A 57671-nucleotide genomic window follows, 5' to 3' on the forward strand; every position below is an offset into this window, starting at 1 on the left:
TAACTCAAAATTAGAAATAGATGAATTGGTTCAACTTCTAAAGCGCATTTCAGAGTATGGAGATCGCAAAAGTGAGGCAAAGTTTTATCAACTGATTACTGCTACTGATTCTGTGATTGGTATTATAGATGATTTTCTTGACCGGGCTGCTAAATTATCATTACCAATTAATCCACACCTGCTTAACTTTTCCAAAGATTTGGCGTTCAAAACTGATCATAGAAACAGCGTTAAATTTGGTGTTGCAATGATTGGAATATGTGGCGACAAAAGCTTATCCAATCAAATTGAAATAATAGGCCTGCATGATGAATTTACACTTTTTGCGATTGTAGCGCTATCGGGCTTTTCAGATAATTTAATTAATGATTTATGGGCGTTGGCTAAAAAAGTAGAGGGCTGGGGTAAAATACATGCTGTTGAACGCTTGGCAAAAATGGAATTGCCTAATGATATTAAAAATTGGCTGATTACAGACGGATACAAAAACAGCATTATGTACGAATATCTTGCATACACTTGCGCATTAAACGGGGAGTTACATAATATAATTAAAAAGGAAACGATTAGTAATACCATATTTAACTCCTCGACCGAGATTATTACAGCTTTAATTACCGGCGGTCCGGCGGAAGACATAACAGTTTATCAATATGCTGCAGTTTTAATAGAAAACTATGTAAGACATGCGACCGTGCATGCCAATGATGTATCGGTTTTTATTATGCTAACTGATATAAAAGAATTTTTAATTGAGCTTCAAAGCGATGATATTGCGAACCAATCAAAGAACGGCTGGACACAAGATATCATTTCAAATTGCCTGATTGATATAGTTGAAATTATCAATGGTAAAAACTGGTCTGAATTTGTCATGCCGGCTTTACAAAGCAACGATAACACATTGTTTTGGAGAGGAAAGCAAGCTGCTAAGATCCTAAATATAGATATTTGGGATATAGTATGGCAAAGGCTGAAGAATGATTCGTCCGACAGTTCATTATGGTATGACGTGGTAAATGAAGCTAAGCCTGAACAGGCGGATGAAGTTATTAACTATGCTATCGAAACACTCCCCTTAAAAGAGTTGGCGACTGGACCCAAAGATTCATTAGGAATAGGGCCTGAATACGCCAGGCACCAGGCACTTGATTTTATCATAACATTTCTGGAAGGCTTCCCAACTAAAGGAGAGCTGATTATACTTTCTGCACTTGATAGTCCGGTGACAAGAAATAGATATATGGCGGTTAAGGCGTTGCAGAAATGGGGGAAGGCTAATTGGTCAGAAGGCATCGCCATCAAGCTTCTGCACTTAAGTAAGATCGAGCCGGATGATGATACAAAAAAGAATATTTTGCGGGTGTTAAAAGGACAGGACCTTAGCTATTGAAGCTTTTTTGCATTATTGCGCAGCCAAGTTAAGTGTTCAAATTCGGAACATGACATCTCAAAAAAGCAAAATTGACTAGAAACAAACTCGGCATTAACAATAGCGAAGAAACGCTCTTTAAAATCCAGGCGGATATCGAAGCGTTTGAGAAGGATGCCGCACTTTACGAAGAAAAGAACTGCGATAAACGCCTGGATGCGATAGATTTCCTGGAGTTTCATATCATTGACCATATTGAAAGTCTGATTGAAAAAACAGCCCAGACAAATCAATTGAGTTTACTGAAACAGTGGGCTGAAAACATAAAGCTTGCATTAGAAGCAATAGACAATAACCTGTTCAAAAAGCTCCGGGCACATATCCGGTCCAACGGATGTACCGGGGAACAGTTCAAAAAGCTGGTGGGTAAATACATTGATTTTGATGCAGATGGAAGTGGTCATGAAGAAGCAGGTTACGATAACCTTGATGTTTTTTTCAACGGGTTACTGTCGTTCGGATCTGTCCCGGAGCAAACTAAAGCCCTGGAGCCGGAAATGGTTTTTTACCAAAAAACGCCGACGAGGATAATTTTTGAACTTGTAGAGAAGGCTTACATTACTAAAAATGACGTTTTTTTTGATTTGGGTTCCGGCCTGGGCCAAGCAGCCATACTGGTAAACCTGCTGGCCGGAACGAAAACGAGAGGTGTGGAATTTGAGCCCGCGTTTTGCAATTATGCAAGCGACTGCGCGGCGCAATTCAACCTACCCAATGTATCCTTTATAAATGTCGACGCCCGGCAAGCAGACTACAGCGACGGCACCGTGTTTTTTATGTACACACCCTTTAAAGGCGAAATTTTGCAGGATGTTTTAGTACTACTGCGAAGCGAATCGTTGACAAGGAAAATTAAAATCATCACTTACGGGCCCTGCACGGCCCAGGTGGCATCGGAGGGTTGGCTGGATATTACTGTGAGCAACAATGATAATATTTATAAGCCCGCGGTTTTTACCTCTATTTGAAGGGGAATAGCCTGAGATGCCGGGAAAATGCTACAAATAATATTGCCGGTGTTCGAAGTTTTTGCGATACGCGAACAATTACGCAGATATTAAAAATATCATACTTTTATTACCCGTTCGCCACGGTTCAGGCTGCAATTTAAGTCGTACGCAATAGAAATTTAACCTAAACGCTGACAGCGAATCTTTTTAATTAATTCATGCATTAATGTTGTTACTTATTAAAAAATATTAATAACTTCCATTCGTGTTATTATTACACGTAACCCTCCCTAATTAATTTAAAATATGCAAAATAAAGCGATAAACGTTTTGTTGATAGATGATGACGACCTGAATAATTTAATATCGACAAGGTATATCAAAAAATACTTTGCAAACTCAAACATTACTGCTTGTTTAAACGGCAAAATAGCCATTGATCTTATCGCGGAGAAAAAAGCTACGCAGCCATCATTCGGTTACGATTATATTTTACTCGACCTGCATATGCCGGTAATGAACGGCTGGGAGTTTTTAGAAAACTACACATACCTAAGCATGGCCGGGAAAGAGAAATGCGAAGTTTTTCTGCTTACATCATCAGTGCACGACGAGGACAAGCTTCGTGCAAGCAACTATCCATTTATAAAAGATTATATTATTAAGCCCTTATTTTCAGATAAAATCTGCAAGATTTTTAATTTGGTGGAGTAACGGGCAGGTACAATTATTTGTTGTTTATAACGCTTTCTTTGATTTTTACCTAGCAATTATTAATTCAGGGCACACACAGTTAAGGCACTGTGTAGATATGTTATTTTAACTCAGCGGAACCTCCACTGTTAATTCATGATGACCTTCGGGACCGATTTTGCCCTGGATGCCCTGTCCTCCCTCCTTTGCCGACTTGGCCACACCATTTATGGTGCAGTTAAAAAACACATTGTAATCCCCCGGGCCCCCCGAAAAACGGTAAACGGCTTTTAGTACCTTATTGTCGATGTTTTGCTGATAGGAGATACCTGATGCTGTTACCGGAACCGGGTTGCCGTCAATGGTTACGTCCACGTACCTGAAATTTCCGGTAATTGTTGAAGCAAAGGTAGCCAGCGGAAATGTTTTGGGGTCTATAACCGGTTGCGGCGTAAAGCCTTTTAACAAGCCCCAACTGGTAAATTCCTCTTTCAAAGTGCTAAGTATTGCTTTTGTTAGCAGGCCGCGCAAAAGAATAAAGGTCCCAATGAACAGGAAGAATTTAGCAACGGGCTTGTAGTCAGTTACATTCAAAATTACTTTTTGGATACGGCTTTTTAGCGCACCGCTATATTGTTCAATAGCGTCCCAGTTTTGAACGGGCCATTGTTTGTTGCCGCCGCAAAAGTTTATTTCCGGCATTTTAATTTCGTCATTTCCTACGGGTAAAATCTGAATGCTCCCGTCTTTTGCTGTAAACTGCGTCAAATCAACGCCTCTGTAGCCTGCTGCAAAAATCGGGTTAGCCTCCAAGCCGGTTGCCGGGATTGTAAAATACTGCTGCAGAAAAACCTGGCAATTATACCGGCCAAGGAAAAAATCGTGCACACGAAATTCCTTATTTAAAAAACCGCTAAAGCCACCCAGCGCGCCACAGGCAATTGCCCGTTCACCCTGTATTGTTTTTTGTTCTGTCGTTCCCCTGTTGATGGTACGCGAGGGATCCACCAGGTACTGTCCGGCACAGTCAGGGTTCATCGCGTCCTTAATTTGTGAGGCTTTGGCGCGCATCTGGCTAATCATAGCCGAAAGGGTAAGGCCAACAACATGCAGCAGTTTATCGCTAAGGCTTATGGTCTGTGGTTTTGTGCTTGGAAAAGGGGCAATCATCAAAATGGTAGACTTGAACTTATTATAGCTTTCGTAGTCATTTTGATCCGGTTGTTCAGTTATGACCGCTAACACCTCCCTAACTTTATCAAAAGGTTCGTTATTTATCATGCCACCATCAACATTCAGACTGTTATAGGGGTCGCGGTCCGTCTGGATAGCCTTAATCGTTTTATTATCATATAAAGGGTTGTTGTTGACTGTTTTTTCGGTCCGGCTCACTACCCTTGAACGCAGGCCAACCGGGAAAGCGCCCGTTGCCATAGCTGCATCCATGGCGGCCCGGGTGTTTTCGCCCGATTTGATATTGAGCGGCATCCACCCATCCGAAGTTGGCTGCTCTCCCTGCCTTAGCAATTCAAAGCAGGCATAATCATTGTGAAGCTGCATGTAATAAGGGTGGCGGGTACCCGGCGCATCCGATTTGAAAGTTATATCATAGGTAAAACCTTCGAGGTTGCTTAATGTAGTGAACAATTTGAGTTTACGGGGGAAAAAATCCGGCATTTCCTGCCAGGCAACGGCCCCATCGGGCCTGATGGCCCGATGCGCCACCTCATCTATAAACCGGCAGTTAAGTGCCGAAACAACATCGCTGCCTATATCATCAGTAGCGAGCATTTTACTGAACATATCGCGGGCGGTCAAATCAACCCACGAATGATAAAGGATGTTTTCCGGGCGCTCCTCCTGCGGATCGGGCAATGGTGCTTTTACGGGGGTAATGCCCTGCTGCAAAGCAGCCGCGGTAATAATAGCAGTCATACCACCTGCCGAGGCTCCGCCCATAACCGGGATCTCAATTTTGTGAGAAGGAAAGCCGTTTTGGCCACGCGTTTTTTCGTAGGTGGCCAGTGCCTCTAACAGGTAGTCCATAACGCCGGCGGTGTAGGCGCCTGCCGAAACTGCACCAGCCATACAAATGCCAAGCTGAAATGCGGGATTGGGGGTTGGGTTGTCCGTCATATTTTTTTAATTGAAAAGCAGGATGATTATCAAGAAATTAAGGCTAATAATAGAAAAACTACAGGATATTTACCAGCGTAAAAACACGGTAATTTCCTGAGTATTTTCACCTGATTTTTGTAGTTGGAACCAACTGTGCCCCTGCAATAAATGGAATAACATTAATGATGCCTGCTCAAAACCAGTGAGAATATTTATTATAAAACTAATTTACCTGTTAAAACGTTATTACAGTAATAAATACACATTGCAATGGAAGATAATATCATACCCATAAACCGCAATCATAATATTATAGATATAACCGAATATTACGAAATTGAATATTGGGCTAGCAGGTTTAACGTCAGGCCTGAACAAATAAGGGCTGCGGTACTGGCTGTTGGTAGTTCAATAACCTCTGTTGAGCATTATTTGAATAAGAAAGCATCGTAGAATAGAATATTCGATGCGATAATACCTGGCGGCTTAGCTTTCCAGTGTTTTCTTCCTGCGTTCGGTCAAGTACTTTCTTACAGGGATATCAAACCCCTCCATAATCAAATACGCCACACCAACCAATAATATAATTCCTGTTATAATGATCAACGCCAGGTGGCCTGTTCCGGGTTTGTGGCTTGCATAATAATTCCCGAACATCCATATTGCGGCGTAATGCGTCATGTACAGGGGATAAGATATTTTACCGGAAAATACGCACAGCTTTTTTAACCCTTTGGTTAAAATTGCCCCGGCGCCTAAAGCAATCACCAGGGGGAAGTAAAATAATACTACAAATGGCTCGGTTAGCCAATTCCATTTAGTGAATGGCATTACAAATGCCAGGGCTAATAACATTGTTAAGCCAATAAAACCCAGCTTATTTTTAATAATCCAGTTTGAGCGATAAATCAGCAATCCCGCTAAAAACGAAAAGGAAATCCGGGCGCAGCCATCCCAAAAGTTCGGTCCGCCCCATCCGCCCATCAGGTTGCCGGCACTATAGCCAACAAAACAAAGCGCGGCAGCCGAAATCACGGTCAGCAATAATAAAAACCGGCGGCTTAACCTGCAAAGCACAAATGCATAAACAATATTTGCAATATACTCCCAAAACAACGACCATGCCGGCGCATTGAAACTAAAGAGATTGAATGCCCTATCGGTAACCACCGGGAATGGCACCATGAAAACGGAGCAAATAAAAACAAGAAGGATTTTGCCGGCGCTATACAATTCCGGGTGCCCGCCAAATGGGTCGAACAGGAAGGCGAACAGGCCTAATATTGAACCCAAAATAACCAGCGGGTGCAGCCTTATTAGCCTCGATTTAAAAAATTCTAAAACACCTATTTTGGCAATCCGGTCATCGTAAGCGTAGCCGATAACAAACCCTGACAGGCAGAAAAAGAAATCGACCGCCAAAAAACCGTGACCGATAAAATTTTTGCTATAATCGGAATAAGCCATCTCCATAAAATGGAACGTAACTACTGCAAGTGCGGCAACTCCGCGCAAGCCATCAAGGATTTCAAAATGCTGTTTGTTTTGAAGTATTTCCGGAGCTGGTTTTTCCATTTTTATTGCGCCTGTTACAGCATTCGCAATAACGTAAATTTAAATGAAAATTCCCCGGTATTTTATTGACATTGCAGCACCTGGAAACACACATGAAAAACTATCGTATCCTTATACTGCTTTTTTTAATTCAGCCGGTTTTCGGCCAAACAAAATTGCCGGTTATAAAAGCGACGTCAAAAAGCGTTGCCATAAACGATGGCGGCTATTTTGATAAAAATGCTTGGTCACTCTCGCCTAAAATTAAACCGGATGTTTTTACTGCCGACAGAACGCGCAAAACAAAGTGGGTTACTTTTTATACCGATATAGATTCCATCAAAGTAAAAGTAAAGCCCGGAACCCGGTTCAATTTTGTGGTGGTGCTGAATGGAAAAGATTCATGCTTTACCCAAATTGCCAGCGCCATACCGCCGGAAGCCACGGCGAAAAGCAATGTTGCTGCGCATGATACCATCCCGTTTGTACTTACCTCCTACAATGCAATTGCGGTAAAGGCTATAGTTAACGGTACTGATACTTTAACCATACATTTTGATACCGGGTCGTGGGATTTCAGGTTAACAAAGGATGCCATCCTGAAAAAGACGAGATTGCTGTCGAACCAGCCCGGCGCTTTATCAGGCACTACCAACCCGGATTATAATAAAATAAACAAAGTATTTAAGATACAAATGGGCCATTTGGTTTGGAACAACCCGGAGGTTGGCGTAACAACGTTAACCGCCCACGAAATGGATGGCCGTTTCGGCTGGAACCTTTTTGAGGGTAAATGCGTGCAAATTGATTACGATAAAAGCATTATTGTAATCCATTCAAAATTGCCAAAGGAGCTGAAGGGTTACACCAAATCAAAACTGGATTTCAGAAACTCATTTGTTATAGCTAAAGGAAACTTTGAAATTGGTAGGAATAAATTTGCCGGTAATTTTTTAATGGACACCGGCGCCGACCAGGCTATCATCCTGGACAGCGCCTGGGCCGCCAGCCGGAATTTCGCAGCTGATTTAAAGTTGATAAAAACAACGGTGCTGAAAAACCCACGGGGCGTAAAATTTGAAATTAAAGTAGTGCTCGCACCGCTGTTAAAAATAAACAACATTGCGCTTAGCAATATCCCAACCTCAATTTTGGCAGGTAAAAATCCCGCCGGATTTGAGATCAATAACTTCGGCAACGATTTACTGAAGCGCTTTAATATGATACTTGATTTTAAAAATGATTACCTGTACCTGCAACCCAATAAACTGATGAGCATGAAATACCGGGAAGGGGTATGATTAAACCCGTAGAGAAACAATCTTTGTGTCTCTACAAAAAAACCATGTTTTTGCTTGAATTAACATATATTGGCTCTCGTTATCCTGATAAACCTTTTGTAATACCGTTATGAATAAAAAACTTGTACTGTGGTCAATAACCGTTGGGTTAGGCGGCCTGCTTTTTGGTTTGGATGTTGCCGTAATTTCGGGCGCCGAACAAGCCATCCAAAAATTATGGGGCCTTAGCGACCTGATGCATGGTACAGCTATTGCAATGGCGCTATATGGCACAGCGGTTGGAGCGGCATTAGGTAATATCCCGGCAAATAAAATTGGCCGTAAAAAAACGCTGCTTTGGATAGGATTACTGTTTTTCATCACCTCGCTGGGCGCAGCGCTATCGCCCGGAGTTTATTTGTTTATGTTTTTTAGGTTTGTTGGCGGTTTGGCTATTGGCGCATCTTCAGTGGTGGCACCGGTGTATATTTCAGAAATTGCGCCGCCCAAATACCGCGGTCGCATGGTAATTTCGTTTCAGCTGAACATTGTAGCGGGCATTTTGGTGGCCTATTTATCCAACTATTTATTACAGGGCTTTGGCGGCGTGGACGATTGGCGCTGGATGCTTGGTGTAGTGGCAATACCTTCCCTGGTATTTTCGGCCCTGATGCTGTTTACTCCCGAAACACCTCGCTGGTTGGTGCTTTATAAAAAGGACTATGCTGCTGCCAAACAAGTACTGCTGCTTACCGGAGAAGCCACCGATTCCATGATCGACCAAATAAAAAATTCTGTTTCGTCGACCAAAGAAGCTTTATTCAGCAAAAAATTTTACAAGCCTTTAGTACTGGCATTTTTAATTGCGTTTTTTAACCAGCTTTCGGGCGTTAATGCCATTATTTATTTTGCACCAAAGGTGTTTGAAATGGCCGGCATCCAGCGCAGTGGTGCCTTGCTGTCAACAGTGGGTATTGGTGTGGTTAATTTAATATTCACTATAACTGGCTGGTATTTAATCGACAGGTTTGGCCGCCGTACGCTGATGTATATAGGCTCCTTTGGATATATCCTTTCCCTCTCGCTTATTGCGTTCTCTTTCAATGGTACCGACCATAGCATGATAGTATATTATGTATTTGTGTTTATTGCGGCACACGCCATTGGGCAGGGAGCTGTTATATGGGTGTTCCTGTCGGAGTTGTTTCCAAATTCGGTGCGGGCGAGCGGAACCTCGTTTGGCTGTTTAACACATTGGGCCTTTGCCGCGCTAGTGGCGCAGGTGTTCCCATATTTTGCGGCTAATGTGCCTGGTGCGTACATATTCGGCTTTTTTGCCTTTATGATGGTGCTGCAACTGCTGTACGTATGGAAAATGATGCCCGAAACTAAGGGTGTTGCATTGGAGGACATGGGGAGTAACATCGTGTTGCATTAGTAATTATGGAGATAAAAATCAAAGGGTTTCAGCATTTAGGGATTCCCGTAACAGATATGGAACGATCTGCGGCGTTTTACAAGGGACTGGGGTTTGAAAATGTAATGGCTTCGGATTTTGTAATGAATGGAGAAAAGGGCGTTATGGCCATGATGCAACGGGGAGATATGATCATTGAAATATACCAGCTACCCTCATCATTACTGGGCGATATTAAAACCCGGAAGGATGGCCATATAGACCATATCGCTTTTGATGTGGACGACGTTGACACAGTTTTTGAAACGCTTAAAAGCAATGGTTACCAGCTTATTGAACCTGCCCCCGTTTTCCTTCCGTTTTGGCAGAAAGGTTGTAAATATTTTAACATCACCGGCCCAGATGGCGAAAGACTTGAGTTTAATCAAATACTGTAAATGTACACCGGAGGACTGCCTGTTCTGGCCGTCCTCCGGTATACTTTGTAATGGTTTTGATACAAAACAATCACAAAAACTAAACCGCCAATAATTTCATAAATTTGATTTTACTATCAACAAAAAAACTGACCATGTTAAAATCATTTACTCTTGCCGCAATACTTTGCGGGGCGTTTATGTTTGCCAATGCGCAAACACTAACCATGCCGCCCGAAATAAAGCAGGCCTTTGATAAAGGCACCCGTTCATTGAATGGTAAACCCGGTAAAAAGTACTGGCAAAACCACGCCCGCTACGATATATCGGTAAGCATGGCGCCGCCAAACAGAACCATTACCGGCGTTGAAGCCATCACTTATTTTAATAACAGCCCCGATACATTACGCCGACTTAACATGAAGCTGATCGTAAACGTTCACCGCGGCAGAACGGCTACCGCAGCAAACGCCCCCCTTGGTATTAAGGTTGACGATATAAAAATAAACGGCACCAAAGCCGACTGGGATAACGAAAAAGCCGTTACCACCAACCAGATGGTCGACCTAAAATCGCCTTTGATGCCGCATGATTCATTAAAAATGAACATCGCCTGGCATTACGACCTGGCTGGCGGACAAGGGCGCGACGGTGCTATTGATTCTACCAGTTATTACCTTGCGTATTTTTATCCAAGGGTCTCAGTTTACGATGATTACAAAGGATGGGACACCCAGCCGCACACCGGTGGACTTGAGTTTTATAACGACTTTTGCGACTATAACTTGAGCGTAACCGTGCCTAAAAACTACCTGGTATGGGCAACCGGTACCCTGCAAAACCCCAACGAGGTTTTACAACCCGAATTTGCTAAACGCCTGCAGGCCTCAATGACCAGCGACGAGACCATACACATCGCTACCGCGCAGGACCTTGCCGCTAAAAACATTACGGCCCAAAACGCCACCAATACCTGGAAATGGAATTCCACCAATATATCTGATGTGGCCCTGGGCGTCAGCAATCATTACGACTGGGATGCCGCAAGCGTTATTGTTGATGACAAAACACAGCGCCGCACCGCCATACAAGCAGCATTCGCCGATAGTTCGAACGATTTTCATGAGTATGTGAAGTTTGCACATAACACGCTCGACTGGTTTTCGCACAACCTGCCGGGCGTGCCCTACCCGTTCCCAAAAACAACATCATTCCAAGGATTTGCCGATATGGAATACCCAATGATGGTAAACGACAGCCACACCAAAGACCTGACATTTGCGCAGCTGGTGCAGGACCATGAGATAGCTCACACCTACTTCCCTTTCTACATGGGCACCAACGAAAGTCGTTATGCCTTTATGGATGAGGGCTGGGCCACAACTTTTGAATTATTGATAGGCACTGCCGAAAATGGCAAAGCGAAAGCTGATGAGTTTTACAAACAGTTCCGCGTTAACAGGTGGACGCACGGCCCGCATGCCAAGGAAATGCCGATAATAACCCCATCGCCAGAGGTAACATTTGGTGGTGGTAACAATGCTTATGGTAAGCCATCGTTAAGCTACCTGGCTTTAAAAGATATGCTGGGCGACGAACTGTTTAAAAAAGCGTTGCATACCTACATGAATAACTGGAACAGCAAACACCCGATCCCATGGGATTATTTTAATTCGATGAAGAGCGGTTCGGGTAAAAATCTCGACTGGTTTTTTTACAACTGGTTTTACACGCCTTACTACATCGATTTGAGCCTGGATAACGTTGAAAAAACATCAGGCGGATATAACCTGGCCATAAAAAACATCGGTGGTTTTGCAGTGCCGTTTGATGCCATTGTGACTTATACCGACGGCACAACAGAAACCATCCATCAAACCCCTATAGTTTGGGAAAAGGACCAGAAAAACATCTCCGTAAAAATTAAAACCGGGAAAGAAGTAAAATCAGTAACGCTTGACGGCGGCATTTTTGTGGATGCCGATATGAAAAATAATACCTGGCCGGCAGTTGCGGCTGCAAAATAAGCGAGGCGCTGTTTTTGTATTAGAAATAATATGCCCTGGATAAAATTCCGGGGCTTTTTTGTAAAACGATGTTCCCAGTCGAATCAAATATGCTCGTCGAATCTTTGGCTAAAGCCTCTGGGTTTGGTATATGTTGTCCGTCGCTTAAAAGCAACGGCAATAAAATTGCAGGTTGCGTTTACTCATTGCCGTCGGCTTTAGCCGACGGGTAACGGTAAACAAAATCCGGCTTTAGCCGAATTTCTCGTAATGGGCAACTTCATTTATTCTACCCCTCCGACTGCTCAATCAACTTGCTCCAACCTTTATCTCCTGCATTTTTAATCTCTTTCTTCCGGGCTTCCATTACCTTTTTTATGCGTGAACTATATGCCCAGCAGGTGCTTTGGCGGATGGAGAGGATCTCGGATAATTTATGCGATGATATTTTGCCGTTGGTAGAATACATTAAAAATATCATGTAAAACGCCTTGTTGATAGGGATGCGCGTGTTTTGCAGAATGGTATAGGCAATAACCGACTCTTCGTACCCGCACTTGGAGCAACGGCGGCTGTAAGGCAAATGGCCGTGGCCGTAATGCGTGTTGCTGCACTTGCGGCAATTATAACCTTTATCCCATTTTAGGTCCGACAAAAATTTGAAACAGGTTTCCCTGTCGGGATAGATCTTGCTGAACTCTTCGAAATCTACCTCGGTAGACATCACCCGGTCGTGGCTGATTTTTTCGATATCCTGGTGCAGGATGGTATTGTCCTTCTCCAGCAATACGTTCATCCGCGAAATTTCTTCGGCCTGTTGCTGCAATAATATGTTTACTTCTTTCAGTTCTTCGTTCTGGTGCTCTATTAAGGATGATTTTTCAACCAGTTCTTTAGTACGTTCCTGTACTTGTGCCTCAAGGTTGCGGTTCAGGGTATCTTTCAGGTCCTCGTTAAGCCTTAACTGCCTTATGGCCTGCAGTTGCGCTTTTTCCTGCTGTTTTTTCAGCAGGCGCACTTTATCGCCTATGGCGAACGATATAAATACCATCTCCATAATAAAGCAAAAACTGAGGCTGTAATAGTTGGCGGCTGTTACCGGCAGCCACCATAAGTTTAGCGCTATCAAGGCCTTTATAACAAAGCCGGTTAGCAAAAACGAGTAGCCAATCACAAAAAAACGGGCAGCCCGGTAACCTTTTATCAGCACGTAACAACCGGTAAAAAGCGCAAGCGACAGCGGCACGATCTCTATGATTTTATAGCTGAACCAATTAGGATTAACGGTGAGGCATAGCACAAAATACAGGGTTCGGAACCCGATGACCCACCAAACCAATTTATTAAGCCTTGGTGCGTTTGCTTTTAAATTGAGCAGGCTTTGCGTAAACAGCACCGAGAAAATACTGGCCGAAAACAAAGCAATGCCATAGGCATTATGGTTCCAAATCGGCGAACCGGGCCAAACATATTGGTAAGCAATGCCGTCGGCGCACATTTCGTACAGACCTATGCTGAGGTTGTAGGCCACATAGTATAAATACTGCCTTTGCCGCATGGCAATAAACATCATCAAGTTATACAGACCGAACACCAAAATCATCCCATAAAAAACACCGAAGAAAAAATATTCTTCGAGGGCATAAGTGATAAACCAGCTTACCGAGCGCAGCACCATGATAACGTTTACCGGCTGGTGCGATTTGATGCGGACATAATATACCTGCTCGCCGGGTATGCTGTTATCGAGATTAAGGGTGAAGTTTTTATGCTGGTAAAAACGCGCCTGGAACGGCCTGCTGCTGCCCAGCAAAGTTGCTTTGTAATTGTTTTTTTTATCAGGTGCGTAAACAGCGATACTATCTATGGTCTGGTCGAAAAACTCGATTATCCAGTTGTTATGCGATTGCGGGTTATGTCTTATTTTAAGCCGGTACCAATAAGCCGGGGTTGGGTCCGTAGTGGTCGGAGTGGCGGTTTGATTAACCTTAAATTTGGCCTCAAAGCCGGCGCTTTTTACATCATTTATGGTAAGAGTGCCATGAAGGTCTTCCAGGTAATAAAGCTGGTCGTGCCTGAAAATTTGCTGTTTAGCCGTGTCGCTGATGATGACAGCACGCTGGGCATTTGTCGTAATTGCAAAACAGAGCAAAAACGGGGCAGAAAGAAGAAATCTCAATAAAAATTTACTCATGCGCACAGGGGGTTAGTAACGCTTTAGGTTTATTTAGTATACGTTTTCTCAATAAATTAGTTGCGCAGGTTCAGGTTGGTACGCAATGTTAACATTTTTACTTTTACAATCCTATTAAGGGTAAATAGTACAATTAAAACATCTAAAAGCCATACTTATGGCACTTTAAATCCCAGCGCTTCCATATATCCTTTGTTTGGTTTGCAGTTTTCAAACTTGCAATTGTTTAAAAAGCCATATAAAGCTTTAACCAGTTCTTCACGGTTTTCAGGAGTTGCCTTACGGATGTCCTCGAAAGTGGTACGGTTTTTCTCTGTATAATCTATTACTTTGTCGTAACCGGCCGGTACTTCAAATGTGATGATACCGGCAGTATTGTCCAGTTTTTTATAAGGCCAGTAATGCCAGCCAATGTTATTTTTTTCGAGCAAATCTTTAAATGTCTTTACCCACTCGTCTTTATTCTCGCCGGTTTCGCCGCAGTAAATGGGTACATTATATTTGTTGCTGAAATCAACGTAATCCTGTATAACGTTCTGAATTGGCTCCGTCCAGTATTTGTGGAACTGGTAAATCAATTTCGAATCAAATGGCGGACCGAATGGTTTAAAGTTGCTGTCCCATTGTGCACCGCCCAATATCACGATATGGTTTTTGTCAACAAGGCGGATTGATTTGGTTATCTTTTGATAAAGCGGCTCAAGGTATTGGTTAAATTCGTCAGCCTTAAAATAAGTGGCGATTGGCTCGTTCAGTAAATCATAGCCCATTACGGTTGTCGAGTTGGCATAGTGAGCCGCAATGCGGTGCCAGATATCGATGGCTAGTTGTTGGCTGGTCTTACTTTTGAACAGGAATGGGTAGCCATAGCCATCATCAATATTGTCGCCGGTTTGGCCACCTGGTGCGGCATGCATATCTAAAATAACATACAGGCCTTCTTTTTTGCACCAGCCAATCACCCTGTCCAGCAATTCAAAACCGCGGTTGGGGTTGTTTTCGCCCATATAACTTTCGGCGGTAAAAAGCCGGTAATTAAAAGGGATGCGGATGGAGTTCATTCCCGAAGTCTTTAAAAAATGGATATCTGCAGCGGTTATGTAGGTGTCCTGGTATTTTTTCCAGAAGGCTTTTACATCTTCGGGGCCCATTATTTCTGATAAGGCCTGGTTTATAAGCTTTGGAGAGTTTACGCTTTTAAACTTAAACATGTAGCCCTCGGGCACCAGCCAGTTGCCGAGGTTGGTACCCCGCATTAAAAACGGTTTGTTATCAGGGCCGATTACCTGCTTGCCTTTAACGGTTATGAATTTTTGTGTTTGGGCTTTAATAACTGCCGGGCCCATTAATACCGAAAGCAACAAAACGAAAACTAACTTTTTCATGGTTTATAACGATCTTTAATACTAAGCAATTCCTTAAATTTTTCTTTCTTGGTTCTTGGCTCTTGATTCTTGACTCTAATTCATCACCATACATAGGTTGCGGCAGCACCGCCCGGCAATGTGCTGGTAACTATCTTATTGTTAAATTGTATATTAAATGTTGCATTGCTGCTGCCTGTGTTAAATACAATCAGCACCTTGCTGCCATCTGTATTTTTAAAGGCCACGTTAGGCGTTACTGACAGTTCTGACGATGCTATTCTTACCGCCCCCGGCCTTACAAACTTTGACGCATGTGCGATGATGTAATAGCTGACATTACGTGTAACACTTGAGCCACTGATAGTTAAAGCGCCCTGGCAAGTAGAGCACCCGCCGTTGGTGTGCGGACCGTAAGCGGCATCGGTAGCCATGTTCCATTCCAGCACGTTGCGGCTCCAGTTTTTTGGCGCGCCAATAATCAGGTTTACCAAATGCCAGTTAAGGTCGCCGGCAAAGCTGCCCGTAGACGGTGTGTATTGCTCAGTAAAATAGAGGTTTTTGGCAGGGTAAGCATTGTGCACGGTAGTTAAGGCGCTAATGTTGCCGTTATAAAGGTGAAACGCGGAGCCATCAACATAGGGGTTAGCGGCAGGGTCGTTTAAAATAGCTATCGGGTATTCGGGGCGGTCAGCATTGTGGTCCCAAACTATAATCTTGGTGGTTAAGCCTGCGGTATGCAATTGGGGGCCTAAGTTATTTTTTACAAAATTGGCTTCCTCATCGGCCTGCATTACCATGGCCGGGTTGTTATTGGCGTTTAGCGGTTCATTTTGCGGCGTAATGGCATCTATTGTTATACCTTCGGCTTTCATGGCCTGTATGTATTTGATGAAGTATTTGGCGTAGGCATCATAATACGATGTATTTAAGCTGCCGCCGGTAAAGCCATTGTTGCCAAGTGTGTTTATCTTCATCCAAACAGGCGCGGTCCAGGGGCAGGCCAATATCTTTATCTGCGGATTGATAGCCAAAATACTCTTCAGCACAGGAATCAGGTCGGTTTTTTCTTTATCAATGCTGAATTGAGCTAGGCTTTCATCGGTGCCCGATACCACATCGTCATAAGTAAAATCGCCGGCGCTCATATCCGAAGCGCCTATTGAAATACGGATGTAGCTGATGCCGATATGTGTATCGTCTGTTGCAAACAATTCTTTCAGCAGGGCATCCTTTTTATCAGCGGGCAGGCTGTTAATTACGCTGGCACTGCCGCCGGTTAAGCAAAAACCAAAGCCGTCGATACTCTGGTAAGTAATTGTGGTATCAACCGCAATGGTGGTGTTTGAATTGGTTGCCGTGCTAAATAAAAGCGCAATATTTTGTTTGGCCAAAAGGGCACTTTGGTCGCCTTTGGTAAGCCACATAGTCACGTCTGTTTTTGCATCGACAGGTGGTATTACTGGTGGATCTACTATTGGGTTACCAGTTTGGCCTGGCGTATCTTTTTTGCTGCAGCCAGCCATTAAAAAAAGGCCTGCTGCTAACGTTAAAATGAGTGCATTTTTTATCCTTGTATTTTTCATAATATTAAAGCAGCGGTATTATAAATTGTTAATAAATTTAGCAACCGGCCGCTGTTGGTTTTTATTGGTGATGGTATATTGCTAATATAATACTAACCAGTACGTTTTGCATACATTTGGTTAATTTAATATCAGTGCTTTTTTAATTTTTTTTGATACGCTTTAATAACAAGTTAAATCAACGTTGTGTTACTTGTACACTATTGAAATGGAACAAGTTCCAACCAATTTAATACCATGCCAATGAAAAAAATAAATTTACTTTTAGTGCTCATCTTGCTTTTTACAGCGCCGATTTTTGCGCAAACCGTAAAAATTGCCGTCGCCGCCAACCTGCAGGCTGTGATAAAAGAGTTGCGCGCGGACTTTAAAAGCAAAACCGGGATTGCGATTGAACCGATTGTTGGCTCATCAGGAAACCTAACAACCCAGGTTAAAAACGGGGCGCCTTTCGATGTGTTTTTATCGGCCGATATGAACTTCCCGGAAACGCTTTTTAAAGACGGATTCAGCAGTAAAAAGCCGATGGTTTACGCGCAGGGGAGTCTGATTATTTGCAGTAACCAGGATATAGGCTTTGAAAACTGGGAGCGTTTATTGCTAACGGAGAGGGTGAAAAAAATTGCTATTGCCAACCCGGCTATCGCCCCATATGGCAAGGCAGCGCAGGAAGCACTGAATAAAAAAGGAATACTGAGTGATGTGAAATCAAAAATTGTTACCGGCGAAAGCATATCGCAGGTAAATACCTATATTGCTACTGGCGTGGTTGATGTTGGTTTTACCACCCAGGCGCTGGTTGATGACCCGGCGAACAAAACTAAACTTTACTGGAAAGTTATCGACTCCAAACTATACGCCCCTATTGAACAGGGAATGATATTGCTGAAGCATGCCGCAGATAATGCTGATGCAGAGAGGTTTTACCAATATGTGCTGAGTGCGCCTGCGAAGGCGATATTTAAAAAGTTTGGTTATAAGGTGCAGTAGAACAAGACAAAAGAACTTTTTTTAATGGATCTCACCCCTATCTACCTCACCCTAAAATTAGCAGCAATCACCACACTGCTGTTGCTGGTTATCGGCTTGCCGGTGGCGTGGTGGCTATCGCGGGGAAGGTCGTTTTTTAAGATTGCACTGGAGGCTATTATTACCATGCCTTTGGTTTTGCCACCATCGGTGCTGGGCTTTTATTTATTGCTGGCTTTTAGTCCCCTGCATGGCATTGGACTGTGGCTGCAAAAAACGTTCGATGTACAGTTTGTGTTTTCCTTTAAAGGACTGGTACTGGCATCTATTATTTATAGTATGCCTTTCATGATAGGGCCCATAAAATCGGCCCTGCAGCAATTGCCGGCTTCGCTGTCGCAGGCCTCGTACAGTTTGGGTAAAAGCAGGTGGCAAACTTTTGTAAAAGTGCTGTTGCCAAATATAAAGCCATCTCTGCTGACAGCAGTCGTGTTGACATTTGCCCACACACTCGGCGAATTTGGCGTGGTGCTGATGATAGGGGGGAATATTCCCGGAGTTACACGCGTAGCGTCAATAGCAGTATATGACTCGGTTGAGCAAATGGATTATCATACAGCCAATGTTTACTCGCTCATCCTTTTTGCTATTACTTTTGTTTTGGTGATAGCGGTGTTCATATTCAATAAATATCAGTTAAAAAGCCCTTTGGAATGATTAGCATCGATATTGAAAAAAAGCTAAAGTCCTACAAGGGGCAACACATATTGCAAATAAAACAACAGTTTGCAGCGGGAAGTATTACTAAAATTTATGGGCCATCTGGCGCGGGTAAAACCACGTTGCTAAAAACCATTGCCGGCTTTACCGAACCCGAAAGAGGCAAAATTATCGTCAATGATGTCGTTTGGTTTGATACCGAAAGCAAAATCAACCTGCCGCCTCAAAAACGGATGGCCGGGTTTGTTTTCCAGGACTATGCATTGTTCCCCAACATGACAGTGAAGCAGCACCTGGAATATGCCACAACTGATACTGAATGGATAAACCGGCTGTTAGCCATTGGGAAGTTGGGGCCGTTTGCTACTCATAAACCCGAATACCTCTCGGGTGGGCAACAACAGCGTTTGGCTATATTAAGAGCTTTGGCCATCAAACCAAAACTTTTACTGATGGATGAACCGTTTTCAGCGCTTGACCCGGAAAGTAAATCAGCTTTAATTAACGAATTGAAGACGGTTTTTGAGGAACTGAAAACGACAGTTTTGATAGTTACCCATAATCCGCAGGAGTTGGATGGGTTAACAAAAATGGAAATGAATATTAGCTAAGTTTTAATGTATCTCCATTGTTACATTACTGCCGTTTATTGAAAGACTGATGATTTTTGATTTATCGAACATGTTTTGCAGTACAACGTTAGCCTTCGTTTTAACTGCATCAGCAGCACCGTCATCGGTAACTGCAGTCCAGCGGCTGCCTACGCCGTAAGCGAAGTTTACATAATATTTGTTGTACATGGCTATGGCTTTTGCCTTATCGGTGCTTGGTCCGGATAAATCCAATCGCACATAATAATGCCGTGTTTTATCAGTGCTGATGTATGCCCCATACATACCGCGGAACAACACCTTGCTTTTATATCCCTCGGCGCCCATTAATTTCAGCATCTTATTTTCTTCGCCGCGTATTTGTTTATAGCCAGTTGCCCTATACCCATAAAACTCTTTTAATGCTTTGACAAAGGCTTGCAGCTCAATATAATCTGCGCCTGTATTCTCAGTAAACGCGGCATCCTGCATGTGCGCCCATGTGCCCGATTTTATCAAAATGTTATCTTCGTCAAATAAGCTGCCTTTGCCGGTTTCAGCATTTGCCTCTTTTGATGTTTTGTTGATGTAATCCCATTCAAACTCGCCGGAGAGCCTTCCCTTCTTATAGTCGCCAAAAATATAGTCACCCTCCTTGTTAATCAATATTCCTTTGCCGTTGGTTTGGTTGGCTGTAAAATTGCCATAGTAATAGGTTTTATAAAGCACCAGTTCGCCCAGTCCATCCAACAGGCTATTTTTAAAATTCCCCACATAGTAACCACCATCCATAACTTTTAGCCCAAAGCCGTTTTCACAATTTCCAAACTGGCAGCCCTTTTTAGTAGTATCAACAGCCACCACCTGTCCTTTAAAAAATATACCCGATTGAACCAATTCATTTTTTTCGTTGTAAACGCTTCCATAGCCGGCAATTTGATCATCGATAAACGAGCCCTGGTAGGTACTGCCATTGCTATAAAATTTCATGCTGCCCATTCCGCTTACGCCGCCTTCTATAAAAGTGCCGCTGTAGACATCTTCATTAAAAAATTGCTTCGCACCAAAGTTGCTATCGCAGTTTCCTAAAATACATTCATCGCCTTTTTTACTTTCATTATACAGTTCGACAAAATCATTGTCGTCTGACGCATAAATTTTTATCACCACAAAATCAGCCGGACTTTTTAAATAGTATACGGAGTCGCCGAGCCTGTTAACATCGTTTTTTAAAACCCAGTTGTTACCCAGGCATTTTCTAAATTCTGCAAGCATGCCCCTGGCTTCCCCTTTGCCTGATGTACCTTCGGTAATAACCATGGTGTTGTATGCAAATGTGTGCCGGTCATCATCGTACTTTATAAATTCACTGGAAAATTCGTTTGATTTAACCCAAAGGCTAACTATCGGGGTATAATGTTTGGCTTTATCGTATTTATCAGCAACCTCGGCTCCCCTTATGGCGGTTAAAGCTGAGTCGGAAGCAACCACTTTAATAATTCTTTGCAGGTTATCACAACTTAATTGTTGGGCATTGGCTTTAAATATAATAAGAGAAAATACGAACGTTGCTGCTAAAGCAACAGGTAAACGATTAGGGGCTATCATAATTACGGCATTTATACAGCCATAAAGTTCCAGAAAAGTTTAGGCAATGGATGTTGGAAAAAGTAGTAAAAAAGTAGTAATCTGGATTGCTCGAAAATTCACGAATTGGATTAATAATGATGGAATCCAATTCGTGAAATTAATGTACGTTATAACGCTGCAGCAATAGATGCTATTGATGCACGTTTGGTATAATCCTTATCAAATTGTACAAAAACAATTTTGCCCGAGCTATTGATAACATAGGTAGCCGGAACCGGCAGCACGTGGTCTTTATTGCCATTGTTTTTCTCAAGGTCGACGCCGTAATTTTTAAGCTTGGCATTCAGTGCGTCGTCAACCCGGTAATTAACATCATACGCTTTCATTATTTTGTAGCCTTTGTCTTCTATAATTGAAAATGAAGCGTGTGTTTTCTCGATAGTTTTATTGATATTTTCGCCTGTTTCAGGAGTCACACCGATTACATAGGCGCCTTTGGCAGTTAACAGTTGTAACGAATCCTGCAATTGCTGAATGTGCTTGTTGCAATAAGGGCACCATTGGCCCCGGTAGAAAAACAGCACTACCGATTTATGTTGTTTTAGTAATGCAGGCAGGCTAATTGATTTGCCTGCGTTATCTGTAGCTATAAATTTCGGGGCCTTTTCGCCCGCTTTAAGTCCATTTTGAGCAGAAGCCTGTATAGTAAAAAACAAGGCAACGGTTATAAGTAAGTATCTTTTCATTTTATTAACGATATAATTTTTTTAGAGTAAAAGTAAAAAGGGGGATTACCCCCCTTTTCAATCAAAAACAAAACAACTCACATTTTGCCTGAAGTGTCTTTCTTCATCTTCATTTTCTTTTTATCCATCTTGTCCATTTTGTCCATTTTCTTTTTCTCCATTTTGTCCATCTTCATCTTGTCTTTCTTCATTTTGTCCATTTTGCCGGTATCGCTAAGGGCAACGGTTGTTGAAGATAAATGGATAACCGGTTTTGCCTGGCTGGTTAATGATAAGCAAGCTACAATGGCGGTTGCTAAAACCGCGCCCGAAATAATTGATTTCATACTTTGTTTTTTTAGTTTTTTATGTATTTCCCGGTTAGTCGGGCATAAATTATAAACCTTACAAAGTATTTTAAAAAAGAGCTTAGTTTTTATTCAGTTCGTCCTCAATCCGGCCCTGTAACTCGTTCTTGAAATTTTCGTCGAGCTTATAATCCTGGTGCATCGAACTGCGGAACAGTTCCTGTACCATCTGGTTGATGATACGGCTTTGCTTTTTGTAGATGCGGCAAAAGGAGCAGCCCAATAAATGCACACGAAGCTCGAAAGATTCGCGGAAGGTGATTTTTCCTATGGACTTTTTTTCTATCAGGAAAGTGGCCTGTTTACAGTTATATATAACTTTTTTCAAATAGCTCATAGTTTTAATGTTTAAATCCAGTTTCGTTGCAGGCATGCGCGCAGGTTAACTTTGGCGCGGTGGATAATTACCCAAAAATTTGCCTGGCTAACCTTCAGTTCGGTGCAAATTGTTTCCGTTGGTTCCTCGTCAATGTGCTTCATGGTAAATACCGACATCCACAATGCAGGCAGCTTTTGCAGGCAACGTTTCATTATCTGTTCAAACTCTTTGCTTACCAGTTTGTCGCTGTCTTCAATGCCAAATTCTTTGGGGCCGCTGCTTTTTGTCCAGTGCCCGTCATCGGCGTTAAAGAAATCGTTTTGCTCGTCCTCAACTTCCTTTTCGGTTATGTTTTGCAGTCCCGACGACTTTTTCCGGTACACATCAATTATTTTATTTTTAAGGATAGCAGTAAGCCACGTTCGTTCAGAACTTTTGCCCTGGAAGCCTGCCGTTTTTTGCAGGGCAGCCAAAAAAGTGTCCTGTACAAGGTCGCGGGCAAGTTCGTCGTCGTTAATACGGGTTATTGCGAAGCCGTAGAGGTAGTCGGCATGGGCGGCAACCCATTGGTGCGGATTTAGTTGATGCTGCATATATTAAAACACAATTTGCGCTAATCAATTCAAATTTAACGAATTGATTAGCGCGCAATTGATGCTTAGTCGTTAATATAGCTAAATGCTTACAAAAAAAAATAAAAAAGCCGGAACCAGGTGGCTGGTTTGCGTTTAGCGCAGGACAGCGACCTGCGCCGATGCGGCCACTCCTTGGGGCTGGATGTATAGTATTCGCCCGCAAAGCGTTCCGTTTTTCTATGCGGAACACCCGGAACGCTGTGGAACATGCTGATTGTCAGGTGTTTTATTTTCATTGCAAAATATAAATGCCTGATGATCAATAATTGTAAAAACTTATGCCTTTGAACCAATCACCTGGCTCAAAAAAGCAATCGCATCCGGCGAATGTAGCAAAGCTGTGGAATCTAAAGATTCCTGTGTGGTTGCCGACGCCCGTTTGCGCATTTGCATTTCATAGACCACAATAGCGCTATGTATGCTGTCGTATTCATCGCTTAAAAGACATTCGCTTAGCTCTACGGCATCCAGCATAGCCATGTTTACGCCTTCCCCGGCATAGGGTGGCATCAGGTGGGCGGCATCGCCCAACATGGTAAGATTGGGCTGGGTTTCCCATGTTTGATCGGTGGGCATGCTGAAAATTTGACGTGGTATAAGGCAGGTGCTGGCATTTTCAAAAAGCTCCTGCCAAACATCGTCCCACCCCCGGTATTCCTGCTTAAACCAGGCAAGCGCCTGTGCTTTTTCGGTAAAATCAATGCCGCAATCGCGCAGCCAGTTTTCATCTTTTTTACAACCGGGGTAAAACACCAAACTGCCATCACCTTTCGAGCTTACGATCAGCGATTTGCTGTCGCCCACGGCAAATATCTTCCCGCCATTTAATAAGGTGTGAATTTTAGGGCTGTTTTTTGCTGAATCGTAAACTGAGCCTTCAATAGCAGTAAGCCCGGCATAAAAAGGTTTTATCGTTGTAATATAAGGCCGAATTTTAGAGTTGGCGCCATCCGCCGCGATAACCACATCAGCATAAACCGAAATGCCATTTTTAAATTCCAGCACCCAACCTTCGTTTTGCTTTTGCATGGCCACAAAATGGCTATCCCACATTACGGTATCAGGCAGCAGTGAATCGAGCAGGATATTTTGCAGCGGGCCACGGTCAATTTCGGGGCGTTGCCGTTCAGCCAGGCCGTTTATATCATCCTCAAAAATTGTATTGGCGGCTTTGTCCATAATGCGCAGCCTGTCGGCACCGGGGCGGTAGTTGGCTATAAACTCGTCCCATAAACCGGCCTCGCGGATGGCCCTTAAACCCGACTCATCATGCAAATCGAGTGTGGCACCCTGTGCGCGGGCGTGGCGGTTCGCATCCCGCTCGTAAACTGTTACATCGGCGTCGTGTATTTGCAAAAGGCGGGCAAGGGTTAATCCGCCAGGGCCGCCGCCCACTATGGCTATCTTTTTATCTTTAATTATACTCACCTTGTTGTTTTTGTGTTTAATGGATAGACGATTGGGAAAGGGGAACATTTTAAATTAATTGCATCCCGGGGTTGAAACCCCGCGCTAGAATATAGGCCGAGCCATGGCTCTTTATTTTGCAAAAATTGAAGCTTACCCTCTTTGCGTAGCAGAGAGGGTCGGCAAGCGAAGCAATGCCGGGGTGAGTCAAGCCGCCATGCTTTTACGCCAATGCATTTGCGTTAGTATCTCGCGCAGATTTTACCCACCCGGTCGACGCGTTGCTGGACCACCCTCCCTTCCGCAAGCGGAAAGGGAATTCCTTAGCTTAAAAGCCCGCCTAGGTGCCGTGGCTCATAGTGGCTACACTTTTTAAACCTATTTGAACATGCACATACATACAAGTTCATACAAGTTGATACATCTGGAATTTCCCCAATAAAAAAATCTAATTTTATTGTAAGGAATTAAAACCAAGTCCGACTAACCCATAAAATCGTAATTAAAAACATATCATACATCATGAAATCAATTAAAATATTTAGCCTGGTTGCCCTGGTTGCAATAGCCGCAGGGCTCACTGCCTTCGTCCGTTTAAAGGCGTCAACCCCAATAAAAGCCGGTGATAAGGGCTTTGCTGTTGTAGAATTATTTACTTCGGAAGGCTGCTCCAGCTGCCCGCCTGCCGATGCATTGGTTGCCAAAATTGAGAAAGAAAGCGGCGGTAAACCTGTTTATATCCTGGCTTACCATGTTGACTATTGGAACAGGTTGGGCTGGAAGGACCAGTTCAGCAGTGCCGATTTTTCGAAACGGCAAAATGAGTACGCACATTATCTAAACCTGCAGTCGGTTTATACACCTCAGATAGTAGTAAACGGTAAAACCGAGTTTGTGGGTTCGGAAGAAGGAACCTTGCGAAATGCCATTCACGCTGGCCTGCAAAAAACATCAACAACGCAGGTTGAGCTAACTATTGCAGGGATGGAAGCAAAGCAGGCCGTTCTAAAGTACGCTGTTGAAGGGGCCGACAAAAACACAGTGTTGCAGGTTGCCGTGCTGGAGAAAGCTGCCGTATCAAAAGTTGGCGCCGGCGAAAACGGAGGGCGCACGTTGTCGCACGTTCAAATTGTGCGCAAGCTACAGCAGCTTACATTAGCCGGCAACAGCGGCACTGCAAGTATTTCGCTGCCAAACGGTTTTGATTCCAAAAGCTGGGAAATCATCGGCTTTTTGCAAAACAGGGCCAACGGAACTATTACAGGCGCTGCAAGGGTAACATTTGCAGGCGACAATAGCACAGCCGCTGTAAAGTAAGTTACGAGATTCCAGACACCAGGAAGCAAGAAAGAATAGGTTTTCTCCTTTCTCCATCTTGACTCTTGGTCTCTTGGTTCTTAATTCTATCTTTATTATCTTCACTTCACCATTAATCGCAATATGAAAACCATAAAAGAAAAGCACTCCTTAGCCATGCGCTGGTGCCATTGGGTAAACTTTCCCATACTCACTATCATGATATGGAGCGGCATGCTTATTTATTGGGGAAACGATACCTATACGTTCAGCTTGTTCGGGCATACGGTTTTCCGTTTTTTTCCCGATTGGTTTTATAGCGCTTTAAAAATACCGGCGCACCTGGCCGAGGGGATGGCCTTTCATTTTTTATTTATGTGGTTTTTTACACTGAACGGGGTGCTGTATGTTTTGTACACCATTTTATCGGGCGAGTGGCGCGAGTTGGTGCCGAAAAGGAACTCGTTTAAAGAAGCCTGGCTGGTGCTGTTGCACGATTTGCATATCCGCAAAATGGCGCCGCCGCAAAAAAAATATAACGCTGCGCAACGCATAGCCTACACAGCTATAATTATTATGGGCATAGGCTCGGTAGTTACAGGGCTGGCCATTTATAAACCCGTGCAATTTTATTATTTAACCTGGCTTTGCGGAGGTTATCATTTTGCCCGCATTATCCATTTTATATTGACTTTGGGCTACGTTTTCTTTTTTGTAATACATATTGTACAGGTAATTTTGGCGGGGTGGAAAAACTTCAGCTCCGTTATTTCGGGTTTTGAAGTAGTGAACGAACCTGCAAAACCGGCTATTCAACACACCAACGATGAGCAAGCAAGCTAAAAAACCGAAAAAGGAGCTCACCATTGAGCAAAAGATAAACCGGCGCAATTTTATTTCGTTTGCCAGTTTTACGGTGTTGGCCGGCGGGGCATATGGTGGCTGGCGATGGCTGTATAAGTCGCCGGAGGAAGTTGCCGGTGGCATTACAGGGGGCACCCGTAAACCGTTGCGCAAGGCACTCAACAAGACTGAACTGTTTTTTCGCCGGGTATTCAGTGATAACCACCTGGTTAAAACCTACCCAAAAGAAATGGCAGTAAAAGGCGCGAGGGTGAACAGCGACATCGGGTTGGAAGCCAAAAAGAAATTCGACCCGGCGACGTGGAAGCTGCAGGTTATAAAAAAAGGCGGCGAAGTGCTGCAGGTAAGCCTGCAGGAAATTATGGCCCTGCCGAAAACCGAGATCGTATACGATTTTAAATGTGTTGAAGGCTGGGACGAGATACAACACTGGGCGGGAGTAAAATTCATCGACTTTATTAAACATTTTAAGCTGGACGAATACACTAAAATGGAGTACGTGGGTATGGAAACACCCGACAAGGCCTATTATGTAGGCCTTGATATGCCGAGTGCGATACATCCGCAAACCCTGCTGGCTTACGAAATGAGCGGCAAACCACTCCAGCTTCAGCACGGGGCCCCGCTGCGTCTTATCATTCCCGTTAAATACGGCATTAAAAATTTAAAACGCATAGGGACTATTACTTTCAGTAACACCCGGCCAAGAGATTATTGGGCCGAGGAGGGGTATGATTATTATTCGGGATTGTAGGAATGAAGTCGGAAGTCGGAGTGCCGAAGTCGGAATTTAAAAATGAGCAGTATAACCTGTTTTGATGCCGAAGTATTCATTAACTTAGGGCAATGCAAAACATCCCGGGTAAATTTTGGATTTTAGTTCTGCTGCTTTGTGCGGCATGCAGCCAGCCGGCAAAAAGGGTCAATACTGTAAAACGAAAGGCTTCTGCGCCACTGCTGAAAAACGTTAGTTATGACGGAGGCGCTGTAAAATCCATCCATGTTTTTGTGGCGCTTTGCGACAATAAATACCAGGGTATAGTGCCCGTTCCAGCTAAAATTGGCAACGGGCAGGACCCGGACATGAACCTTTACTGGGGCAATGACTACGGCGTACGCACCTTCTTCAAGAGAAGCAAAGACTGGAAGCTAATAGGAACCCGGAAAGCAACCGGAATTATCTTAGAACGCCTGATCTTCAAGAACATCGAAAAAAATTATTATTTAATTGCCGATGCTTATGATGGTCGTTACATTAAGCAAACTACCAAAGATTTTTTGCATAGTTGTTCGGGCCAACAGAAAGACACACTGAAAATTGACCATAAAACAATAGGCTTAAACGGTAACGCTGATTTGCTGGCTTATATTGGTCACGATGGTATGATGGATTTTCGTTTGACTGATACAATCAAAAATACCGATGGCAAAACCAGGAATTGCATCATCCTGGCCTGTATAAGTAAAACCTATTTTGGCCCTTTTATAAAAGCATCAAAAAGCTACCCGCTTGTATGGACGACAGGCTTAATGTGTCCCGAGGCCTATACCTTACATGATGCTATTAACGCATACATCAATAATGAATCGAAAGAGCAGATCAGGATGACTGCGGTGTCGGCTTATAATAAATACCAAAGGTTAGGAGCCGCAACTAACAGTCTGTTAGTTTCAGGGTTTTAACGTAGCAGCGGTTACCCAACCATCGACGATAATGTTAAAAGCACCCCAAAACCAGCGGCTATCACTATGTTTTTTGGGCTGACAGTATAAATCTCCCTTACATCTTTTTTAAACATAAAATACAGGCAACCGGCATTAAAAATGGCCCAGCCAAATAACGAACTAGGCGCTGAAGGCAGCAGTTGTGAAATCCGTCCGCCGGGCTCAAAGGGGTGTTTCAAAGCGAAATAAAGCAGGGCCATGGTGTTAAAGGCCAGATAAATTAAATAGCCTGACAACAAAACCCAACCGTATTTTTCGCGCAGGACAAATAAAATCGCGGCAACCGGCATTACTATCAACGGACGGAAAAAGTACATTACCATCGCAAAATTCCATTGAGCTGCATCGTAAGTAAGCATATACTTCAACAACCCAAATTGCGAATACAGCTGGTACAGGAACAGCATAATCATCAATATACTTACCCATAATATAGCTTTCGGCGTAGATAATTTTTCGGATTGTATGGGGTTTAACGTATCGGCAATGGTATGTGCCAAATCTTGCGCCTTATTCTCCCATGCTTTTGTTTTGGCGGATTTTAATAGCGATTCCTGCCTCAAATTTTCGTTTTCTTCGCGTGCGGCAAATAGTTCGTCATCGGTAAGCTGCCGCGCGATAAACTCATCATCGGCAGCTTCAATAGCTTCGGGCTGGTAATCGGCCGGGGAATCGATAATTTTAAGCAAATCGGCGCTGCTTAATTTTTTATAGCGGGCGGTGAATTGATTCATTGGTAGCCAGTGAAAGGCTCATTTATAAAGCCTGTTTAAATTAACGACAAGTATTCATAACAATAATACAAATAACAATCAAAACAATTCAGCCATTCTCTACTTGTTGAAAACCTCCCCTTGAAAATCCCCTCAATTCTGCTCAACTTCGCAATCCAAATTTGATTATGAGTATCCACTATAAAAAAATTGCCGCCGAGCTTTCCATTGCCGAAAAACAGGTTAGCGCCACTGCTGCCCTGCTTGACGAAGGCGCTACCGTTCCGTTTATTTCGCGCTACCGCAAAGAAGTTACCGGCGAGCTTGACGAAGTGCAGGTAGCCGCCATACGCGACCGCATGCAACAACTGCGCGATTTGGACAAGCGCCGCGAGGCCATCCTGAAATCGCTCACAGATATGGGCAAGCTTACACCTGAACTCGAAAAGCAAATAAACGAGGCCGAGACCATGGTTTCGCTGGAGGATATTTACCTGCCATACCGCCCCAAACGCAAAACCCGCGCCACCACCGCCCGCGAGAAAGGCCTGCAGCCACTTGCCGACCTGCTGATGGAGCAAAAACGCATCGACCCGGAAACCGAAGCCTCCAAATATATCGACGAAGAGAAAGGTGTAAAGAGCTTTGAGGAAGCACTTGCCGGTGCAAGGGATATCATCGCCGAGTTCATCAGCGAACAGGCCGAAGTTCGTACCCGCATGCGCAGCTTGTTTATTGAAAAGGGAACCTTCCAATCCAAAGTTATTGAGGGAAAGGAGCAGGAAGGAATAAAGTATAAAGACTATTTCGACTGGACGGAACCGGTAAAAACGGCGCCCTCGCACCGCATACTGGCCATGCGCCGCGGCGAAAAGGAAGAGATTTTATGGCTGGATATAAAGCCTGTTGAAGAAGAAGCCATAGACCTGCTGGAACATTCCTTCGTCATCGGCAACAACCCCAGCGCCGACCAGGTAAAACAGGCCATTGCTGATGGCTATAAACGCCTGCTAAAACCATCGATGGAAACCGAAGTGCGGCTGTTTACAAAAAAGGCAGCCGACGAAGAAGCCATCCGAGTATTCGCCGAGAATGCACGCCAATTGTTATTGAGTGCTCCACTTGGCCAAAAACGCACCATGGCTATCGACCCTGGCTTCCGTACCGGCTGCAAGGTGGTTTGCCTGGATGAGCAAGGCAAACTGTTAGAGTACACCGCCATATTCCCCCATACCGGCGCTGGTCAGGCAAAAGAGGCGGAGAAAACAACTGAATTCTTATTCAAAAAATATAACATCGAAGCCATTGCCATTGGCAACGGTACGGCCGGCCGCGAAACGGAAGTTTTTGTGCGCAATCTGAATTTGCCCGGCGCAGCCATTGTAATGGTGAACGAAAGCGGTGCGTCAATCTATTCCGCATCGGACGTGGCACGCGAAGAGTTTCCGGATAAGGATGTTACGGTTAGAGGAGCAGTGTCAATCGGTCGCCGCTTGATGGACCCGCTGGCCGAGCTGGTAAAAATCGATCCAAAATCAATAGGTGTTGGCCAATACCAGCACGATGTTGACCAAACCAAACTGCAAACGTCGTTGGACGATACCGTGATGAGCTGCGTAAATGCCGTGGGCGTTGAACTGAACACCGCGTCAAAACAAATATTAGCCTATGTGTCGGGCCTTGGACCGCAGCTGGCACAAAATATTGTAAGCTACCGCGATGAAAACGGTGCGTTTAAGCACCGCAGCGAATTAAAAAAGGTGCCACGCCTTGGCGATAAAGCCTTTGAACAGGCTGCAGGTTTTTTACGCATCCGCGATGCTAAGGATCCTTTAGATACCAGCGGTGTGCATCCCGAAAGGTACGGCCTGGTTGAGCAAATGGCAAAGGACTTAAAATGCTCGGTAAAGGATTTAATGAGCGACGACAAACTGCGCAAAAGCATCCCCCTGCAAAAATATATAACACCCGATGCCGGTTTGCCAACGCTTAACGATATTATGGCCGAACTTGCCAAACCCGGCCGCGACCCGCGTGAGCAGTTTGAAGCATTTAGCTTTACCGATGGGGTGAATTCCATTAACGATTTGAAGGTAGGCATGAAACTGCCGGGTATAGTTACCAATATAACCAACTTCGGAGCCTTTGTTGATATTGGCGTACACCAGGATGGTTTGGTGCACCTGAGCCAGATAACCAACCGCTTTATAAAAGATGCCAACGAGGTGCTTAAAGTGCAGCAAAAGGTGGAGGTGACCGTAACGGAGGTGGATGTTAACCGTAAGCGGATATCGCTTTCGATGAAAGAAAACAGCCCCAAACCAGCACCAAACGAGCGCCGCGAACCGGCTAATCAGCAGCGTAATTTTCAAAAACCAACGTATAACAAAAAGCCGGAGCCGCAACCGGAGAGCGATATTGCCATAAAATTAGCTGCACTGAAGGATAAGTTTAGGTAAAAAAAATGTCATTGCGAGCGAGGAACGAGCGCGGCAACCGCGAACATTACCGGGCGGACTTGTATAGTTCGCGATTGCTGTCCCGAAACAAGTTCGGGACAGGCTGTTCACTGGAATGACATAATTTTTATTTGCCCTGATATGATATAATTCCTATCTTGCCACCATTAACCACCATGAGTACAGGTAAAAACATAAGCGCAATTAACCTTCAACTGCCAGCCCTGCTGCAGTTGTCTTTGTTGGTGCTTATTATTGTCATTACCGGCCATTGGAGGGTTAGCTGATTGTATTTGTAAATTTAAAAACATACATAGTAAGCCCTCCGAAAACGGAGGGCTTTTTTTTTGATCAATTTTTTAATCATGAAAAAACAACCAACAACTGCCGGGCATTGCATCATTGCCATCTATTCCGAAGACAAAAAAGGCTTACTGGGCCAGGTGCTCGTCCTGTTTAACAAATTAAACTACGAGGTGAATAGCCTGAACGTATCGAGAACTGATATTAGCGATGTTGTTTTAATTACCATTGAAGCCTGCGTACCCGAAGCCCGGCTGGGCATCTTGTTGCAAAAGATTGAAAAAATAGTTGAGGTTTATCGTGCCAGCGCCTATCATCCCGGCGAAATGGGATTGGAGAAGGTGGGCTTTTTCCGGTTATCGAAACAAATTTTTAGCGCATCGTTTTGGTCGCTGGTGCAAAAGTACGGGGCAGTGGTAAGCAGTATCGGTGAGGATGCATTGGTACTGCGCAAATTTGGCAGCGACCGTAACCTGCAGGAACTTTATGGTCAACTGGATGGCCCGCACCTGCTAGGGTTTTGCAAAAGCGGGTTAATTGCCGAAGAAAGTTTATTGTCGATTGATCAATTTGGCGGCGGGTAGGTAATTGTACACGTAGAGATGCCCAGATGTCTCCGGGCGTCTCTACAAATTTATTATGTAAAGTAAATTTTACTCCAAAGTAATCTGTCTTTTAATGCTTTCTTCTAACGATATAAATGTCTCGGTGCGTTGTATACCTTTTACGCCTTGTATCTGCTCGTTTAAAACTTCGCGCAAATGAGTGGTATCATGGCATACAATTTTGGCGAAAATGCTCCATGCGCCGGTAGTGTAATGCAGTTCTACAATCTCCTTTACGGTTTTTAACTGCTTAACGGCCTCGTTGTATTGCGAGCCTTTCTCCAGGAAAATACCCAAAAAAGCGGTTATGTCATACCCCAATTTCTGCGGATCTACCTCTAAACTGGCCCCTTTTATTACACCCATCTCCTCCAACTTTTTCATCCTCACGTGTATGGTTCCGCCGGAAACAATCAATTCTTTAGCGATTTCCGTGTATGGAGTGGTCGCATTCTTCATCAATATCGATAAAATCTGGATATCGAGATTATCAATTTCTAAATTTTGGGCTTTTCTGTGGGACATATTTTTGGAATTCTTTATTATAATACAAGAATAATTAAAATCTGATAAAAATACAAATATTCTATTGAAATATTTGCAACAAAGTGATTGGTCTGTTAGATTTGTAATAAGCAATTGACATTTGCTTAGCGTTCTTTAAAGTAAAAACATTGTTGGGTGGTGAAATTTTTGGCAGACACACCTCCTTGTCCCGGTGGCGGAGAATATGGGAAATCAGTTTAGGCTGACCAACCACTCTGTGAAGGTTCGATTCCTTCCCCAACAGCTTTTTCTAAGTCGGTAGTGCAAAGTTAAGTCTTTTGTCAGTTTTAGACTACATACCACGAACTATTGACTTAGAATTACAACCCTGTAGGATGGTGAAATTTTTGGCAGACACACCTCCTTGTCGCGGTGGCGAAGGTTTTGGGAAACTCTTAGCAATAAGAATAACCACTTCGTGAAGGTTCGACTCCTTCTCCTACAGCTCTTCTCATAATTTAGGTTTATAATTGGTTAGCAAAGGCCCCTGCCCATCAGGGGCTTTGCTTATATATAAGGTTTTTATTTGTTGTTTTGACACATAAAAAAGGGCCGGTTAAAACAATGAACCGGCCCTTTTTTATGTTGAGATATTATTAATTTGCAATTTTGCTAAACCTAACATGCGCGTTTTCAGCGGGGTTTACACTGCTAAGGAAAAAATCAGTGGTGGTTTTTTTGCTGATGAACAGGTTTTTACTGAGCAGGCTTAGTGGTTTTACTGCGCCAAGGTTTATGACAAAACCATCGGGGCTCGAGCCATAAATAGGTACGCCATAATAAAATACAGCATTTTGGTAAAGCCATGTTCCGGTAAGAATTTTGCCGCTTTGGTTTGCAGTAATTTTACCCGAGGCATCAAAAGTAAACGTGTAGGTTGAAAACTTGTCAGTAGCGTTTTGTGTGCCTTCAAAATACGACGTTACTTTCCAGGTGCCGGTGGTTATCAGCGAGCCTATTGGCAGTTTTGAAGTTACCGTGTCGGTAGCCGGGGCGGTGGTTACCGGCGGTGTTACAGTAACTTTGGTTGATTTTGAGCCACTGCCACTTAACGTTGAACCACCAGCCGGTGCTGGTTTTAAACCTTGTTCTTTTTGGCAGCTAGTCAATGCGCATGCTATTATTAGCATGGTGCTTGTAATAATTTTTTTCATTTCAGTGATTTTTAAGCGTAAATAGTTTGTTTTAACACCTCTTTGTAAACCACCGAAGACCGAATGTAACCGCCAATTAAAATTAATTTCAAATACTTTTTGAGAGCAGGCACCACGTAAATGGTTTATATGCAAAAGCCCCACTGTAACAGTGAGGCTTTCGATTGTTTATAGACTATAAAGCTGCGGAGTGGAGCTATATTAACAAAGCCTCTGCAACTCTTTAAAGCTATCCATCCCAATTACAGTATTTTAAACCCAACACTTACTGCAAACAGGTTTTGGCGCTGGCCGAAGTCGGAATTAATTTTAGTCAGTCCGCCTTCGTAACGTACGTCGGCAGTAATAGCGCCTATGTCAACACCTGCACCTGCCTGGAAACCCAGCGTACTGCTTTTGTAATGGCCAAAGTCGGCATAAGCATTACTTAGGCTTTGCGAAAGGTTTTTACTTAGTATCGATGTGTAAACCGGGCCGGCCATAATCCTGAAGTTGAGATTTTTCTCACCAAACGAATGGCCTATCAACACCGGAACGTTCAGATTGGTAAAGTGGGCATTGCCGCTTACGCTATTATCGCTCGAGTGAAACTCGCCGCCGGTGCCACTAAGGTACAACTCGGGCTGTAAATACAGTGCACTGCCAAATCGGGTAAAAATACCGGCCTGGTAACCTGTGCGGGTTGATGAGCTTAAATTGTCGGTGTTAATTTTAGAAAAATTTGCACCGGCTTTAATACCTAACGAAAATTGTGCTTTTGCACTGATGCATGCCGCTACCAGTATTGCTGCACTTAATAGAATCTTTTTCATAGTACTTTTTTTAGTTTAATTGATCGGCGGCCGGCAGGGGTAATGTTACACGGCGCCCTTGTTTTTCATAATTAATGTACCAAACGCTTAATTCAATAATTAATTACATTGCCCTAACAATAGCCTTGCCAAAAAATTACTAATAAGCACGTTCTATTTTCATATTTTTGTTGAAAATAAATTTTATATGGCCGAAATCAGCATAAGCAATAAAGAGTGGGAAAGGGTGAAAATAAAAATCCAGCGTAAGTATAACCACCTTACCGACGAACAATTAAAGTATACCGAAGGCCAGGAAGAAAGCCTGATCACGAAAATAATGCAATTGGTTAACCGAGACAGGAACTATGTACTATTTACCCTGAAGAAAGCGTTAGTTAATATCGACAATAACCGTTTGTAAAACAGTGGGGTACCGTACAAACTATTATAGTTTTTTGTAGTTTTATATTTTAAATAATTTAGGGGATGAACAAGGGTAAAGTGACAGTGAATAAATATAAAAGGCAGCTTTGGATAGGTGCCGTTTTGGTGCTGGCTATAACAACATTTAGCTTTAAGGACGACCTTTTCCAGCTGTCAAAAAACCTGGATGTGTTTGCATCGGTATACAAAGAAGTTAATATTAACTACGTTGATGATATCAATTCATCAAAAATGATAAAGACCGGTGTCGACGCTATGCTCGATGGTTTGGACCCCTACACCGAGTTTGTACCCGAAAACGAAATTGAAGACTATAAGCTACACTATGTTAGTACACAATATGGCGGCATAGGCGCCGGTATTTTTTTGCGCAACAGCAAAGTGTATGTGTCTGACGTGTTTTCAGGCTTTCCGGCTGCTAAAGCCGATATCCGCCCCGGCGATCAGTTACTCAAAATAAACGACATAGCGCTTGATGGCAAGAATAACGACCAGGTGAGCCTGTTGCTAAAAGGTGCAAAGGGTGCCAACATTAAATTACTGGTTAAACGTGGAACCGACGCAAACCCGGTTGAAAAGAACCTGGTGCGCGATGAAATTAAACAGCCAAATGTATCTTACTCGGGCATGGTTGACGGTAACATGGGGTACATAAAACTGGACAAGTTTTTAGAAAACTCGGCCGACGAAGTTACCAATGCACTTGCCGCTATTAAAAAGAACAACCCTAACGGCATTATACTCGACCTGCGTTCGAACGGTGGCGGCATTTTGCAGGAGGCAGTTAAGATTGTTAACCTTTTTGTACCGAAAGATGTTGAAGTAGTATCGCAAAAGGGGAAAATAAAAGAGAAGAATTTTACCTATAACACCATGAGTGCGCCAATGGAGCCAAACCTGCCATTGGTTGTATTGGTAAATAATCACTCGGCTTCGGCATCTGAAATTGTTGCCGGCTCACTGCAGGATTTGGACCGTGCCATTATCATCGGTCAGCGCAGCTATGGTAAAGGGCTGGTGCAGCAAACTTTTAACCTTCCCTATAATAGCCTTGTAAAAATTACCATCGCCAAATATTATGTACCATCGGGCCGCTGTATACAGGAAATTGACTACACCCATCGTAAAGACGATGGCAGCGTGGTAAAAGTAGCCGATTCGTTGATTCATGAATTTAAAACTAAAAATGGCCGTTCTGTTTATGACGGTAGTGGTATTTACCCCGATGTGTTTGTTAAACAGGATCGCTTTGCAAATATTACCCAGGCGCTGGTAGGTAAACTATTTGTGTTTGATTTTGCAAATAACTACCGTAATACGCATCCCACAATTGAACCCAGCAAAAAGTTTTCACTCAGCGATGCCGACTATGCCGACTTCGTGAAGTTTTTAGATGGCAAAAACTACAGCTATAACACAGCATCTGAAAAGATGCTTGCCAGTTTAAAAACAGAGGCCACCAAAGAAAAGCAGTTTGGCGAAATTCAAACCGAATATGATGCCCTGAAAGCTAAAATGGCAGCCAGCAAAAAAAATGACCTGCAACTGCACAAAGACGAGATAAAGCAAGTGCTTGAAAACGAAATAGCCGGTCGCTACTACTACGAAAAAGGCCGGTATGAAACCAATTTTAAGTACGACAAAGAGCTTGCCCAGGCTGTAAAGGTTATGCAGGATAAAGAGATGATTGCCCAGATACTTAAAGGCGAAGGCAGTTACAAAGTAATTGGTAAGCCGGTACTGGCTGCTGTAGGAGCTAAAAAGCCTGTTGCGGATGCGGATAGTGATGATGATAAATAGGGCAAGAACTCGTCGAAACGTATTCGTGTTTAAGGCGCCGTCAGGTGCCAAAGGTCGGTAGAAATAATTTTGGACATTTTAGCGTGCCGTAGGTACGCAACCTTCGCGAAGTGGCGTATCTACGGCACGCTAATGCCTGTATTTTGCATTGCTACCGACCTTAACCCGATGGGGCTATTGATGATCCCTTCTATAATCAGAATCCTTCCTTTTCGTAACCAAACATCCTAACCTTACAATTTTTCGTAACTTACCATTATGAATTCCTGCCTGTACAAAGCCCGCGTAATGCACAATCGTTTAGCCCCTAAGGTACACCGGTTTCATTACGATGTGTTCATGTTCTACCTGGATTTGGATGAAATCGACACTCTGCACAGGCAACTGAAATTTATGAGCCGTAACCGGTTCAACCTTTTCAATTTCAGGGATAGGGACCACCTGCAGCTTCCCCGCGAAAAACCCGATACATCAAAAAATATAAAGCAACATATCAAAGACTACCTGGATGCCAATGGCGTTGACATTGGTATAGGCCGGATTATGGTGCTTACTAACCTATGCACCCTTGGCTACCAGTTTAACCCGGTGTCGTTTTATTTTTGTTACGATGAGCAAGATCGGCCGGTATGCTCAATTGTTGAGGTTTGCAATACGTTCCTGGAGATGAAACCTTATTTTTTGGGTGGGGATACGATGCAGGATGACCGGTTTAAACTGAACACGGAAAAGTATTTCTATGTATCGCCGTTTATTGATATGGATACTAATTTTTATTTCGACCTGCACATACCCGGCGACAGGCTACAGGTAAAAATAGACGATTATGACAAGGCTGGCAACCGCTTTTTTATAAGTACCTTAACCGGGGACCGTAAACAATTAAAAGATTTAACCTTACTGTTTTATTTTTTCAGTTTCCCGCTGATCACCTTAAAAGTTATTAGTCTTATTCACTGGCAGGCATTAAAGCTGTGGTTAAAGAAAATACCTTTTCACAAAAAAGAGGATGACCTTGAGCTACAAAAAGAAGTTTACAGGCCATACAATTAATTGAAATTTGTTATCTTGATAAAACTTTTATCCGGTTAGTTTACGTAAATATTACAATCGCTGAAATTTGGAGATACTTGAACTATGGCCAACACAATTACACTCGTTAAAAAAAGTACTTTTTACCAGGATTTGGTTTTAAAGATCCTTGGTAAAATGGAGAAAGGTAACCTCTACCTCACCTTAACGGATGGAGAACAAATTACTATTGGCAATGGCGAAGGCAACATAGCAGCAAGCATCGTTGTAAACAGCAATGAGTTTTATAAACGCATTATCTTATTTGGCGATATTGGTTTTGGCGAGGCTTACGTTGACGGTTTGTGGGACACGGATAATATCACAAATGTGATAAAATGGGTGCTGCTGAACATCGAAAACGCCCCGGGCATATCGGGTAGTAAAATTCAAGCCTTATCGCTTAACCTGTTAAAAGTATACAATAAGCTGTCGCACTTCAAGCGCGCCAATACCATAGAGGGCTCGCGTAAAAACATCTCTGAGCACTACGACTTAAACAACGATTTCTTCGCCAGTTTCCTGGATCCTACCATGACTTATTCCGCCGCATATTTTTACCGCGATGGTTTAAGCCTGCAGGAGGCACAGCTGGCCAAATATGAACGCCTGTGCCGCCAATTGAATTTAAGGGCTACAGACCACGTGCTGGAGATTGGCAGCGGCTGGGGCGGTAACGCCATTTATATGGCCAAAACCTATGGCTGCAGGGTAACATCGTTAACCATATCCGAAGAGCAGCACAAGCTGGCTGTTGAGCGCGTGGAAGCCGAGGGGCTCGGCGACAGGGTAAAAATCCTTTTGCAGGACTACAGGCAGATGGAAGGTGTGTTTGATAAGATAGTTTCCGTGGAGATGCTGGAAGCCGTGGGCCATAAGTTTATGGACGTGTATTTCACCAAGTGCCACCAGTTGCTTAAAAAGAATGGCATTCTTGCTATACAAGTAATTACCTCGCCGGACTCGAGATACGAAAGCTTAAAAAAAGGTGTCGACTGGATACAAAAACATATTTTCCCCGGCTCGTTACTTCCATCGGTTGGTGCTATCAATAGCTCGATAAACCGAACCGGCGATTTGACTATGGTTGATTTGAAAGACATCGGGATTGACTACGCCAAAACCCTGAAACTTTGGTACGATTCATTTAACGCCAATCTTTCTAAGGTAAAAACATTGGGATTTGATGACACGTTCATCCGCAAATGGAACTATTACCTGTGCTATTGCGAAGCAGCCTTTGCCATGCGTAATATTAACGTAATGCATTTGGTTTACTCAAGGCCGAATAACATTAGCCGATAGGTAGTCCATAGCCGATGGACCATAGACCATAGTAGTTTTTGCGAATTCTTTTTTTACTATGGGCCATTGACTATGAACTATGGACTTTCTTCACCCTCGGTTTCTTCTCCCTGAAACGGGTAAAAAACAAGAACGCTATCAGGCACAGGACAAATCCGCAAATGCCATTGAGGCGGAGGCCGAAGTCGTGACCGGGTGCGGTTCCAAACACAGTTAGGAAAGCAAATAAAGCCATGCCAAGGGTTTGCCCCAGTTTTACAAAAAGGTATTTTACGGCAAAAAACATTCCTTCATGATTCTCGCCTGAGTCAGCAGCATCTTTTTCGGCAATTTCGGCAAGGATGGCATTCGGCAAAATACCAAGTGCAGCAAGCGGGAAAGAAGCACAAATCACTAAGACATAAACCTGCACTTCAGGCGACAGAGGAGTCTTACCTAAAAAAAATATCATGGCAAATATTAATGCGAGTAGCCCGAATGAAAATAATACTAAGGGTTTCTTCCCTTTCTTTTTTGAAATATAGTTTATCAACGGGTAGTGACACAAGGACGCGATGACCATAATGCCCATCAATAAGCCCCCCATTGATGCATCCAATGGCACTAATACGGTAATAAAAAACAGGAGGCCGCTTGATATGATACTGAGCGCCATGTAAAACGAGAAATCGGAAATGAGGTAGTATTTAAAATTGCGTTGGCTGAAAGTTTTTTTTATTGCTGCCAATACAGGTAAATGCGATGGCTTTTTAGCGACCACATACCGGCTTTCGTTAATTGCTAAAACGGGCACCAGCATCACGAGTCCGGCAAAAAGACATAAGCCCCAGATAGTGTATTGCAGCGCCGAATCACGATTGACAACCGCAAAAAAATGCTGTACGAGGTCGGCGAAATTATTAACAAGAGCACTTATAATAATTCCAATTACAAAACCCACTTGCTGAAATGAGGAAAGTTTCACCTTTTCGTCGGCGGTATCGGTAAGTTCAGGCAAAAGTGCATTATATGGGATGATGTAGGCTGTCGTACACATATAAAATCCCGCAAGCACTAGTAACAGCCAATAGGCGTTATGGATATCGGCAGACCTTACAATCGGAAAAAAAACTAATCCGCAAAAAATAACGGCGGGCAATATCGTCCATTTCATAAAAGGGATGCGGCGCCCTTTCGGGTTTCGGCTTTTGTCACTTAACGAAGCGATGTAGGGGTCAGAAAACGCGTCAAAAATTCTACCTGAAGCCAGAATTACCGACATGACATTAATACCCAGAAAAAGCACCTGGGGCATAAAAGGTATCAATCCCGAGCGTGCTGGTGCAAGATAAAAGTAGGGAAGCATTACCAGGACAATATTAGTCATGATACTCCAGCCTATCATTCCGCAGGCGTAAGCAATCTGTTTTGAAAAAGGCAGTTTCTCGGCGGGCATATTGTAATGCAAATTAACATAAAAATTGAGTGTATCTGTAATTACGTGGACAAATCGAATTGTTAAATCATTCAGTGTGCCCAGCCGGCCGGGATAAAACCGGTAAAAAGCGAATGGCGACTAACTTATCATTAGTCGCCATTTGGCTTAAATTTTATAGACTACTTAGCTTGTTTTTGAAGCTTGGATTAACTTATGCCGCCAATTCCTTTGCCATACGTCTTTTTTCAACAATGCCGGCTACCACAATACTCAATTCAAATAAAATGAATAAAGGTACCGCAACTACAGTCATGGTTAACGCATCGGGCGTTGGCGTTACTATTGCCGCAATTATCAATATAATAACAATAGCATAACGGCGGCTGCTTCGCATCAGCTTGGGTGTCAAAAAGCCGAGACTTGCCACAATATAAACCAAAATGGGCAACTGAAAAACTACACCGGTTGCCAGCGTTAACGTAGATACAGAAGATAAATAAGAATCTACATCGAAATAGTTTTTAATGTCAGGACTAACAATAAAGCCTGCTAAAAATCGGATAGATAACGGTGTGATTATAAAATAACCGAACATTACCCCTAAAAGGAACAATAAAGACGCGTACATTACGAAGCCACTGGCGGCCTTCCGCTCTTTTTCGTGAAGAGCTGGCTTAATAAACCGCCACAGTTCCCAAAAAAAATAGGGGATACCTAATACCAGGCCTATCATTAATGATGAATTAATCTTCAACGTAAATTGCCCCGCCATTTCGGTGTTAATAAGCGTTACGTGGATACTATCAACGCAAAAATCTTTAGCGCTAAACCATGCCGGAATTAATCGTTGAAACAACTCGCCCATATCGCACATCATACGGTACGCCCAAAAATCAGTACGCGTAGGGGCCATTATTACATACTTGAAAATTTCATCGTAGTAGGCATATGCTGCAATAGCAAATGCAACTACAGCCAGCGAGGCGCGGATAAGGTGCCACCTTAACGCTTCCAAATGCTCGAAGAAGGACATTTCGCCCTCTAATTTGTTTCCTTTATCCTTGATCGCCTGGATCAACTTACTACCAAATCTGGCCATTTTTATATATAAAAGCCCGGCTACTTGCCGGGATGGGGTATCTTCGTCAAATGTAATACACGGTTTTGATTATTCCGAATATTCAAAGGTTTCCATAAACTTGGTAGTAAAATTACCCGCACGGAAGTTAGGGTCTTTTAAAAGTTTTAAATGGAAGGGGATGGTTGTTTTTACACCTTCAATAACAAATTCGCTCAACGCACGCTCCATGGTAGCTAAAGCTTCTTCGCGGGTTTGGGCCACGCAAATTACCTTTGCAATCATTGAGTCGTAATTTGGCGGGATTGCATAACCAGCATAAACGTGTGTATCTATACGTACCCCATGCCCGCCTGGCGAATGGAAATTAGTGATCCTGCCGGGTGATGGGCGGAAGTTATTGAAAGGGTCTTCAGCATTAATACGGCACTCAATTGCGTGCAATATAGGCTCATAGTTTTTACCTGAAATTGGGATACCTGCAGCAACTTTAATCTGCTCTTTTATCAGGTCGAAATTGATAACTTCTTCGGTAACCGGGTGCTCCACCTGTATACGGGTGTTCATTTCCATAAAGTAGAAGTTACGGTCTTTATCAACCAAAAATTCTACTGTTCCGGCGCCCTCATATTTAACGGCTTTGGCGCCTTTAATAGCAGCCTCGCCCATTTTTTTACGCAGCTTCTCGGTCATAAATGGTGAAGGTGATTCCTCAACCAGTTTTTGGTGACGGCGCTGTATCGAGCAATCGCGTTCGCTCAAATGGCAAACTTTGCCGTATTGATCGCCTACTACCTGTATTTCGATGTGACGAGGATCCTGTACATATTTTTCGAGGTACATGCCATCGTTACCGAAAGCGGCTCCCGATTCGGCACGTGCGCTGTCCCAGGCGTTTTCAAACTCTTCGTCTTTCCACACGATGCGCATACCGCGACCACCACCGCCGGCAGTGGCTTTTAGTATAACAGGGTAACCTATTTTTTTCGCTATGCTGATGCCTTCCTGTACACTGGCTAACAAACCTTCAGAACCCGGGATACAAGGTACGCCGGCTTTTTTCATGGTTTCTTTAGCTGAGGCTTTGTCGCCCATGGCATTTATTTGCGCAGCGGTAGCGCCAATAAATTTGATGCCGTATTCGGCACATATCGACGAGAACTTTGCGTTTTCTGATAAAAATCCGTAGCCCGGGTGTATAGCATCGGCATTGGTAAGCTCGGCTGCTGATATCAGGTTCGGAATATTTAAATAAGAATCGCGGCTGGGAGGGGGGCCTATACAAACAGCTTCATCAGCAAAACGCACGTGAAGGCTGTCGCGGTCGGCAGTTGAATATACAGCTACGGTTTTTATGCCCATTTCTTTACAGGTGCGAATAATTCGCAAGGCTATTTCTCCCCGGTTAGCTATTAATATTTTTTTAAACATGTTTTCAATTTGAAAATGTGACGATTTGAAAATGTGATGATTCGAAAACTTTCCGGTGCGCAAAGCATCTTAAATTTTCAAATTAACCAATCTTCAAATTACATTGGTTCAACCAAAAATAACGGCTGGTCATATTCAACCGGCGATGCGTTATCAACCAGTATTTTTACAATACGGCCCGAAACTTCCGATTCAATTTCGTTAAATAATTTCATTGCCTCGATAATGCAAAGCACACCACCTGGCTTTATCTCGTCGCCCACGTTTACAAACAATGGTTTATCCGGACTTGCCGAGCGGTAAAAAGTACCAATCATTGGCGATTTTACGGTTATGTAATGCGATGTATCGGCTACCGGAGCAGCGGCGGGTGCAGGTGCAGCAGCCGGAAGAGCAGCGGCAGGTGCGGCCTGGTGCACGTGGCCAAAGCTTGCGTCAGGTACGGTTGCGTTCACAATTGTAGCAGCAGCGTTGGTTTTAATTGTGATTTTAAAATTTTCCTGCTCTATTGAAACTTCGTTTACTCCTGATTTAGAGACAAAGCGTATAAGATCCTGAATTTGTTTAATATCCATGCCCGGGGGTTAATTGGTTTTGATAAAGTTATATGTTAATGTGCAGATGTGCAAACTCCAAATATGCATAATTGATGTGCGAATTTTAAATGTGCAGATGTGCGGATTTTCTTAATTAGGGTTAACAGTCAGTTGTAAGCAAATAAACAAAACATATTTGATAATGTTCGTGCCGACGTGCGGATTTTTAGTGTGCCGACGACAATCAATTTGTCATTTCGCACCTAAACATTCACGCATCAATAGGCCCATTTCAAATATATCGAGCCCCATGTAAAGCCGCCGCCAAAGGCTGCTAAAATAAGGTTGTCGCCTTTTTTAAATTTGTTTTCCCACTCCCAAAGGCATAAAGGTATAGTGCCATTGGTGGTATTGCCATATTTTTCAATATTCACGATTACCTTATCGGCCGTAACACCGGTGCGGTTGGCTGTAGCATCAATAATGCGTTTGTTGGCCTGGTGCGGTACAAGCCATGCAATGTCATCACTGCTAAGGTTATTGCGTTCCATAACTTCGGCGGCAACATCGGCCATTTTTGTTACGGCAAATTTAAACACTGCCTGGCCTTCCTGGTAGGCAAAATGCTCCAGGGCATCAACAGTTTCGTGGGTTGCCGGCCTCACAGAGCCACCAGCTTTTTGATGCAGGTAGGCTACGCCCGAGCCGTCGCTGCGCGTTATAGTATCAATAATGCCGTTACCTTCATCATTTGGCTCCAGTAGGACTGCGCCGCAGCCGTCGCCAAAAATAATACAGGTTGCGCGGTCTTTATAATTGGTGATGGCCGACATTTTATCGCCGCCAACAACTAATACTTTTTTGTGCTTGCCGCTTTCAATAAATTGAGAGCCGGTTGCAAGGCCGAATAAAAAACCTGAACAGGCCGCCTGCAAATCCCATCCCCATGCGTTTTTTGCACCGATTTTATCGGCAAGTATATTGGCCGTAGCCGGAAAAACACGATCAGGGGTGGTGGTGCAAAAAATAATTAAATCAAGTTCGTCTGCACCAATTCCGCGTTTTTTTAACAGGCCCTCAACAGCAGGCACCGCCATATCCGAAGTGCCAAGTCCTTCGCCTTTTAATATTCTGCGTTCTTTGATACCTGTACGGGTGGTTATCCACTCATCATTAGTATCTACCATGGTCTCAAGTTCATGGTTGGTTAATACATATTCAGGTACGTAACCGTTTACAGCAGTAATAGCTGCATGAATTTTACTCATTTTTATTTTTTTACTGTAAAGTACAAATTATGCCAATGCGCAAACTTTAAAATACAAGGGACTAAAAGTATAAATTTTTTTCGTTTCCCGTTCGCACATTAAAATCCGCAAATCAATATGCCCATTTTAAATAAAGCGCGCCCCAGGTAAAACCGCCGCCAAAGGCTGCTAAAATAATGTTATCACCTTTTTTGAATTTGTCTTCCCACTCCCACAAACATAAGGGCAAAGTTCCGTTTGTTGTGTTGCCATAGCGTTCAATGTTTATAACCACCTTATCGGGGCTAACACCGGTACGCACAGCAGTTGCGTCAATTATACGTTTGTTGGCCTGGTGTGGTACCAGCCAGGCAATATCATCGGCCTTAAGGTTGTTGCGCTCCATTACTTCGGCGGCAACTTCGGCCATATTGGTGACAGCAAATTTAAAAACAGACTGCCCTTCCTGGTATAAATAGTGTTCGCGATTGTCAACAGTCTCATGCGTGGTTGGCCTCATCGAGCCGCCTGCTTTTTGGTGCAGGAACGGAACGCCCGAGCCATCACTTTTTAAAACAGAATCGATAATGCCGTTTCCTTCGGTATCCGGCTCCAGTAGCGCCGCGCCGCAGCCATCGCCAAAAATGATGCAGGTTGCACGGTCCTGGTAGTCAATCATCGACGACATTTTGTCGCCGCCAACAACTAAAACCTTTTTATGCTTGCCGCTTTCAATAAATTGTGAGCCGGTAGCAAGGCCGAAAAGGAAACCCGAACAAGTAGCTTGCAGGTCATAGCCCCAGGCGTTTTTTGCTCCAATTTTATCTGCCAGTATATTTGCTGTAGCCGGGAAAACCCGATCGGGAGTAGATGTGCAGAATATGATCAGGTCAATTTCGTCGGCTGTGATGCCGCGTTTTTCAAGCAGACCATTAACAGCCGGAACTGCCATGTCTGATGTGCCTAACCCTTCGCCCTTTAATATCCTTCGTTCTTTAATACCCGTGCGGGTGGTTATCCACTCGTCGTTGGTATCCACCATTGTTTCCAGCTCGTGGTTAGTCAGTACGTAGTCGGGTACATAACCGTTCACAGCCGTAATGGCAGCATGAATTTTAGTCATCCTAATTTTTTTTACTGGAAAGCCAGTTTTATTTTTTCTGTGAGGGCACTTTCAACCATGTCTCTGCACAGCACTACCATATTCTTAATAGCCTCGGCGTTTGATATGCCATGGCCAACCACAACCGGAGCATTAACCCCTAAAATAGGGCTGCCGCCATATTGCTCGTAATTGAACTTATCAAAAAAATCGTCTTTAATTTTTTTCTTGCGCGATATCACGTAGAATGATTCGGCAAACTTCAACATCACATTGCCGGTAAAACCATCGCAAACAAATACATCTGCCAGGTCGCTGAACATGTCGCGGCCTTCGGCGTTGCCCACAAAATTAAATTGTGTGCTCTCCTTCATCAGCGGGTAAGCTGCCTGGCAAAGCAGGTTGCCTTTTTCCTCTTCCTCGCCAATATTTACCAGGGCAACACGCGGGTTGGGGATATTGTAAACATATTGAGCAAACAAGCTACCGAAAACACCAAACTGAACAAGATATTCAGGCTTGCAATCGGCATTGGCGCCTACATCAACCAAAATGCCCAAACCTTCTTCAAGTTTAGGCATAACGCTTGTTATGGCAGGGCGTAATACGCCCGGAATGGCTTTAACGCTAAACATAGCACCCACCAGCATAGCACCGCTGTTACCGGCGGATGAAAATGCATCGATACCGCCCTCTTTAAGCAGCTTAAACCCCAGCGATATGCTGGAATTTGGCTTTTGAACAACGGCTTTGGTGGGATGCTCGCCCATGCCAATTACCTCTGTAGTATGTACAAAGTCGAAATTGTCGGGGCTGAAATTATTTTCGTGAAGAATGCTTAAGGCTTGTTCCTTGTCACCTATAAGCACCAGTTTCTGATTAGCTGATAAAACCTTATACGCTTCAATTGCCCCTAAAACGGTTGCTTTGGGAGCGAAATCACCGCCCATAATATCTAAGCCAATCTTCATTTCAGAAAATTAAAACTTAAGCTACTGCTGCTTTCTCAATCAGTAATTTACCGTTGTAGTAAACGTTGCCGTCAACAGTATAAGCCCTGTGTGGCAAATGTACGGCACCTGTAGTTTTGCAGGTAGTTAAAGTTGGCGCAACAGCATTGTCATGCGTTCTGCGTTTATCTCTCCTCGATTTGGATATTTTGCGTTTTGGATGTGGCATAAAACCTGGTATTTATATTATTTAATATTTTTGAGCGCGTCCCACCGCGGGTCGGCCTGCTCATTTTGTTCGTTATTTGCGGTAAGCTTATTCAGCTTGTCCAGCATTTCTTTATCACAAAAGGGTGTATTACCCTCGTTATCGCAAACAGTTATAAACGGCAATGCAACGTTTATATATTCATAAATCAGCCCTGCTATATTGATCTCGTGATCGTTTTTAGTAAGGGTGATAATCTCTTCATCTTCATCAACCGCCTCTTCGCTAAACTTCGCAATAGCCTGTTCGTGTATATCCACCTGTTGCGGATATTGCGCCAGGCACCTGTCGCAGTTTGCATCAATTGTACCGGCAATGTCAAACGTTAGTATTAACATTGTCTCCTGCTTTTCCAGTTCAACACGGCACTTTAAATTCGCTTTTTTAACCAGCGAGTATTCAAACTCATTTAAAAAAGCATCATTAACATCGTATTCAAACTGGTGCTTCCCCAGTTTAAGGCCGGTAAAAGGAATCGAATAATTTCTTAGCGATTTCAATGAGCAACAATTAGCCCGCAAATGTAAGGATAAATATGAGAATTGAAAAGTGTTTTTTTAAAAGAGGATTTGAGAGCAATTTCCGGTCTTGTTATGTCCCAGAGGTGTTTCCTGAAAACGCTAAATAATATTTGCATTTATAAATAATATTTGCATAATTTTAATGACTGAATTTTTATAAAAATCCTAAACCATCTGCGGGTTAAAATTCATCGATTTGATAAATTGACTAAGTATAGTTTGCCCAATTTGGGGTAATCTTTTTTTTGCTGTTATTATAACCAATTAATACTGTGCTTGCACTTAAAGGGATCACAGAGTATACCTAAAACTTAACCTGTACATATGAAACGCTTAATTTTTACCCTGACAATTTTATTAGCGGCTGTTGCCGTATCTAAAGGCCAAAACTTGATAGCAAGACAGCATGGTGGTGCGCCGACATTTTATACGAAGCTGCCTGATGCGGTAGCTGCAGCGGCGGCGGGAGATACGTTGTATATACCAGGCGGCGGATGGGATGCTGTAACAATCAATAAAAAGCTTTATTTGATAGGAGTTGGGCATAATCCCGATTCTACCGGCGTTACAGGCAGGACTATGATCAATAATAACATTACGCTTGCAATAGGCTCCGACAATGGCTCAATGACAGGTATTTACGTAACAGGCGTAACCACAAGTGGCGCCCTTACTAACTATACTTTCTCCCGGTGCTATATAGCTCAGGTATATTTAAATACTTCTCCAAACATATCGAATATCACCTTTACAGAAAACATGATAGGTTCGGTTGATGTAACAGGTAGTCATTATTACATGAGTAATAATATTTTTTTCTCGGGAACCCTGGGTAGTAGTGGAGCTTACTTAGACGGCAGTGTTGTGAGAAATAATGTTTTTTTAAAATATTTATTTACTAGTGGCGGCGGTATTAACCCACCTTTGTTCGCTTCTAATTGTATTATCGAAAATAATATTTTCATCGTGTCGGGCACGGGAAGTAGTAATACCTATCGAAATAATGTAAATGCAGGTATTAATGGCACGGACGGAAGTAATCAGGGCAGCGGCAATTTTAGCCCGTCACTAAATCCAAATTCCGGAGCGCCAACAACATCGCTACAGTCAATCTTTGTTAATTTTGACCCTTCAAATATTAATGGTGACGATATTTACAAAGCGGACCTTCATGTGCTAAACGGCTCCCTCTATAAAAATGCAGGAACAGACGGCACCGATATAGGTATCTATGGAGGCGCCTTCCCTTGGAAAGCCGGTTCGATTCCTTTTAATCCTCACTTTCAAACATTAAAGATAGCGCCACAAACAGACTCATCGGGTAATTTGAAAGTACAAATTACGGTGGCCGCTCAGAATAATTAATGCAGTTCTCAAAAAATAAATTGATATGAAAACGGTACTCATTAAAAAGTATGGTTATTATATTGCGTTATCATTGATGCTAATCTTTTGTGCTATAGGATCAGGGTTTGCGCAATCGTTAAAAACACCGTATCCTATAATTTTTGTGCACGGTACAGGTTCAAATAATAACACATGGGGGAGGCAAGATAATCAATTTGATAATATAGTTGATTATTTAGAAGGTGCGGGCCTAAAATTAGGAGATAGCTTAAAGCTTTCGCTGAATTATCAGAGAACTTTGGCGCATTTTAATACAACGAAGGAACAAGATGTTCACCTATTTAACACCAATATAGGATTTGGTGATTTTTATACGGTAAGTTTTGACGTGCGCGCGTCCGGAACGGTAACAACCGTCAACGACCAAGTAGCAATAACCTCTAAGTGTTTAGCAACAGATAATATAATAACTGTAAATCATCCATCTCAGTTTATTAAAAATGATATTTTACGTATCAAAGATGAGTTTATGCAGGTTACAGGCGTTAATGGCAATTTAGTTTCTGTAAAGAGGCATTTATTAGGTACAGTCGCGACTGAGTATCCCGGGATAATACCAATATATAATCTTTCAAATCAGAGCAATCAGGCATCTATAGCTAAGCAGGGATACGCACTTAAACTTGCTATCGACGCGATAATAAAGAAAACCAATGCAAAAAAGGTAATCCTTGTCGGTCATTCGATGGGGGGATTGGCTGCCAGAGAGTATATAAAAAATTATGCAAATAATAACGTAGCAAAAATTGTAACCGTGGGGACACCACATTACGGAACGAATGTTACAGATTTTAACAATGCCTTTATTAATGTATTTCTTCCTACTCTTGACGAACGATCAGAAGCTGTCAGGGATCTAAGGACAGATATAAGTGGCGCCTTAGCGCCCTATTTATTTGGAGGCTATGAAAGCAGTGTAAAGGGTTATTATAGCAGCGACATTAACTGTGATGGTGTGGAGACCAGCATAATAGATGGTTTAAACAGCGCTTCAGGATATTCATCGTTAAATAATATAGCCCGTACATGGATAGCATCCAATTGGTCTTACCTGCCTGGCTTAGGGTATAACGACGCGGTTGTTTTAACAAAAAGCGAATACATTTCAAGCGACGACACGCTAATGACCAATAAAAGGCACGACGACGAAACAAGGGACTACTATACATTGCTTCGTGGCTTGGATGAGCCCGACGATCCCGCATTGGCGTATGAAATACAACCGACAAGTACCACAAAGGGCTTTGTTACATTTACCAAAGGTGAAAAAGCCGGTGAAAAAAATCCCTATGACAGAGACCTTTTTAAGATCAATATAACCCGTCACACACACCTGCAAGTTGACATTACGGCAGGCGTTTACACAGGGATAAATACAATCAGTTTGCTTGACGCAGATCTAAGTGTAAGAAAAAGTATATCTCATGTTACTGTTAACCCATCTATTTCGGACGATCTGGAGCCTGGTATATATTATATTCAAGTTTATGGAACGGCAACACCCGGAATTGCGCCGGATTATAAATATGCATCTTACAATTACCCCTACACAATAAATACAACAGCCACAGTAATTCCTGATCCAAAATTTTCAATTTCTCCGACAGGGCTGTTGACTTTTTATGACGTTGTATTGGGTCAATACCAGGAAAAAAATATAACGCTTACCAATAACGGCACTTCGACCGTGGCGGTTAGCAATCTATCCCTTAGTGGTATTGATGCGGGGCAGTTTATAATTACCACCCCAACAACTTTTGCAGTTCAGGTTGGCATGAGCCAAGCCATCACCTTACGCTTTAAGCCTACCAGCGCAGGGGTTAAAAACGCGGCAATTAAAATTGAAAGTAATTCAGCCGACAATCCTGCTATATTGGTAGCGTTAACCGGAACCGGAGCAGATCATGCAGCTAAAACGCTTGTAATTAACAACGATCCATCGTACAGTTTTGGTGATGTAACCGTTGCTGGTAGTAAAATCAACACTTTTACACTTCAAAATACCGGTTCCGACCCATTGCTGATATCTGGTTTATCAATATCAGGAGCCGATCCAAGCGCGTTCACTATAACACCTGTTGTCGTGCCTTTTACGCTACAAACTGGGTCAATAACGTCAATTGTTGTAGAGTTTTCTCCTGCCACGGTCGGTTCTAAATCCGGAAGTTTGGTTATTAGCAATAATTCGGATAACTATGGCCCAAATCACTCGATTGCGCTCTATGGTAATGGATCCAATAGTATATATAGTGGAATTTCAGGAAGCATAACTGGTTATGAATACTGGTTTGATGATGATTATTCGTCAAGAATTCAAAATAACGTGACGGCTCAAAATATCTCATACTTAAATACGAATTTCCAAACAACATCGTTAACTGTAGGCTCTCACATCCTTCGTATTCGTTACGTGGATAAACATGGACTTTGGAGTGCAGTAATGAGTCAGAATTTTTATAAGCAGCCACTGGCTCCGAATAGTGCACGGAAAATCGAGGGTTATGAATATTGGTTTGATGATAACTACGCATCGAAGTTATTTGTGTCGATTACTACGCAAGTAACCACCACATTAAATGCAAATATAAGTACAGGATCATTATCAACAGGATCACATTTGTTAAACATTAGATATAAAGATGATAACGGACAATGGAGTAACATTAGAACCAGTAATTTTTACAGACAGCCATTGGTCAACGGCGCTACTAGGAGAATTATCAGTTACGAGTATTGGTTTGACGATAGCTATACTACTAAAAATGTTATTAATATAACCCCACAGCAATCTGCTGTTTTAAATGGAAATATTAATACACTCGGTCTAGCCATCGGCCAACATAATTTGCATATCAGATATAAAGACGATAGCGGGCAGTGGAGCTTTATCAAAACCAGTAGTTTTTACAGGCGGCCTTTGGCCAATGGTGTAATAAGGAAAATTGTTAGCTATGAATATTGGTTTGACGATAATTATTCTGCCAAAAAACGCATTAGTATTTCCTCACAACAGTCCGCCGTTTTAAATAAAAGCATAAACACTTCCAATTTAACTATTGGTCAACATGATTTGCATATAAGGTATCAGGATGATAACGGGCAGTGGACCATCGTTTCAAATAGCAATTTTTATAACACTGGCCAACACAGTAGTAATAATACCGTCACCGCCTACCGTTATTGGTTTGATACAGATAATACCCATATGGTTACCGCCACAGTTTCAACTACCGCTAACCCATATAATTTTTCCGCCAATATCAATACTTCTACCCTGCCCAATGGTCAGCATACCATTCATTTTCAGTTCAGGGATTATAACAATGCATGGAGTACGGTCACCACCGATACGGCGATGTTTTATACCGCGAGGCCGCCAACAATTACCGCTTTTACCCCCGCTGTAGCCACGCCCGGTACCACTGTGACTATTACAGGCACCAATTTCAACACAGTAACTGCAGTTAAATTTGGAGGGGTTGCAGCTTCTTCGTTTACAATCTTATCTGCTACCAGTATCATAGCGGTTGTGGGTCCTGGCACTTCGGGCAGTGTTTCGGTCACAAATCCAGACGGCACGTTTACCAAAGCCGGATTTAGAAGCGGCTCAAGTAACGCGCTGTTAACTTCGATAAAAGTAGCCCCCATCACAGCGTTGACGGTAATAAGCGGACCCGACTACCGGGATTACACTACCACAGTGCCAAACAGCGAAACCAGCGTTAAAATAACACCCACAACGCAGGATGCCACGGCAACTATAAAAGTAAACGGCGTAACAGTTGCCAGCGGAGCATCTTCAGCGTCGATACCATTAAACTTAGGCGACAATGTAATTAATACGGTAGTAACCGCGCAGGACGGCATAACCACCAAAACCTATTCTATAAAATTCACCCGCTTACCATCAACCAATGCCAACCTGGCTAATTTGACATTAAGCAGCGGCACGCTGACTCCGGTGTTTGCAGCGGGCACAACCAGCTACACAGCAACAGTTGGCGCCGCTACTATTACCGTAACGCCCACAGCCAGCGATCCAAATGCCACCGTGAAGGTAAATGGCACAACGGTAGCATCCGGCACAGCATCAGCAGCATTGCCGCTGGTTGTTGGGTCAAATGTAATTACAACCGTGGTTACAGCAAGTGATGGCGCAACCACACAAACCTACACGTTAACAGTGACCCGGCTTCCAAATAACGCCCTTCTAACTACGTTAAAAGTAACCCCTTCAACGGCGCTGACTTTAGTGAGCGGGGCAGACTACAAAGATTATACAACTACAGTTCCTAATACCGAAACCGGCGTTAAAATAACGCCAACAGCACAGGATGCCCTGGCAACGATAAAAGTAAATAGCGTTACTGTAGCCAGCGGAGCAGCCTCTGCTGCCATACCATTACATGCAGGCGACAATGTAATTAATACGGTAGTAACCGCGCAGGACGGCATAACCACCAAAACTTATTCTATAAAATTCACCCGCTTACCATCAACCAACGCCAACCTGGCTGGTTTGACAATAAACAGCGGTACGCTGTCGCCGGTGTTTGCCGCTGGCACAACCGCCTATACGGCCACAGTAGGCGCAGCTAATATTACGATAGCGCCTACGGCCGGCGATGCAGATGCAACGATTAAGGTAAATGGTACGGCAGTAGCTTCCGGGGCGGCATCAGCAGCGTTGCCGCTGGTTGTTGGGTCGAATGTAATTACTACTGTGGTAACAGCAAGTGATGGTACAACCACCAAAACCTATACCTTAACGGTAACCCGGCTTTCAAACAACGCCCTCTTAACTACCTTAAAGGTAAGCCCGTCTACACCACTTACCTTAGTGAGCGGAGCCGATTACAAGGATTACACCACTACAGTTCCCAACAGCGAAACCAGCGTTAAGGTAATACCAACAAGCCAGGATGCCGGAGCATCGATAAAAGTAAATGGCGTTACTGTAGCCAGCGGGGCAGCCTCTGCCGCGATACCATTAAATGTAGGTGCCAACGTAGTGAATACGGTAGTAACAGCACCGGATGGCATAAGCGTAAAAACCTATAGTTTAACCTTTACCCGCCAGGCGCCGGGAGGGGTGGTGCTGAAATATGAACCGCAGGAACAACCAATTAGTACCGACAACATTACCGTACACCAAAACGTATCGCCAAATGGCGACGGCAACAGCGATGTGCTGATGATTGACGGCATAGCGGCTTACCCGGAAAATAAAGTGCAGATAATTAACCGTAGTGGTGTTTTGGTGTACGAGGCCAGCGGCTACGACAACCAGGCTAAAGTATTTGACGGCCACTCAAGTGTCGATGGTAAACTGCAACAAGCGGGCACTTATTTTTATTCGCTTGAATATAAGGATGGGAAAGAGACCAAGCGGAAAACCGGGTTTATTGTGCTGAAACGTTAATAATATGCAGACCACTAAGCCGGGAACGGGGATGTTTTTTTCCTGGTTCCCGGCTTTTTTGTTAAACGGAGGTTGAACTCAGGTATAACGGGCAATAAGTTTTTAACAAGCGGAATGCTATGTTTTGCTGTTTAACTACCAGCTTTGATATTTAAAGTATATCTTATTATAATAGTAATGATCGGCCGATTTGCATGGCTTGATATTGATAACCAACTGTTTAGGTTAGAAATTTTGATTTATTAAATATTTTATATTTACATTTATTAACTGATTTTCTGCTATTTAATTGTTTTTAACTGGCAGCAAACCTTCGTGGTTATTTAAAAATATAGCTTTTTACCGATTTTTAGAGAAGAATATGCCGTTATCCGCCCGGCGTTAACAGCGACTTAAAAAATGGATGGGATTGCAGCGTATTATAGTATGCTTATGAAAAAATAAGGTGTCCGCCTTTATAAAGTAATATTTGAAAACAAAGTATATGCGAAAAGCCTGCCCCTTACCCATCATGTTGCAATTAAAGCGAATTATCTTGCTGGCCTCGTTATTTTTTGCAGTTATAGTTCCTTTTAAATTATTTGCCCAGGTGCCAACCATTAGCTATAACAGCCCGCAAACCTATACGGCAGGCGCTGTCATCTCTCCGTTATCGCCCACAAGCACCGGCGTAGCCGGATTGCTATATAGCAGCACCCGCCTAACTTTAGGGTCGGGTTTCAATTCTCCTTACGGGGTAGCGCTTGATGCTACCGGGAATATATACGTGGCCGACTTTGGCCATCACCTGGTGAAAAAAATGCCGGCGGGTGGAGGTGCAACGGTTACCTTAGGTTCGGGTTATGAGGGGCCTTACGGGGTAGCTGTTGACGCTGCCGGAAATATATATGTGGCCGACGGCGGCAACGGTGTAAAGATGATTCCTGCCGCTGGGGGCAGTCAGGTAAGCGTAGGCGCTGGGTTAATTAGCTCGCATGGTGTGGCGACCGACCCGGCTGGGAACGTGTATGTGGCCGATAACGGAGCCATTTTAAAAATAACGCAAGGCGGCAAACAGGTTACTTTAGCCACAGTCAGCGTGGCATTCGGCCTGGCAGTTGATGCAGCAGGCAATGTGTACGTTGCAAACGGAAGTGCCACGATACAGAAGATACCGGCAAACGGTGGCGGCGCCCCGGTAAGTATTGGTTCGGGCTTTAGTAATGCCGAAGGAGTGGCCGTAGATGCTGCAGGCAATATTTACATTGCCGACTATGGCCATAACGCAATAAAACGGATGCCGGCGGGCGGCGGCGCACCAGTTAGCCTCGGGACGGGATTTACAAGTCCTTATGGCCTGGCGCTCGACGGCGCAGGCAACGTATTTGTTGCAGCAACCGGCAACAACGCAGTTAAAGAAATGAAACCTGTTGGCGGCTATTTCATCAGTTCGTCTTTACCGGCAGGCTTAAATTTTGATTGCACTACGGGAATTTTTAGTGGTATGCCATCAGCAGAAAGCCCTATGGCAAATTATACAGTTACTGCTTATAACAGTACCGGCAGTGCTGCTGCTATAGTTAATATAAAGGTTAATCCATCATCGCCACCGGCGTTATCCATTAGCTACAACAGCCCCCAAATCTACTCAACAGGTATTAAAATAACACCACTTGTTCCTGTAACTACCGGAGTGGTTGCGGCACCCGGATACAGTAACAATATGGCGAGCATTGGTTCAGGCTTTAGCAATCCGGCCGGCGTTGCAGCCGACCCGGCAGGTAATATATACGTGGCCGACTTAAACAACGGGCAGGTTAAAAAGATACCTGCGGATGGTGGCCCGCCCGTTGTTATAGGTACGTTCGCCCAGCCGAATGGGGTAGCCGTTGACGCGGCGGGTAACGTATATGTTGCCGATGGCGCAACGGGCATCCAAAAAATACCGGCGGGCGGTGGCAGCCCGGTAATGATAGGTTCGGGCATTACAAATCCTTATAGCGTGGCTGTTGATGCCGCCCGCAATGTGTTTTTATCGGACCTTGGCGATCATAAAGTAAAGGAAATTCCGACAGCCGGCGGCCCAATTATTGTTTTAGGGACAAGCGGCGAGTTGCTTAGCCCCTATGGCGTAGCAGTTGACCCTGCCGGAAATATTTACGTTGCCGATTTGGAGGACAACGCGGTGAAAAAATTCCCGCATGGTGGCGGCAGTTGGGTGCCCGTAGGAGGCGTGTTTAGCGTTCCGTTTGGCGTAACAACTGATGGGGCAGGCAACGTTTACGTAACCGACTCGGGCAATAAACAAATAAGGGAAATTCCTGCGGGTGGTGGCAGCACCATTACTATAGGAACAGGTTTCCTGAACCCGTACGGTATTGCGGCAGATGGCAAGGGAAATATCTACGTGTCTGACCAGATAAATAATACCATAAGGGAAATTAAGCCCGTTGGCGGTTATTTCATAACCCCATTTTTACCCGCCGGCCTCAGTTTTGATAATGGCACCGGTATCATCAGCGGCACCCCGGTTGCGGTTTCGCCCGCAAACAACTATACCGTTACAGCATATAACAGCTTTGCTGGTAATTCCACAATGGTAAATATAACTGTTAACAGTTTATTGGTTAATGCCGACATTACCGCCCTTGCAACAAATGCCGGCAGTTTATCGCCCGTGTTTGCGCCATCAATTACCAGCTACACTGAAGTCCTGCCTGCTACCACTTCGTCGGTAACCGTTACCCCAGTAGCCGCCGCACCCGGGGCCACTATAAAAGTAAACGGAACGGTAGTAATGTCAGGAGCTGCATCAGCAGCATTGCCGCTGGTTGTCGGGGCCAATGCAATCAACACGGTAGTAACCGCTCAGGATGGAACCACCACTAAAACCTATACGTT

General features: G+C 43.6%; 48 protein-coding genes and 1 tRNA gene (2 of these 49 cut by a window edge). 25 read left to right on the plus strand and 24 right to left on the minus strand.

Annotation, left to right across the window (positions count from 1 at the left end; all coding sequences use genetic code 11):
• The 3 genes from Q0R52_RS27030 to Q0R52_RS27040 all read left to right on the plus strand — a co-directional run.
• Positions 1–1393 carry the 3' portion of a hypothetical protein gene (locus tag Q0R52_RS27030; protein WP_295801260.1) on the plus strand. It extends 224 nt beyond the left edge of the window, so the window shows 1393 of its 1617 coding nt (coding positions 225–1617); its start codon lies off the left edge, out of view; the stop codon is at positions 1391–1393.
• A 71-nt stretch (positions 1394–1464) separates the two neighbouring features.
• Positions 1465–2400, plus strand: coding sequence for a hypothetical protein (locus Q0R52_RS27035; RefSeq protein WP_295801262.1), 936 nt, complete (start codon positions 1465–1467; stop codon positions 2398–2400).
• Positions 2401–2688: 288 nt separating this feature from the next.
• The gene (locus Q0R52_RS27040; RefSeq protein WP_295801265.1) at positions 2689–3096 is read left to right on the plus strand and encodes a response regulator; all 408 of its coding nucleotides are present in this window, start codon (positions 2689–2691) and stop codon (positions 3094–3096) included.
• 105 nt (positions 3097–3201) lie between these two features.
• On the opposite strand, the gene Q0R52_RS27045 is transcribed toward Q0R52_RS27040, so the two are convergent.
• On the minus strand, positions 3202–5211 hold the full coding sequence (locus Q0R52_RS27045; RefSeq protein ID WP_295801267.1) for a patatin-like phospholipase family protein: 2010 nt from the start codon (positions 5209–5211) through the stop codon (positions 3202–3204).
• Between the two features lie 252 nt (positions 5212–5463).
• Between Q0R52_RS27045 and Q0R52_RS27050 the strand changes: the two genes are divergently transcribed.
• Positions 5464–5646 (plus strand): DUF3606 domain-containing protein, encoded by a 183-nt coding sequence (locus tag Q0R52_RS27050; RefSeq protein ID WP_252792734.1) that lies wholly within the window; start codon positions 5464–5466, stop codon positions 5644–5646.
• 33 nt (positions 5647–5679) lie between these two features.
• Here Q0R52_RS27050 and Q0R52_RS27055 read toward each other — a convergent pair whose 3' ends face one another.
• A complete protein-coding gene (locus tag Q0R52_RS27055; protein ID WP_295801271.1) occupies positions 5680–6768 on the minus strand; it encodes an acyltransferase in 1089 nt (362 codons plus the stop codon).
• A gap of 92 nt (positions 6769–6860) precedes the next feature.
• Between Q0R52_RS27055 and Q0R52_RS27060 the strand changes: the two genes are divergently transcribed.
• From Q0R52_RS27060 to Q0R52_RS27075, 4 genes are all read left to right on the plus strand, one after another.
• The gene (locus Q0R52_RS27060) at positions 6861–8048 is read left to right on the plus strand and encodes a hypothetical protein (protein WP_295801273.1); all 1188 of its coding nucleotides are present in this window, start codon (positions 6861–6863) and stop codon (positions 8046–8048) included.
• A gap of 109 nt (positions 8049–8157) precedes the next feature.
• A complete protein-coding gene (locus Q0R52_RS27065) occupies positions 8158–9465 on the plus strand; it encodes a sugar porter family MFS transporter (RefSeq protein ID WP_295801275.1) in 1308 nt (435 codons plus the stop codon).
• A 5-nt stretch (positions 9466–9470) separates the two neighbouring features.
• Positions 9471–9881, plus strand: coding sequence for a VOC family protein (locus tag Q0R52_RS27070; protein WP_295801277.1), 411 nt, complete (start codon positions 9471–9473; stop codon positions 9879–9881).
• Between the two features lie 134 nt (positions 9882–10015).
• Complete coding sequence (locus Q0R52_RS27075; RefSeq protein WP_295801278.1) at positions 10016–11887, plus strand: M1 family metallopeptidase; 1872 nt, start codon at positions 10016–10018, stop codon at positions 11885–11887.
• A 268-nt stretch (positions 11888–12155) separates the two neighbouring features.
• On the opposite strand, the gene Q0R52_RS27080 is transcribed toward Q0R52_RS27075, so the two are convergent.
• The 3 genes from Q0R52_RS27080 to Q0R52_RS27090 form a co-directional block, all read right to left on the minus strand.
• Positions 12156–14060, minus strand: a complete 1905-nt coding sequence (locus Q0R52_RS27080; protein ID WP_295801280.1) for a 7TM diverse intracellular signaling domain-containing protein — start codon at positions 14058–14060, stop codon at positions 12156–12158.
• Between the two features lie 155 nt (positions 14061–14215).
• Positions 14216–15445: a cellulase family glycosylhydrolase gene (locus tag Q0R52_RS27085; RefSeq protein WP_295801282.1), complete on the minus strand. Its 1230-nt coding sequence runs from the start codon at positions 15443–15445 to the stop codon at positions 14216–14218.
• Between the two features lie 83 nt (positions 15446–15528).
• Entirely contained in the window at positions 15529–17010 is a 1482-nt protein-coding gene (locus tag Q0R52_RS27090; protein WP_295801284.1) for a glycoside hydrolase family 30 beta sandwich domain-containing protein, read from the minus strand.
• A gap of 243 nt (positions 17011–17253) precedes the next feature.
• Between Q0R52_RS27090 and modA the strand changes: the two genes are divergently transcribed.
• The 3 genes from modA to Q0R52_RS27105 are packed head-to-tail and all read left to right on the plus strand — an operon-like array spanning position 17254 to position 19310.
• Entirely contained in the window at positions 17254–18000 is a 747-nt protein-coding gene (gene modA / locus Q0R52_RS27095; protein ID WP_295801286.1) for a molybdate ABC transporter substrate-binding protein, read from the plus strand.
• A gap of 24 nt (positions 18001–18024) precedes the next feature.
• Positions 18025–18696 carry a molybdate ABC transporter permease subunit gene (modB, locus tag Q0R52_RS27100; RefSeq protein ID WP_295801288.1) on the plus strand — a complete coding sequence of 224 codons (672 nt, stop codon included), beginning with the start codon at positions 18025–18027 and terminating at the stop codon, positions 18694–18696.
• Entirely contained in the window at positions 18693–19310 is a 618-nt protein-coding gene (locus Q0R52_RS27105; protein WP_295801290.1) for an ATP-binding cassette domain-containing protein, read from the plus strand. The genes modB and Q0R52_RS27105 overlap by 4 nt, the downstream gene beginning before the upstream one ends.
• A 3-nt stretch (positions 19311–19313) precedes the next feature.
• Here the strand turns inward: Q0R52_RS27105 and Q0R52_RS27110 are convergent, their stop codons facing one another.
• From Q0R52_RS27110 to Q0R52_RS27135, 6 genes are all read right to left on the minus strand, one after another.
• Positions 19314–20897, minus strand: coding sequence for a hypothetical protein (locus Q0R52_RS27110; RefSeq protein WP_295801292.1), 1584 nt, complete (start codon positions 20895–20897; stop codon positions 19314–19316).
• Between the two features lie 149 nt (positions 20898–21046).
• The gene (locus Q0R52_RS27115; protein WP_295801294.1) at positions 21047–21625 is read right to left on the minus strand and encodes a peroxiredoxin family protein; all 579 of its coding nucleotides are present in this window, start codon (positions 21623–21625) and stop codon (positions 21047–21049) included.
• A gap of 77 nt (positions 21626–21702) precedes the next feature.
• Positions 21703–21951, minus strand: a complete 249-nt coding sequence (locus tag Q0R52_RS27120; RefSeq protein WP_295801296.1) for a hypothetical protein — start codon at positions 21949–21951, stop codon at positions 21703–21705.
• A gap of 82 nt (positions 21952–22033) precedes the next feature.
• Entirely contained in the window at positions 22034–22309 is a 276-nt protein-coding gene (locus tag Q0R52_RS27125; protein ID WP_295801299.1) for a hypothetical protein, read from the minus strand.
• Between the two features lie 11 nt (positions 22310–22320).
• Positions 22321–22884, minus strand: a complete 564-nt coding sequence (locus tag Q0R52_RS27130; RefSeq protein WP_295801300.1) for a sigma-70 family RNA polymerase sigma factor — start codon at positions 22882–22884, stop codon at positions 22321–22323.
• A 318-nt stretch (positions 22885–23202) separates the two neighbouring features.
• Complete coding sequence (locus tag Q0R52_RS27135; protein ID WP_295801302.1) at positions 23203–24354, minus strand: NAD(P)/FAD-dependent oxidoreductase; 1152 nt, start codon at positions 24352–24354, stop codon at positions 23203–23205.
• 501 nt (positions 24355–24855) lie between these two features.
• Between Q0R52_RS27135 and Q0R52_RS27140 the strand changes: the two genes are divergently transcribed.
• The 4 genes from Q0R52_RS27140 (at position 24856) to Q0R52_RS27155 (ending at position 28176) form a co-directional block, all read left to right on the plus strand.
• Complete coding sequence (locus Q0R52_RS27140) at positions 24856–25650, plus strand: thioredoxin family protein (protein ID WP_295801306.1); 795 nt, start codon at positions 24856–24858, stop codon at positions 25648–25650.
• 123 nt (positions 25651–25773) lie between these two features.
• Entirely contained in the window at positions 25774–26472 is a 699-nt protein-coding gene (locus tag Q0R52_RS27145; RefSeq protein WP_295801308.1) for a cytochrome b/b6 domain-containing protein, read from the plus strand.
• Entirely contained in the window at positions 26456–27247 is a 792-nt protein-coding gene (locus Q0R52_RS27150) for a molybdopterin-dependent oxidoreductase (protein ID WP_295801310.1), read from the plus strand. The genes Q0R52_RS27145 and Q0R52_RS27150 overlap by 17 nt, the downstream gene beginning before the upstream one ends.
• A 92-nt stretch (positions 27248–27339) precedes the next feature.
• Positions 27340–28176: a hypothetical protein gene (locus tag Q0R52_RS27155; RefSeq protein WP_295801312.1), complete on the plus strand. Its 837-nt coding sequence runs from the start codon at positions 27340–27342 to the stop codon at positions 28174–28176.
• An 11-nt stretch (positions 28177–28187) separates the two neighbouring features.
• Here the strand turns inward: Q0R52_RS27155 and Q0R52_RS27160 are convergent, their stop codons facing one another.
• Positions 28188–28952 carry a hypothetical protein gene (locus tag Q0R52_RS27160; RefSeq protein ID WP_295801314.1) on the minus strand — a complete coding sequence of 255 codons (765 nt, stop codon included), beginning with the start codon at positions 28950–28952 and terminating at the stop codon, positions 28188–28190.
• Positions 28953–29119: 167 nt separating this feature from the next.
• Here Q0R52_RS27160 and Q0R52_RS27165 point away from each other — a divergent pair, with 167 nt between their 5' ends.
• Both Q0R52_RS27165 and Q0R52_RS27170 read left to right on the plus strand, forming a co-directional pair.
• Positions 29120–31390, plus strand: coding sequence for a Tex family protein (locus tag Q0R52_RS27165; RefSeq protein ID WP_295801316.1), 2271 nt, complete (start codon positions 29120–29122; stop codon positions 31388–31390).
• 365 nt (positions 31391–31755) lie between these two features.
• Entirely contained in the window at positions 31756–32277 is a 522-nt protein-coding gene (locus Q0R52_RS27170; protein ID WP_295801317.1) for a hypothetical protein, read from the plus strand.
• A 69-nt stretch (positions 32278–32346) separates the two neighbouring features.
• On the opposite strand, the gene Q0R52_RS27175 is transcribed toward Q0R52_RS27170, so the two are convergent.
• Positions 32347–32823 carry an Lrp/AsnC ligand binding domain-containing protein gene (locus tag Q0R52_RS27175; protein WP_252792709.1) on the minus strand — a complete coding sequence of 159 codons (477 nt, stop codon included), beginning with the start codon at positions 32821–32823 and terminating at the stop codon, positions 32347–32349.
• Between the two features lie 150 nt (positions 32824–32973).
• Between Q0R52_RS27175 and Q0R52_RS27180 the strand changes: the two genes are divergently transcribed.
• Positions 32974–33088 (plus strand) — tRNA-Asp (locus Q0R52_RS27180).
• A gap of 352 nt (positions 33089–33440) precedes the next feature.
• Here Q0R52_RS27180 and Q0R52_RS27185 read toward each other — a convergent pair.
• Together Q0R52_RS27185 and Q0R52_RS27190 are read right to left on the minus strand one after the other, a co-directional pair.
• Positions 33441–33998, minus strand: a complete 558-nt coding sequence (locus Q0R52_RS27185; RefSeq protein ID WP_295801321.1) for a hypothetical protein — start codon at positions 33996–33998, stop codon at positions 33441–33443.
• Between the two features lie 242 nt (positions 33999–34240).
• A complete protein-coding gene (locus Q0R52_RS27190; RefSeq protein ID WP_252792707.1) occupies positions 34241–34810 on the minus strand; it encodes a porin family protein in 570 nt (189 codons plus the stop codon).
• 187 nt (positions 34811–34997) lie between these two features.
• Here Q0R52_RS27190 and Q0R52_RS27195 point away from each other — a divergent pair, with 187 nt between their 5' ends.
• The 4 genes from Q0R52_RS27195 to Q0R52_RS27210 all read left to right on the plus strand — a co-directional run bounded on the left by Q0R52_RS27195 (position 34998) and on the right by Q0R52_RS27210 (position 39412).
• The gene (locus Q0R52_RS27195; RefSeq protein ID WP_295801324.1) at positions 34998–35213 is read left to right on the plus strand and encodes a hypothetical protein; all 216 of its coding nucleotides are present in this window, start codon (positions 34998–35000) and stop codon (positions 35211–35213) included.
• Positions 35214–35278: 65 nt separating this feature from the next.
• Positions 35279–37036 (plus strand): S41 family peptidase, encoded by a 1758-nt coding sequence (locus Q0R52_RS27200; RefSeq protein ID WP_295801325.1) that lies wholly within the window; start codon positions 35279–35281, stop codon positions 37034–37036.
• Between the two features lie 258 nt (positions 37037–37294).
• Positions 37295–38089, plus strand: coding sequence for a DUF1365 domain-containing protein (locus Q0R52_RS27205; RefSeq protein WP_295801327.1), 795 nt, complete (start codon positions 37295–37297; stop codon positions 38087–38089).
• A gap of 84 nt (positions 38090–38173) precedes the next feature.
• Complete coding sequence (locus tag Q0R52_RS27210; RefSeq protein ID WP_295801328.1) at positions 38174–39412, plus strand: cyclopropane-fatty-acyl-phospholipid synthase family protein; 1239 nt, start codon at positions 38174–38176, stop codon at positions 39410–39412.
• 70 nt (positions 39413–39482) lie between these two features.
• Here the strand turns inward: Q0R52_RS27210 and Q0R52_RS27215 are convergent, their stop codons facing one another.
• The 9 genes from Q0R52_RS27215 to Q0R52_RS27255 form a co-directional block, all read right to left on the minus strand.
• Positions 39483–40847, minus strand: coding sequence for an MFS transporter (locus tag Q0R52_RS27215; protein WP_295801330.1), 1365 nt, complete (start codon positions 40845–40847; stop codon positions 39483–39485).
• Between the two features lie 193 nt (positions 40848–41040).
• On the minus strand, positions 41041–41928 hold the full coding sequence (gene tatC / locus Q0R52_RS27220) for a twin-arginine translocase subunit TatC (RefSeq protein WP_252792701.1): 888 nt from the start codon (positions 41926–41928) through the stop codon (positions 41041–41043).
• 69 nt (positions 41929–41997) lie between these two features.
• The gene (accC, locus tag Q0R52_RS27225; protein WP_295801334.1) at positions 41998–43338 is read right to left on the minus strand and encodes an acetyl-CoA carboxylase biotin carboxylase subunit; all 1341 of its coding nucleotides are present in this window, start codon (positions 43336–43338) and stop codon (positions 41998–42000) included.
• Between the two features lie 98 nt (positions 43339–43436).
• Positions 43437–43913 carry an acetyl-CoA carboxylase biotin carboxyl carrier protein gene (gene accB / locus Q0R52_RS27230; RefSeq protein ID WP_295801336.1) on the minus strand — a complete coding sequence of 159 codons (477 nt, stop codon included), beginning with the start codon at positions 43911–43913 and terminating at the stop codon, positions 43437–43439.
• 239 nt (positions 43914–44152) lie between these two features.
• Positions 44153–45142: a beta-ketoacyl-ACP synthase III gene (locus tag Q0R52_RS27235; RefSeq protein WP_295801338.1), complete on the minus strand. Its 990-nt coding sequence runs from the start codon at positions 45140–45142 to the stop codon at positions 44153–44155.
• A 112-nt stretch (positions 45143–45254) separates the two neighbouring features.
• Positions 45255–46244: a beta-ketoacyl-ACP synthase III gene (locus tag Q0R52_RS27240; protein WP_295801340.1), complete on the minus strand. Its 990-nt coding sequence runs from the start codon at positions 46242–46244 to the stop codon at positions 45255–45257.
• Between the two features lie 11 nt (positions 46245–46255).
• Entirely contained in the window at positions 46256–47194 is a 939-nt protein-coding gene (gene plsX, locus Q0R52_RS27245) for a phosphate acyltransferase PlsX (protein ID WP_295801343.1), read from the minus strand.
• 16 nt (positions 47195–47210) lie between these two features.
• A complete protein-coding gene (rpmF, locus tag Q0R52_RS27250) occupies positions 47211–47402 on the minus strand; it encodes a 50S ribosomal protein L32 (protein WP_073407314.1) in 192 nt (63 codons plus the stop codon).
• Between the two features lie 17 nt (positions 47403–47419).
• Positions 47420–47941 carry a DUF177 domain-containing protein gene (locus Q0R52_RS27255; RefSeq protein ID WP_295801348.1) on the minus strand — a complete coding sequence of 174 codons (522 nt, stop codon included), beginning with the start codon at positions 47939–47941 and terminating at the stop codon, positions 47420–47422.
• A 345-nt stretch (positions 47942–48286) separates the two neighbouring features.
• Between Q0R52_RS27255 and Q0R52_RS27260 the strand changes: the two genes are divergently transcribed.
• The 3 genes from Q0R52_RS27260 to Q0R52_RS27270 form a co-directional block, all read left to right on the plus strand.
• A complete protein-coding gene (locus Q0R52_RS27260) occupies positions 48287–49327 on the plus strand; it encodes a hypothetical protein (RefSeq protein ID WP_295801350.1) in 1041 nt (346 codons plus the stop codon).
• A gap of 25 nt (positions 49328–49352) precedes the next feature.
• Positions 49353–54791: an alpha/beta fold hydrolase gene (locus tag Q0R52_RS27265; RefSeq protein ID WP_295801352.1), complete on the plus strand. Its 5439-nt coding sequence runs from the start codon at positions 49353–49355 to the stop codon at positions 54789–54791.
• A gap of 484 nt (positions 54792–55275) precedes the next feature.
• On the plus strand, positions 55276–57671 hold the 5' portion of the coding sequence (locus Q0R52_RS27270; protein ID WP_295801353.1) for a cadherin-like beta sandwich domain-containing protein. Its footprint extends 1243 nt past the window's final position; 2396 of the gene's 3639 nt are visible here — the first part of the coding sequence; the start codon lies at positions 55276–55278; its stop codon lies beyond the right edge, outside the window.

Origin of the sequence: Mucilaginibacter sp. (assembly GCF_025359345.1) — a bacterium.
Taxonomy (GTDB): domain Bacteria; phylum Bacteroidota; class Bacteroidia; order Sphingobacteriales; family Sphingobacteriaceae; genus Mucilaginibacter.

Excerpts from the sequence above, each read along its gene's own strand:
- Q0R52_RS27040 (WP_295801265.1), top strand. The coding sequence starts at position 2,689 with ATGCAAAATAAAGCGATAAACGTTTTGTTGATAGATGATGACGACCTG.
- Q0R52_RS27045 (WP_295801267.1), bottom strand. The coding sequence starts at position 5,211 with ATGACGGACAACCCAACCCCCAATCCCGCATTTCAGCTTGGCATTTGT.
- Q0R52_RS27050 (WP_252792734.1), top strand. The coding sequence starts at position 5,464 with ATGGAAGATAATATCATACCCATAAACCGCAATCATAATATTATAGAT.
- Q0R52_RS27055 (WP_295801271.1), bottom strand. The coding sequence starts at position 6,768 with ATGGAAAAACCAGCTCCGGAAATACTTCAAAACAAACAGCATTTTGAA.
- Q0R52_RS27060 (WP_295801273.1), top strand. The coding sequence starts at position 6,861 with ATGAAAAACTATCGTATCCTTATACTGCTTTTTTTAATTCAGCCGGTT.
- Q0R52_RS27065 (WP_295801275.1), top strand. The coding sequence starts at position 8,158 with ATGAATAAAAAACTTGTACTGTGGTCAATAACCGTTGGGTTAGGCGGC.
- Q0R52_RS27070 (WP_295801277.1), top strand. The coding sequence starts at position 9,471 with ATGGAGATAAAAATCAAAGGGTTTCAGCATTTAGGGATTCCCGTAACA.
- Q0R52_RS27075 (WP_295801278.1), top strand. The coding sequence starts at position 10,016 with ATGTTAAAATCATTTACTCTTGCCGCAATACTTTGCGGGGCGTTTATG.
- Q0R52_RS27080 (WP_295801280.1), bottom strand. The coding sequence starts at position 14,060 with ATGAGTAAATTTTTATTGAGATTTCTTCTTTCTGCCCCGTTTTTGCTC.
- Q0R52_RS27085 (WP_295801282.1), bottom strand. The coding sequence starts at position 15,445 with ATGAAAAAGTTAGTTTTCGTTTTGTTGCTTTCGGTATTAATGGGCCCG.
- Q0R52_RS27090 (WP_295801284.1), bottom strand. The coding sequence starts at position 17,010 with ATGAAAAATACAAGGATAAAAAATGCACTCATTTTAACGTTAGCAGCA.
- modA (WP_295801286.1), top strand. The coding sequence starts at position 17,254 with ATGAAAAAAATAAATTTACTTTTAGTGCTCATCTTGCTTTTTACAGCG.
- modB (WP_295801288.1), top strand. The coding sequence starts at position 18,025 with ATGGATCTCACCCCTATCTACCTCACCCTAAAATTAGCAGCAATCACC.
- Q0R52_RS27105 (WP_295801290.1), top strand. The coding sequence starts at position 18,693 with ATGATTAGCATCGATATTGAAAAAAAGCTAAAGTCCTACAAGGGGCAA.
- Q0R52_RS27110 (WP_295801292.1), bottom strand. The coding sequence starts at position 20,897 with ATGATAGCCCCTAATCGTTTACCTGTTGCTTTAGCAGCAACGTTCGTA.
- Q0R52_RS27115 (WP_295801294.1), bottom strand. The coding sequence starts at position 21,625 with ATGAAAAGATACTTACTTATAACCGTTGCCTTGTTTTTTACTATACAG.
- Q0R52_RS27120 (WP_295801296.1), bottom strand. The coding sequence starts at position 21,951 with ATGAAATCAATTATTTCGGGCGCGGTTTTAGCAACCGCCATTGTAGCT.
- Q0R52_RS27125 (WP_295801299.1), bottom strand. The coding sequence starts at position 22,309 with ATGAGCTATTTGAAAAAAGTTATATATAACTGTAAACAGGCCACTTTC.
- Q0R52_RS27130 (WP_295801300.1), bottom strand. The coding sequence starts at position 22,884 with ATGCAGCATCAACTAAATCCGCACCAATGGGTTGCCGCCCATGCCGAC.
- Q0R52_RS27140 (WP_295801306.1), top strand. The coding sequence starts at position 24,856 with ATGAAATCAATTAAAATATTTAGCCTGGTTGCCCTGGTTGCAATAGCC.
- Q0R52_RS27145 (WP_295801308.1), top strand. The coding sequence starts at position 25,774 with ATGAAAACCATAAAAGAAAAGCACTCCTTAGCCATGCGCTGGTGCCAT.
- Q0R52_RS27150 (WP_295801310.1), top strand. The coding sequence starts at position 26,456 with ATGAGCAAGCAAGCTAAAAAACCGAAAAAGGAGCTCACCATTGAGCAA.
- Q0R52_RS27155 (WP_295801312.1), top strand. The coding sequence starts at position 27,340 with ATGCAAAACATCCCGGGTAAATTTTGGATTTTAGTTCTGCTGCTTTGT.
- Q0R52_RS27160 (WP_295801314.1), bottom strand. The coding sequence starts at position 28,952 with ATGAATCAATTCACCGCCCGCTATAAAAAATTAAGCAGCGCCGATTTG.
- Q0R52_RS27165 (WP_295801316.1), top strand. The coding sequence starts at position 29,120 with ATGAGTATCCACTATAAAAAAATTGCCGCCGAGCTTTCCATTGCCGAA.
- Q0R52_RS27170 (WP_295801317.1), top strand. The coding sequence starts at position 31,756 with ATGAAAAAACAACCAACAACTGCCGGGCATTGCATCATTGCCATCTAT.
- Q0R52_RS27175 (WP_252792709.1), bottom strand. The coding sequence starts at position 32,823 with ATGTCCCACAGAAAAGCCCAAAATTTAGAAATTGATAATCTCGATATC.
- Q0R52_RS27185 (WP_295801321.1), bottom strand. The coding sequence starts at position 33,998 with ATGAAAAAAATTATTACAAGCACCATGCTAATAATAGCATGCGCATTG.
- Q0R52_RS27190 (WP_252792707.1), bottom strand. The coding sequence starts at position 34,810 with ATGAAAAAGATTCTATTAAGTGCAGCAATACTGGTAGCGGCATGCATC.
- Q0R52_RS27195 (WP_295801324.1), top strand. The coding sequence starts at position 34,998 with ATGGCCGAAATCAGCATAAGCAATAAAGAGTGGGAAAGGGTGAAAATA.
- Q0R52_RS27200 (WP_295801325.1), top strand. The coding sequence starts at position 35,279 with ATGAACAAGGGTAAAGTGACAGTGAATAAATATAAAAGGCAGCTTTGG.
- Q0R52_RS27205 (WP_295801327.1), top strand. The coding sequence starts at position 37,295 with ATGAATTCCTGCCTGTACAAAGCCCGCGTAATGCACAATCGTTTAGCC.
- Q0R52_RS27210 (WP_295801328.1), top strand. The coding sequence starts at position 38,174 with ATGGCCAACACAATTACACTCGTTAAAAAAAGTACTTTTTACCAGGAT.
- Q0R52_RS27215 (WP_295801330.1), bottom strand. The coding sequence starts at position 40,847 with ATGCCCGCCGAGAAACTGCCTTTTTCAAAACAGATTGCTTACGCCTGC.
- tatC (WP_252792701.1), bottom strand. The coding sequence starts at position 41,928 with ATGGCCAGATTTGGTAGTAAGTTGATCCAGGCGATCAAGGATAAAGGA.
- accC (WP_295801334.1), bottom strand. The coding sequence starts at position 43,338 with ATGTTTAAAAAAATATTAATAGCTAACCGGGGAGAAATAGCCTTGCGA.
- accB (WP_295801336.1), bottom strand. The coding sequence starts at position 43,913 with ATGGATATTAAACAAATTCAGGATCTTATACGCTTTGTCTCTAAATCA.
- Q0R52_RS27235 (WP_295801338.1), bottom strand. The coding sequence starts at position 45,142 with ATGAGTAAAATTCATGCAGCTATTACTGCTGTAAACGGTTACGTACCT.
- Q0R52_RS27240 (WP_295801340.1), bottom strand. The coding sequence starts at position 46,244 with ATGACTAAAATTCATGCTGCCATTACGGCTGTGAACGGTTATGTACCC.
- plsX (WP_295801343.1), bottom strand. The coding sequence starts at position 47,194 with ATGAAGATTGGCTTAGATATTATGGGCGGTGATTTCGCTCCCAAAGCA.
- rpmF (WP_073407314.1), bottom strand. The coding sequence starts at position 47,402 with ATGCCACATCCAAAACGCAAAATATCCAAATCGAGGAGAGATAAACGC.
- Q0R52_RS27260 (WP_295801350.1), top strand. The coding sequence starts at position 48,287 with ATGAAACGCTTAATTTTTACCCTGACAATTTTATTAGCGGCTGTTGCC.
- Q0R52_RS27265 (WP_295801352.1), top strand. The coding sequence starts at position 49,353 with ATGAAAACGGTACTCATTAAAAAGTATGGTTATTATATTGCGTTATCA.